Here is a 57,671-nt window from a genome sequence, read left to right as displayed (position 1 = left end):
TGCGCCAGCCATCGGCTGTCTTGCGCCAGATCGACGAAATATACATCGCCTCCCAGTCGGTTTTGCCCGTCGCAAGATACTCCGCGCGATAGGCCAGAAGCACATGATCCGCGCCGATCTCCACCAACCGTGCGGCGCTCAGACGGTAGTCGGCCATCACCGCCCCACCTTCCAACTGCTCCATATGCCCGGCCTTGTCCGAGAACCCAGACGTGTAGACCCCAAGAAAATCCTCGGTCAGCATTGCGCCATCGGCTTGCGGATCGCCTGCCACCAGCGCCTCCCAGACCATTGTTTCCAGGGCCAGTATCTCTTCAATCGTTACTTTTTCCATGCCGCGACCCTGCGCCGACCAACTCTTGGGGTCAACGCCCTTTACACGGGCCGGTCACGGCGTTTGACTGTGACAGCCCCGTCGCAGGAGACATCGAAATGAGCAAATCCCACAAACGCGTGCGCGCCGCACTTGATGACGCGGGTCTGCCGGTCGAGATCGTGGAAACCAACGGCGCGAGAACGGCACAGATGGCGGCAGACGCCGTCGGCTGTGCCTTGGACCAGATCGCCAAGTCAATCATCTTCCGGGGCGAAACAAGCGGCAAGGCAATCCTGTTCCTGACTGCCGGTGGAAATCAGGTTGATGTCGAAAAAGCCAGCGCCCTCGCCGGAGAACCTCTTGGCAAGGCTGACGCCGCCCTCGTGCGTGCGCAGACCGGTTTCGCCATCGGCGGTGTGTCACCGGTTGGGCACCTCTCCCCGATCCGCGCCTTTATCGACGCGCGCCTGATGGCGTTTGACACGGTCTGGGCTGCGGCGGGGACGCCCAACCATGTTTTTGCCCTCTGCCCGTCCAAACTGCCTGACCTCACCGGAGCAGAAGCCGCGAACTTTACGGTCTGAACGAGAAAAACCTAAAATTCCGATAAATTTAATGCATTAAAAACAACCACATACCGAAATAATGTAAAAACCATTCACATAAATCCTTGCAAAGCCGAGGCGCAATCCCAATCTAGGTAATGTGAAAGCGATTTACATCCCAAAACGGAGACCCAAGATGACACCCTCTGCCACCGCAACTGTTGCAACCTCCCACAACCAGGGTTGGTTTTCCCGCAGTGAAGCCTGGCTGGACAGCAAAGGCAAAGGCGCATGGATCGCCGCGATGGTCCTCGGCTTTATCTTCTTCTGGCCCGTGGGCCTCGCCCTTCTCTTCTACATGATCTGGAGCAAACGCATGTTCAGCAAATCCTGCAGCCACCGTTCGAAAGCGCACCGTCGCATGCACGTGATGTCCCCGACAGGCAACTCCGCATTCGACGCCTACCGCGATGAAACCCTGCGTCGCCTCGAAGACGAGCAGCGCAACTTCGAAGCCTTCCTCGAGCGCCTGCGCGAAGCCAAGGACAAGGCTGAGTTCGACCAGTTCATGGAAGAACGCGCCGATGCCGCCGCGACCGAGATCAAGGAACCGCGCGCCGACGCCTAACACCCTCCCGGCCCCCGCTTCGGCGGGGGTTTCCCATGGCGCGAACCGCACCGCCGCGATACCTCCGTAATACCGACGCAATACATACGTGGAAAAATGACCCTCCGAGACTTCACCCTCCCCGACCCTGACATCCAGCCGGAATTCTATTCCGACGTGCCGACCAAGCGCCTGATCGCCTGGGTGATCGACACGGTCATCACCTTCGCGATTTCGGCACTGGTCGTTGTCTTCACCGTCGGGCTTGGCCTGTTCATCTTCGCCTTTATCCTTCTGGTGGTCGGCTTCATCTATCGCACGGTGACCCTTGCGACAGGCTCTGCCACATGGGGGATGCGCCTTGTTTCATTGGAGTTTCGTGACCGTGAAGGGCGCCAGTTCGACCTCGGATCGGCCTTCCTGCACACCATTGGCTATCACGTGTCGATCTCGGTCTTCCCGTTGCAGATCCTGTCGATCATCCTGATGCTGACCTCGGCCCGCGCCCAGGGTTTGACCGATCACGTCATGGGCTCTGTGGCCATCAATCGCGCCGCCCGTTTCTGATTGGAAACTGGGGGTTGGCCTAACGGGGTTCGGTTGCTATCGTCTCTCGCGAACGACAAATCGGACCCCCATGCGCCACACGCTTCCTCTTGCGCCCCAGTTCTATGTGACGGCCCCGCAACCCTGCCCTTACCTTGAGGGCAGGATGGAGCGGAAACTCTTCACCGCGCTTCAGGGGGAACATGCCGGCGAGTTGAACGATACCCTTTCACATCAAGGGTTTCGCCGGTCTCAAAACGTGCTTTACCGCCCATCCTGCGCCGATTGCGCGGCCTGTCTTTCGGCGCGGATCGACGTCTCGAAATTTACCCCTTCGAAAAGCCAGAAACGCATCATCAAGCGCAACGCGCACCTGTCGCGCCGCGCTACATCGCCCTGGGCCACCGAAGATCAGTTCGATCTGTTCCGCACCTATCTCGACAGCCGTCACGCGGATGGTGGCATGGCCGATATGGATGTCTTCGAATTCGCCGCGATGATCGAGGAAACCCCGATCCGCAGCCGCGTTGTCGAATACACCGACAGCGAGACCGGAGATCTGATCGGCGTGTCACTGACCGACGTCCTGAGCGATGGGCTCAGCATGGTCTACTCTTTCTATGACCCTTCACTGCCGCGCCAGAGCCTTGGCACCTACCTGATCCTTGACCACGTCGAGATCGCGCGCGAAGCAAACCTTCCTTACGTCTACCTTGGCTATTGGGTGCCGGGCAGCCCCAAGATGGGCTACAAGCGCAACTTTGCGGGGTTGGAAGTCTACGCAGGTGGAAAATGGCAGCCCATCGGCGATCCCACCCGTTTTGACGCCGAGCTGCACCCGCTCTCGACCGACCCGATTGCCGAGCAGGTGGCTAATATCACCCTGCCCGACGCCCGCCCCTACCGCGGCTGACCCATGCCCCGACACCTTCATGCCTTCTCGCTGGTCGTGCCCGACTATGACAGTGCCCTTGCCTTCTATGTCGACACGCTGGGCTTTGACCTGCGTGAAGACCTGCCGCTGGAAGATGGCAAACGATGGGTCGTGATCGCGCCTGACGGAGATGCCCAAACCAACATCCTGCTGGCACAGGCGGACGGGTTCGATCAAGAGGCCGCCATCGGCAACCAGTTCGGCGGACGGGTCGGCCTTTTCCTGCATACGGACGATTTCGCACGCGACCATGCGGCCATGGTCAAGGCCGGTGTCCATTTCGAAGAAGCCCCCCGCTATGAGGCCTATGGCACGGTTGCCGTCTGGCGCGATCCTTTCGGCAACCGCTGGGATCTTCTGCAACTCAAGGCCAACGCCTGAACAAACACAAGAATCGCATAGCCAATGACAGGAATCGCGCCTCAAATCCAAGGCCCGATCCCGCATCTTCTTTTCATCACAGGTTCACCAATCGCATGATGGAGAAGACACATGAAACTCACCACCCTGAGCGCATCGGCCGCCCTCATGGCCACCACCGCAATCGCCGACATTGAAACCCGCAGCGTTACCTTCGAAAACGAAGGCGCCACCCTCTCCGGCACCCTCTACCTGCCCGAAGGCCACGAAGGCGCGCCTCTTCCGGTCGTCGTCGTCACCGGCGCCTGGACCTCGGTTCAGGAACAGATGCCCGCCAACTACGCCCGCGAGATGGTGGAACGTGGTTTCGCCGCCTTCACCTTCGATTTCCGTGGATGGGGCAAATCCGGCGACCTGCCGCAGAACGTACGGTTTGTCGAAAGCCCGGCAGCCAAAACCTCGGACATCCGCGCGGCTTTTGAAACCGTCGCCACCCTGCCCGAAGTGGATGCCAGCCAGATCAACGGTCTCGGCATCTGCGCATCCGCCGGCTACATGGTGGATGCGGTTGCCGGGAACGGGCTTGTGCAACGCATCGGCCTTGTTGCCCCGTGGTTGCAGGACGAAGGCATTGTCGAGGCCGTCTACGGTGGAGAAGAAGGCGTCAAGGGCCTGATCTCGGTCTCGCAAGCTGCCGAAGCCGCAGGCGGCCAGATCATCCCTGCCGCCGGTCCCGAAGGGGCCGAAGGCGTGCTGATGCCCATTGGCGGCTACTATTACGAGGCCGACCGCGGTGCGATCCCCGAGTATGACAACCAGTGGAACAACGCCGGTTGGGAAGGCTGGCTCACCTACCACCCTGCCGACAATCCGCAGCGCCTGGATAAACCGCTGGCCATCGTCCACTCGGAAAGCGCCGCCATTCCGCAGGGTGTCCGCACCTTCCTGAACGGCTTTGCCGGTGACGCCACCATGCAATGGCTCGAGGGCGTGACCCAGTTTGACTTCTACGACAACCCTGAAGACGTCAAACGCGCCGCCGACACCGTGGCCACGCACTTCCGCGCCGAGATCGAAAGCTGATCTTGCCCCAAAGGCACCGGCCCACATCGCCGGTGCCACCCCTTCACAGGAGCAACACAATGGCCCGAGCCTTTCTCTCAACGCTTTGCGCCGCAACTCTCATTGCCGGAGCCGCCATGGCAAATCCAACTGAAATCTCGCGGTCCATCACCGACATCGCAGCCGGTGCGGATCGCCACGACTGGTCCCGCGTACGTGCCGCCTTTGCAGATACGGTCACCACCGATTACTCAAGCCTCTGGGGTGGTGATGCGATCACCCAACCCACCGACGCCCTTGTCGGCGCATGGGCGGGTTTCCTGCCCGGATTCGACAGCACCCACCACATGGTGACCAACCACACCATTACCTCCCAAAAGGACGGCAGGGCCACGGCCGAGGCCGACTTTACCGCGACACACCGCATCGACGACGGTCTCTGGGTTCTGGGTGGCCGCTATTCCTATGTGCTTGAGGAACAGGGCGACCGCTGGGTCGTGACATCCCTCACCATGACCGCCCTTTGGGAAACCGGAGACCGGGCGCTTGTGGGCCTCGCTGGCGAACGCGCGGCATCGAAGTGATTTCGATAGGTTCGGGCGGGTCTATCCCGCCCGAAACGCAGCAGGCGTGGCACCGTACTTGCGTTTGAAATGCTGTCCAAACCGGCTCAGATCCTGATAGCCAACCCGCCAGGCGACCTCGGCCACCGTCAGTTCCGATGTCTTCAACAGCACCGAGGCCAGCTCAAGCCGCGCCGCAATCACGTATTGCAAGGGCGATGATCCGACCTCTTTCTTGAACGCCTTGGCAAAATGCGTCGCGCTCATCGCGGCAATATCGGCCATTCCCGACAACGACAGGTCTTCGGCCAGATTGTCATGGATATAGTCGAGCACCTTGCGCAGCCGCGCATCCTCGATCCCCGCATGCCACTCCGGCGCGGGCTTGATAGTCTCAACGATCTGTGCCGCCAGCGCCCGCTGCATCGTTTCGCGATAAAGCGTCCCTGCCCCAAGCGCCGTGCTTGCCGTCAGGCTCAGGTTCAACAACAGGGGATCGATATCGCCGATAATCGGATCGAACTCGAACGCCTTTCCAAGCCCGAATTCCGCCGCAATACCGTCGTCGATATTGACCATCACGAACTCAAGCTCGTCGTCGTATTCGCAGATACCATCGCTGCCAGCGGGCAAAATCCAGCCTTGGTTGCGAGACAGCGGTTTATGAACGGACAGCTTGGATCCATGGGCAAACCTGTGAGACGGCTGGTCGTTCAGAAAGATCCCAACCGACAGGTTGGGCAGGTCAAAGGCCCCTCCTCCCGCTGGCAAAATCGTTTTGTTCGACACAACTTTCGACATGCCCACAAGGTACGCCCTTTCGCCCGGATTTCAATATTCCGGCCGTCGATACGAAAAAGGCCGCCCAACGTCGGGGCGGCCTTTAAGTCTTTTTTCAACGCGCGTCAGTTCGGGATCAGATCCGGAAGGATCGTCACGATCGACGGGAAGTACCAGAGTATCGCGAGCCCAACGACCTGGATCAGCACGAAGGGAATGATCCCGCGATAGATGTGTCCGGTCGTCACCTCCTTCGGAGCCACCCCCCTGAGATAGAAGAGCGCAAAGCCGAAGGGCGGTGTCAGGAACGAAGTCTGGAGATTCACCGCGATCATAATGGTCACCCACTTCGGATCGAAGTAGGAGCCATAGATCACCGGCCCGACAATCGGGATCACGATGTAGATGATCTCGAGGAAGTCGAGCACGAAGCCCAGCACGAACAGCACCAGCATCACGATCAGGAAGACCGTGAACTCGTTGTCGAAGGACCGCAGGAACTGCTGGATATAGTGCTCGCCACCAAAGGAGATTACCACCAGGTTCAGAAGCTGCGAACCGATCAGGATGGTGAACACCATCGAAGTCACCTTCGCGGTTTCCCGAACAATCGGCGTCAGAACCTTGCCACGGAACAACACCCAGCAGCCGTAGAGAATACCGAACATCGCGAACAGGTAGGCCAGCTTGGCAACGATGAACGCGATCCAGTTCTCGGTGGTCACACCTTCGATATTCACCCGCAGGTCAAAGTTCACACCCACCAGGATCATGATGATGATCGCGAACGTGGCCCAGATGATGATCGCGCCGGATTTCTCCTGATCATGCAGCTTGCGATAGGCTGCAAGCATGATCGCGCCGCCTGCCCCAAGCGCCGCTGCCGGCGTCGGGTTGGTGATACCGCCAAGGATCGAACCCAGCACCGCAATGATCAGAACCAGCGGTGGGAACACAACGCGCAGCAGTTCGTTCTGCCCCAACAGGCCAGCCGCATAACGACAGCCATAGAGCGTCGCTGCCAGCGGCAGTGCGATCAGAACCAGCGTCATGCCCGGCGTGGTTTCCGGCGTGATCAACAGGGCATCGACCAGCAAGGCCACCACGATACCCGCACCACCAATCATCAGCGGGCGCGTGTCACGCGACGGTCCGACCCCACGTGCAGTGGTCAGAACAAAGGCCAGCAGCAGGAAGCCGATCCCAAGACCCGACCCGATCGGCGCGGCATTGGCCAGCTTCTCAAGATAGGCCGCCTGACGTTCTTCATCTGTCAAAGCACGCGCTTCCTGAACACCACCGGCCGCATCGATCTCGGCTTGCTCGGCCACAGCCGTATCCCAGGCCTCCTGACCATGCAGGTCAATCATCGACGCCTTACACTGGTCACCGACCTTGGTCCGCAGACTTGCCGTCTGACCGGCATCCGAGAAGCTTTCAACGGTGACTTCCTGGTTGCCAATGATGCCAACGTTGCTCAGCCCGATGAAGACCACGACAATCGCCGCCGGTACACCAAGGAACCAGGTCAGGCCATGCGAACGACCAATCGGTTCACTGTTCGACGACCCCAACTGTACCGCCGGTGCCTTGCTCGGGTTCAGGAAGGCAAAGCCAAAGGCATAGAGGCCGTAAAGAACCGCCAGCATGATCCCCGGAATGAGTGCCGCCTGGAACAGCGTACCAACAGAAACAACCGCCGGCTCACCCAGATAGGTCAAAGCATCCGAACAGCCTGCAAGCTGTGCACGTTCTTCCTGTGCGGTCGAATACAGGTCACCTGCAAGCGTCCCAAGCAGAACGATCACGATAGAGGGGGGAATGATTTGTCCCAGCGTGCCCGAAGCTGCGATCACACCGGTTGCAAGCTGCGGCGAATAGCCGTTACGCAACATGGTGGGCAGCGACAAGAGGCCCATGGTCACAACCGTTGCCCCAACGATACCCGTCGACGCCGCGAGGAACGCGCCCACAACCACAACCGAAACGGCCAGACCGCCCGGCAGCGGGCCAAAGACACGCGCCATCGTGGTCAGGAGTTCGTTCGCGATCTTGGAACGCTCCAGCGTGATACCCATCAGAACGAACATCAGAACCGCCAGAAGGGTTTCAATCGACGCCCCCGCGATCACCCGCTCGTTCATACGGTTCACGATGAACGAAAGGTTGCGGTCCATCGCCTTTTCCCAGCCACCCGGGAAGATCGCCTCGTCAATGCGTGGCAACTCCGGGTATCGGAATACCGATATGGCATCTGGCTTGATCCCTTGCGAGATCAGGTCCGCGTACATGGCCGACGACGTGTCGATGGCCTGGTGAATAAGAATGCCGGCGCTGTCCAGAGCAGCAATGATCCCGAAAGAGATCACCCCCGCGCCGCCGATGGCAAAGGCCACCGGGAAGCCCGACAGAATACCCCCGAAGAGGCAAAGAAAGACGATAATCAGGCCGACTTCGACCCCATCAAGTCCAAATAGCATTGTTTCTGCCCCTTACCTCAGTGCGTGCCTTCATAGGCTTCTTCACCCTCGCCCAGCGTGTCGCGGTCGAGATACCTGCCTTCGCTTGCCTTGCCTTCGCGCAGCTCGAGAAGCGAGCGGTAGAAGAAGGCAATCGCCTGCAGGAACACCATGGCCGCAAAGCAGACCAGGAGGATCTTGAACAGGAAGTAAGCGTTAAAGCCATTAGGTGAGAAACCGATGGTTTCGACGTTCCATTTGAGAATGCGCGCCTTGCGCATAAGCAGTTCGACCTTGTCACTGGCCGAGACCTTCGGAGTGACGAGGTGACGCCACATGAAGAACCAGCCGTACATCCAGGTCAGCACCGCCGCCGGCAGCATGAAGACCATCGAACCGAACATGTCGATGATCTTTTTCACGCGGTAGGACACCACCGAATAGACCAGGTCAACACGTACGTGGCCGCCCTGAACAAAGGTGTAGGTCGCACACATGCACACGATCATGGCGTTGTAGAGTTTAAGCTCCTCCGCCCACCAGCTCACGTCATGCGTCAGGAAGTCGACATTCCAGATCAGCGAAATCTCGGCAACGGTAAAGATCCGCTGCATAAAGACGATCACGATCTGCTGCAGAACCATCAAAAGGCCGGCCCATGCAAAGAAGCGGCCCACCGAATTGGCGAATGTCTCCAGAACCCGTACGCACCCCCACATAAAGCTGGCACGCCACAGCCCGATGGCCGTGAAAATCAGGAACGCAGTGAAGATAACGAAAAAGAACTCGGTCGAGCCACCATAGTAGACAAAGCGCATGAGCGCCTGCTTGTCCTCAACAGTGTCCAGACCACCGATCCACGAAAGCCAAAGCCCCGGATGCGTGATCGCATACCCGAAGTTCACGAAGGCTTGGCCGATATTGGTGAAAAACCAGACGATTGCGTCCAGCATGATCCCTCATCCCCTTATTGTTTTCATGAGGTGCGCTGTCGCGACTTTTGAAAAGGCCCCCCGAAACGGGTTCGGAGGGCCTTAAATGCGTCAGAGGGTTGGATTAGCCCAGAACGCGGTCGCGTTGCGCGCGATACGCGCCTTCCGACTTCTGAATCCAGCCCGACGATGCTTTCATCGATGCCTGGTAGCTGTCGTAGATCTTCTTGTAGATCTCGTCGCCCATGTTCTCGGCGTGTACTTCTGCCGAAGCCTTACCGAAGGCATCCCAGACGCTGTCCGGGAATTGCAGGGTTTTCACGCCTGCCGACTGCAGACGCTGCAGCGCTGCACCGTTGTTGTTGAGGAACTGTGCAAGGCTCCACTGGTGGGTTTCGGCCGAAGCGATCTCGATGATCTTCTGGTGTGCCGGCGACAGCGAGTCAAAGACTTCGCGGTTGGTCGCAACCGACAGTGCCGCGCCAGGCTCGTGGAAACCAGCAGTGTAGTAGAACTTGGTGATTTCCTGGAAACCGGCTTTTTCGTCAGCCCAGGGGCCGATCCACTCGGTGCCATCGATGGCGCCCGATGCCAGCGCTTGGTACACTTCCGAACCCGGGAGGTTCTGTACCGATGCACCCAGCTTACCAAGGGCTTTACCGCCCAGACCCGGCATACGGAACTTCAGACCGTTGAAGTCTTCCGGACCCGAGATTTCCTTGGCGAACCAGCCGCCGGCCTGTGCACCGGTGTTGCCGCCGATGAACGACTTCAGGCCAAAGATTTCGCCCAGCTCGTCGTGCATCGCCATACCACCACCGTGGTAGTACCAGTTTGCCAGTTCCTGCGCCGACATGCCGAAGGGCACGGAGGTGAAGAACGCATAACCGGGGTGCTGGCCTACGAAATAATAGTCAGCCGCGTGATACATGTCTGCCTGACCTGCGGTCACAGCGTCGAATACTTCGAAGGCGCCAACCAGTTCGCCAGCCGCTTTCACGTCGACGGTCAGCATGCCGTCCGACATTGCGGTGATGGTGTCGGCCGAACGCTGAGCCGCGTCAAACACGCCTGCCAGACCGCGACCCCAGGTGGTCACCATCGTCAGGGTGCGTTTGCCGGTGGCATATGCCGGTGCGGCCAGAGTGGTCGCTGCAGCGGCTGCACCGCCCATTGCCGAAGTTTTCAGAAAAGAACGACGATCCATAGAGTTCTTCCTCCCAGAATTAGTACAGCCCGTCATGCTCTTGGCGGCATGCGGACGGATCGTTGCAAGTTCCACGAGCCTAGCTTTGGTATTTGTAACTTGGAATACCTAGTACTGCGTAGAAACTACGCTGAGACCCCACTTTTCGCCCCCGGTTCTTCAGTAGAACTACGCATAGGGAAGACCTTGGGTCGAAAATTTCAATTTCCCCCCTAGGATTCGCGATCCGATCCACGCTACGAATCACGAATGCGCCACTTTCTTTCGCATCTTCGCCTGTCCTACGGGCAAAAGCTGTTTTTGCTTGCGACCCTTCCGCTCGTTCTGGCGGTTGCGGCAATTTCGATCCTTGTGGCCAACCAGTCCCGGCAACTCGCCGAACGCGAGATCAAGGCGCTGGAAATCCAGTTGATCGAAGCCAAGAAAGCCGAACTGAAAAACTACATCTCGATCGCGCGCACGGCCTTCGTGAACATATACGGCCGCGCCGCCCCCGATGATGAACAGGCAAAACTTGCCGTAACGCAGGTACTGGCGTCCATGATCTATGGCCAGGATGGCTATTTCTTCGTTTTCGACTACGACGGCAACAACCTCGTCAGTCCACGGCAGACCTATCTCATCGGCAAGAATTGGACCGGCCTGGAAGATCAGAACGGCACAGCCATCACAGACAACTTGATCCAGATTGCCCGCCAGGGCGGCGGCTACCACACTTATGACTGGCCCAAGCCCTCCACCCGCGAGACCGCACGTATGGTGACCTATGTTGTCGGGCTACAGGATTGGCAATGGGCCATTGGCACCGGCATCTTCATCGACGATGTTCTCGAAACCGTCGCCGCCTCACGCGCCGAGGTCGAAAGCCGCGTACGTCGCACCTCTGCCTATATCCTAGCCATCACCGTCGCTGCACTATTGCTGGTTTTCATGTCAGGCCTCGTCATCAACATCCGCGAACGCCGCCTTGCCGATGCCAAGCTCAAGGAACTCACCCAGCGGGTCTTTGATGCACAGGAAGAAGAACGCGGCCGCGTGGCGCGTGAACTGCATGACGGCATCAGCCAGATTCTCGTCGGGGTCCGCTACGCACTCGACAGCGCGCGAAGACGGTTTGCTTCGGGCGACGATCGCGCCAAGGACACTTTGGACAAGGGCATTGATCATCTCTCAGGCGCCATTCAGGAAGTGCGCCGTATCAGCCGCGACCTGCGCCCCGGCGTGCTTGACGATCTTGGCCTTGGCCCGGCCCTGAAGGCCCTGACCGACGATTTCGCCACCCGCACCGGTATCAAGACCGAGTTTCACACCGTTGTGTTCCGCAACCGTCTGGATCACAACGCCAAGAACGCCCTCTACCGGATCGCCCAGGAAGCGCTCACCAATATCGAACGTCACGCCAATGCATCGACCGTCACCATCGACGTTCGTGGCCACAAACGCGGCGCGACGCTACGCATCGCCGATGACGGCACCGGTATTCCGCAAGACAAGAACAACAGCGCCAAGTCGGGCCTTGGCCTGCGCAATATGCAGGAACGGGTTGAACAGCTCGATGGAACCCTACGCATCTTTTCGAGCCGGTCAGGAACCATTATCGTAGCTGAAGTTCCTCTGAGCCACATCCTTCCGCCCGAAGAGCTGTCGCCAGACAAAAGAAAGGCAAGTGCATGAGCACCCCGGTCAGAGTTGTAATCGTCGATGATCACCCGATGGTGGCGGAAGGCATCCAGTCCGTGCTGGAGAGCTTTAACGACATCGAAGTCGTTGGCACCCTGACCAATGGACGCGAAGCGGTGGATCAAATGAAGACCCTGTCTCCCGACGTGATCCTGATGGATCTCAACATGCCCGAGATCGGCGGCCTAACCGCAACCGAGATGCTTCTCGAAGCCAATCCCGATACCCGCATCCTGATTCTGACCATGCACGACAGCCCAGAATATATCTCGACCGCCCTCAGCCACGGCGCGGTTGGATACATTCTGAAGGACGTTCCCACCGACGAGATCAAGACGGCCATCGACACGGTCATGCGCGGGGAACGCTATCTCTGTACCGGTGCCAAAGGCTCGCTCGAACCTTCCGACATGGACGAGCGCGAACCTTTGACCAGCCGGGAACAAACGGTGCTTCTGCAACTGGCTCAGGGCAAGTCGAACAAGGAAGTTGCCCTCGTCCTGAATATCTCGGTGCGTACCGTCGAAACCCACCGCAAGAACATCAAGCGCAAGCTTGGCATTTCTTCAACCGCGGGTCTGACCCGTTACGCGATGGAACACGGTGTTCTTCAAGGCACGGGCGTCAGCCTCTGACGCGCCCCACACACCCCGACAGAACTGGTACCCCTCCGCGCCGCGACCTGCGATGCTGTTTGCATATCCAGACGAATCCCCGGAACAGAGGCGCCTATGTCCGTGGCTAAATCACGGATTGCGGCCTCCCTTTTACGTCATATGTCCGCCGGAACCCCGCCAAGCGCAATAAATGCAAAGATTTCACCCCCATCCGGACACTATTTGAGAAACTTTTGCGCCCGCAGAAAGATTTCGCGGTTGACGCCCCCGCGTCACGCTCATAATGTCCGGCCCGACGCAAGAAGGACCAACCGATGAACACTCTAGTCGTAGTCGTGGGAAAATGGCGCATGGGCCGGTAACGGACACCATAACGGTACCCCATGCGCCCCCGTCAGACGATCGGGGGCTTTTTTGTGTGAATGATTTTGTGACGTTGTAGATGGAGAAACAGATGACACGTCAGATGACCGGAGCGAGAATGGTGGTTCAGGCCCTCAAGGATCAGGGTGTGGACACGGTGTTCGGATATCCCGGCGGGGCTGTCCTACCCATTTATGACGAGATCTTTCAGCAGAACGATATTCGCCACATTCTGGTGCGCCACGAACAGGGTGCAGTTCACGCCGCCGAGGGCTATGCCCGCTCGACCGGCAAGGTTGGCGTTGCCCTCGTGACCTCTGGCCCCGGTGCAACCAACGCTGTGACCGGCCTGACCGACGCCCTGCTCGACTCGATCCCGATTGTTGTTCTCTCAGGCCAGGTTCCGACCTTCATGATCGGCTCGGACGCCTTCCAGGAAGCAGACACCGTCGGCATCACCCGCCCCTGCACCAAGCACAACTGGCTGGCCAAGGACACCGCAACCCTCGCGGAAACCATCCACCAGGGTTTCCACGTCGCGCGCTCGGGCCGTCCGGGTCCGGTTCTGATCGACATCCCCAAAGATGTTCAGTTCGCCAGCGCCGAATACACTGCACCGCAGGCCACCAACACGTCGAACTACCAGCCGCAGCTGAAGGGCGACATCGAGTCGATCACCGAACTCGTCGAAGCGCTGGAACAGGCGGAACGCCCGGTCTTCTATACCGGTGGCGGCGTCATCAACTCGGGCCCCGCGGCATCGCAGCTGCTGCGTGAACTGGTTGAGGCAACCGGCGTTCCGATTACCTCGACACTGATGGGCCTCGGTGCATATCCGGCATCGGGCAAGAACTGGCTCGGCATGCTGGGCATGCACGGTCTCTACGAGGCCAACATGGCGATGCACGACTGTGACCTGATGATCAACGTCGGCGCGCGTTTCGACGATCGGATCACCGGCCTGATCGACGCCTTCAGCCCGAATTCGAAAAAAGCCCACATCGACATCGACCCCTCGTCGATCAACAAGGTGATCCGCGTTGACATCCCGATCGTGGGTGATGTTGGCCACGTTCTGGAAGACATCCTGAAGGTCTGGAAGGCCCGCGGCCGCAAGACCAACAAGGAAGGTCTCGCCAAGTGGCACGCCCAGATCGACAAGTGGCGCGAGGTTGACTGCCTGTCCTTCAAGCAGGAAGGCAAGATCATCAAGCCGCAATACGCGCTGCAGCGCCTTGAGGCCCTGACCAAGGACCACGATCGCTACATCACCACGGAAGTCGGCCAGCACCAGATGTGGGCCGCCCAGTACCTCGGTTTCGAAGATCCGAACCGCTGGATGACCTCCGGTGGCCTCGGCACCATGGGCTATGGCTTCCCCGCCTCCATCGGTGTTCAGATGGCACACCGCGACAGCCTCGTGATCAACGTGGCCGGTGAAGCCTCGTGGCTGATGAACATGCAGGAAATGGGCACCGCGGTTCAGTTCCGCCTGCCGGTGAAACAGTTCATCCTGAACAACGAACGCCTCGGCATGGTCCGCCAGTGGCAGGAACTGCTGCACGGCGAACGCTATTCGCACAGCTGGTCCGAAGCCCTGCCCGATTTCGTCAAGCTCGCCGAAGCCTTTGGTGCCAAGGGTATCTACTGTGACAACCCCGACGACCTCGATGATGCGATCATGGAGATGATCAATCACGACGGTCCGGTGATCTTCGACTGTCTGGTTGAAAAGCACGAAAACTGCTTCCCGATGATCCCGTCGGGCAAGCCGCACAACGAAATGCTTCTGGGCGAAGCCTCGACGCAGGGCGCAATCGAAGCCGGCGGCGCGGTTCTGGTGTAAGGAGAAGAAAGATGGCTGCTCTAAAAATCAAAAAAGGCTCGTCGAAACATTCGGCGTATAACCTGCGCCCGAACTTCTCGGATGTTCAGGAATCCCACACCCTCGCGGTATTGGTTGATAACGAACCGGGCGTTCTTGCCCGCGTCATCGGCCTGTTCTCGGGGCGTGGCTACAACATCGAAAGCCTGACCGTGGCCGAAGTCGACCATCACGGCCACCAGTCGCGCATCACCATCGTGACCAAGGGCACCCCGCAGGTCATCGAACAGATCAAGGCGCAACTGGGCCGCATCGTACCGGTACACGAGGTCCACGACCTCACCGTCGAAGGCCCTGCCGTCGAACGTGAACTGGGCCTGCTCAAGGTGACCGGTTCCGGTGACAAGCGCGTCGAGGCCTTGCGCCTGGCCGACATCTTCCGCGCCAACGTTGTCGACAGCACGCTTGAGAGCTTTGTCTTCGAGATCACCGGAACCTCGGAAAAGATCGATGCCTTTGCCGACCTGATGCGCCCTCTGGGCCTTGTCGAGGTCGCCCGCACCGGCGTGGCCGCTTTGTCGCGCGGTGCCGAGTAACGTCAAGCCTATCATGAAACGAGCAAGGGGGCCTTTCGGCCCCCTTTTTCTTTGCCCCCCGTGAGTATCCTTTAAACCGCGACGCGCTCGCCCGCGCGTTCTCTGGTGCGCTTTCGCGTAAACGGAATAACGTTTGAAGGTCCAAACGGCAGGTTTTCGGCCGCGCTCACCATGCGCTGCTGCCCTTCTGCGTCAGCCTCCACAAGACGCTCTGCCAGTCCAGAATAGGCCGCTTGAAACACCCGACGCGGGTTTTGGACCACGCGAAGATTCTGTTGCTGTTTCAAGTCAAACTGAATCAAATCGCCTGCATCCAGCGTCACATCCCCGATAGGAAGCCCCTGACTGCCGCTAAAGTACGCCAGTTCACCGTGATCTTCGCACCAGATGACAGCCGTGTTTTCAGTGTTGTCGCTCCACAGAACTACGCCAAGCATTTGAGAACGAACTCCTTTTTGCGGTTAATCAAAGTTTCCCAAAGAAACCGACGTCAGGACATGAAAATTTGGGCGTCTACCTGTGCGGAATTGTGTCGACTTCACACACTCTAGATGCGAAACTGCATCAGGCTGACGCGATACCGCAACAGCCCCTCCAAAGCACATGACGCAAACCAGCATCATGTGGTATAAATTGATGAAAGCACGCGCGGAGACAGCATTGAATATCAACGCAAGTGGACAGGAAAATCAGGTCAATCCGGCCGAGCTTCGCAAGATGTTCGGCGCCAACCTGCGCGTTCTTGCTGACACCTTTCCCTCTGTCTCCCAACTCTGCCGTGAACTCGGCATCAACCGCACCCAGTTCAACCGCTACCTCTCCGGCGAGAGCTTTCCGCGCCCCGACGTCCTTTACCGCATCTGCACGTTCTTCAACGTCGATGCCCGCATTCTGCTGGAACCGATCGACAGCCTCGCAACCGAACGCGGTGTTCTCAATCATCCGCTGATCAAGGATTACGTCGGCACCGGCATGACCGACATCCCGCAGGATATCTTTCCGGACGGCTTTTACCGGTTCTCACGCCGAAGCTTTACCGAGTCAGATCTCATCATCATCGGCCTGATCTATGTGTTCCGCAACGATCAACATACGTTCATCCGCGGCTACGAAGCCAAGGAAGCCATGCGTCAGCAGGGTCTGCCGACCGACCCTGAGACACGCGAATTCCGTGGTGTTGTCCTGCCCCAGGAAGACGGCGTTGCCGCGTTGGTGTCACACAAGGCAACAATGGCAACTTCGTTCAACTATCTCAGCCGCGTCGCCTCGTTCCAGAACCACTACTGGATCGGCTATGCCACGCGCACCGTCCGCGAAACGATCAACGGTCGCCGGGCGGCCCGTCTGGTCTATGAACACCTTGGAAACAACACTGGCGCAATCCTCGAGGCTGCGCGCTCGGTCGGCTTCTGTAGCCCCGAGGAACTGTTCCCCTACCATCGCAAGCTGCTGCAACTCGACCGCCCCTTCGCCTGATAAATCCGCCAGCCGACACCGCCCAAGGTGTCGCCATGTGTCAAACCGGGTCGCCTGTGGGCAAACGGATTTTTGCGCCTGCCCTAATCTGTTCAGACAGAATCAGGAGACAGCCATGGATCAGCAAGACCTTTCCGCCGTCCGGCGCCCCGTTGAAACGGCGCTCGGTTTGTCGAACGCGCATTACATCGACCCTGCCCACTTCGAAGAAGAAAAGAAGGCTGTCCTCTTTTCGACATGGTCGGGCCTCGCCGTCGCATCCGATGTCCCGGAACAGGGCGACGCGATCCCGATGTCTTTCCTCGGCATGCCGCTCCTTCTGATCCGCGACAAGGAAGGCGTGGTGCGTGTCTTCTACAACACCTGCCGACATCGCGGCATGATCCTTGTCGAAGAGCCCCGCAAGATCGAAGGCGCCATCCGCTGCCCCTATCACTCCTGGTGCTACGCCACCGACGGTCGCCTCGTCACCACCCCACACGTAGGTGGCCCGGGCCAGAACAAGCACGAAGCCATGGACCGCAACGAACTTGGCCTTCGCGAAGTGCGCAGCCACATCTGGCGCGACGTGGTCTTCATCAACATCTCGGGCGATGCCCCTGCCTTCGAAGAGGTCCACGCCGACCTGCTTCAACGGTGGAGCGAGTTTGAAAAGCCGGTCTATCACGGCGGCGCTGACAGCAAGTTCCGTCTCGAAGTGAACACCAACTGGAAACTGGCCGTCGAGAACTACTGCGAAAGCTATCACCTGCCGTGGGTTCACCCCGGTCTGAACAGCTACTCGCGCCTTGAAGATCACTACAATATCAACGAGTTGGGCAAGTATTCCGGTCAGGGCACCCTCGTCTATCGACAGCTCAAGGGCGCCAGCGGTGAAACCTTCCCCGACTTCGAAGGGCTGTCCTCGCAATGGGACGAAGGCGCAGAATACATCGCCGTCTACCCCAACGTCCTTCTGGGCGCACAGCGCGACCACGCCTTTGCCATCGTGCTGGAACCTGTCGACACCGAAAACACTGTTGAACACATCCACCTCTACTATGCGACGCCCACGACCGACGACACCCTGCGCGCCACCAACACGCAGATGTGGAAAACCGTCTTCGAGGAAGACATCTTCGTCGTCGAAGGTATGCAGAAGGGCCGGCACGCAGTTGGCTTTGACGGTGGTCGCTTCTCGCCCGCCATGGACGGCCCGACCCACTGCTTCCACGAATGGGTGGCAGGCCGCATCGAAGCCCACCGCACCCCGGCGCAAGCCGCCGAATGAGCACCGACAGCCTTGATCATCGCCTGCTTGCGGCCCACGTAGCAGGCGATGGCCCTGCCCTTGTCACGCTTTATGCAGAAGCCGCCGCACAGGCGAATACGGAAGAAGCACGCGGCTTCTATCTGACCCATGCCTATGTCTTTGCACTGGAACAGGGTGACGCCCGCGCAGCAGACCTGCACAAGGCCCTGCGCGCGATGGGACGGGACGAATAGGCCTTAGGCCAGTTCGCCCTCTTCGACCGCCTCAAGCGCGCCCGCCTCGACCATCTGCGAATAGAGATGCCAGGACGCATGTCCCAGCAAAGGCATCGCCAGGAACAGCCCTAGAAAGCCCGGAAGCATGGCGGCAAAGGTCATGCCGGCAATCAGGGCGGCCCAGATCATCATCGGCACAAAGTTCTCGCTGACCGACTGGAAGCTGGTGATCATCGCGGTCACGAAATCCACCTCGCGATCCAGCAAAAGCGGCAATGAGATCACCGTGATCATGTAGAGCAACAGCGCAAAGGCGCCGCCCACTGCTGTCCCGAAGGCCAGCATCGTCAGCCCGTTGGACGTGAGATAAACGTCGATTGAAGACGACACATTGGTCATCGTCGCGTGACCAAGGAATAGCGCAAAGATCATGTGGGCGAGAAAGAACCAGAACAGGAAAATCACGATCACCACCGCACAGATCGAAGGCAACTGCCGTTTGCCCTGCCGGCCAATCACCCCGAAAATCGCGTACCAGTCCATCGCGCGTCCTTGTTCAAGCCGCCGCGAAACCTCGTACAAGCCCACCGCTGCAAACGGCCCGATCAGAGGAAAGCCAATCGCGGCAAACACCAGCCAGTAGGTCTGGCCGGTCTTAACCGTCAACCAGGCCATGAACCAGCCCGCCAGAACATAGAACAATGAAAATGCCAGCCCATATCCCGGCTTGGCACGAAAATCCCGCCATCCCAATGCCAATGCCCGTCTCAGCATGGCAAAGTCGACGCCTCCCAGTTCAGGAACACCAAGTTTCGGTGTCTCCGCCATCCATCCCTCCCAAAATGTCTGCCGTAGAATTTGATAAGACCCTCTGTCGCTTCACAAATCAACCGCCGCGCATATGTGAAGGCGTCGCAGTTGGCCAGTTTGTGGCCTCGTGATAGGCCTGCGCCACTTCAAGAAGACGCCGATCCTGTCCCTTGCGCGCGAACAGCTGAACACCCATGGGCAGCCCGTTCTCCCCAAACCCGACTGGCAGGCTGATGCAGGGCAATCCCGCAAGGCTCACGGGCACCACCACCTCCATCCAGCGGTGATAGGTATCCATCGCCACACCCGCGATCTCCTTGGGCCAATCCCACTCGGCCGGGAATGGCCAGACCTGCGCAGTGGGAAGCGCAAGGAACTCATGCGTATCAAAGAGTTGCGCGGCCTTTGTAAACCATTTTGACCGCAGCGCACCCGCCCGCGTGACCGCCATCGCGTCCAGCGACAAACCATTCCCGACTTCCCAGATTGCCTCTGGTTTTAGCGTGTCACGCTTGGCCGGGTCGGCATGTATTACCGCCAGCTCAGAGGCCACGGCCCAGTGTCGCAACACCCGCCAGCTGTCCCACAATTGCGCCGCCGCCATCGGTGGAGAAATCGCCTCAACCGCAGCGCCGAGAGCGTCGAAAACGCCCAGCCCCGCCTCGCACAGCGACATAATGCCCGCCTCCATCGCATAGGCCCCGCCCCAGTCCCCTAGCCAGCCGATACGGACGCCATCCAGATCGGCTCGCCCCAACGACCAATCCTGTACCGATGCGCCGTGGGGCACCTCGGGATTCGGGCCAGCCATCACCGACAAGAGCAACGCCAAGTCTTCCGGCGAACGCGCCATGGGACCGTTTGTAGACAGCTGCTGCAAAAAGGTCTCTCCGCCAGCGTCCCTCGGAACGACACCCCAACTTGGTCGGTACCCATAGACATTGCAGAACCCCGCCGGATTGCGAAGCGACCCCATCATGTCCGAACCATCCGCCAGCGCCACCATGCCCGTCGCCAGCGCCGCCGCCGCCCCGCCAGAGGATCCTCCGGCCGTGCGGGACAGGTCATATGGGTTCCGCGTCACCCCATGCACCGGGTTGTAGCTGTGGCTTCCCAGGCCGAATTCCGGCGTGTTGGTCTTGCCAATGAAGATCGCGCCCGCCGCACGCAAGCGCGCCACCATCAACTCATCCACTTTGGCAACCTGCCCCGCGAATAGAGGAGAGCCCATCGAACACTCCAATCCCGCGGCCTGAGCCAAATCCTTGATCGCCATCGGCAGCCCGTGCAACGCGCCCTTCGGCGTGACCGAGTCCGCTTTGCGGGCCTCTTCCATCAACTCATCGGCAGAACGCATCGAGACAATGGCATTCACGTCGCCATTCCTCTCGCTGATGCGTGCCAGGGTCAGCTCCATCAAGGCCTCTGCCGACAAAGCCCCAGTGCGCATATCGCGCAGAATGCCGTTTGCTCCCTGATCCATGTTCCCTCCTCACCACTTAGACAGCAGCCTAGGCCTAAGTTCGCGCAGGAAAAAGGCCCCGAAAACGAAAACGGCCCCGCCAGTGGCAGGGCCATTTCCATCATCCCGTGTCCTCTGCTCAGAAGATGAAGTCGCCCGCGGTCAAGGACGCAAGGCTCACGCCGGCAATCAACACTGTGCCGCTTCCTCCGAACTCGGAGAAATCAATCAGTGTTCCGGCCCCGGTGTCCGTCATGATCGCCCCGGCAGACAGAGCCGCAAAGTCTGCGACGCCCGTGGCACTGAGATCAATATCGTCCGCACCAACTGCAAAGTCAGTGATGACATCATGACCGGTATGAGCAAAGAACAGAAAGTCATCCGCTCCCAGGCCACCGGTCAGCGTATCATCGCCGCGCCCGCCAACAATAGTATCGACGCCCCCTTGGCCATTCAGGACATCATCGTCCTTCTGACCCGCGAGAAAATCCGCATCCGCGCCGCCCGAAATCGTATCGTCGCCCTTGCCGCCAGCCACGCTATCACGCCCACCTTTCATAATGATGGCGTCGTCACCGCGTCCACCAATGACCGTGTCATCGCCCCTATATCCGGTTTCCGCATCATCGTTGAAAATGTCATCCCCGTCGCCAAGAAGGGCTACGTCACGCCCGGTTCCCCCATCGACAAGGTCATCCCCGTGACCGCCAAAGATCGTATCGTTTTCCGATCCCCCCGAAAGCGTATCGTCGCCAGCCCTGCCTCGGATGACATCGGCATCAGCTTCACCGTCGATGACATCAGCACGCGACGCCCCGTCCAGATAGTCGTTACCCGCGCCGCCTTCGATCGTACCGGCGACATGACCGTCTCCGTGGCCGAAATAAAAGTCGTTGCCTGCCCCCAAATCAACAAAGGCGAAGGAGTCGACGTTGCCCAGAACCGCGCCCGAGTTGTGGAATATGTCGTTCAAACTGCCCAGCGTCACACGACCGCTGATTTCACCGTGATTGCTCAGCCGCGTCAGGGTCGTGCTCGAGATACCGTAGTCTCCGCCCGAGATGGTGCCAAAGTTGAAGATTTCGGTCTTGGCAGTGGGCTCAGAGAGCTGGCTGGACAGGATACCGTAGGTCCTGCCCGAGATAACCCCCTCGTTCACGATCTCCGACTGGCGATTGCGAAGCCGGATACCGGCATCGCCGCCCATGATGGTGCCTTCATTCTGGATTGTGGTAGCTTGCGCAAAACTCAACTCGTTGAACTGGATGGCAATCCCGTCCGAGTCCGCGCCCATGATGTCGCCGGAGTTGTAGATTTCGACATAGCCAGCCCGATCAGCGTCAATCCCGCGGTTGGCACTGCTCATAACACCGGTGTTGGCGATCCGGAAATTGCCGGTGTAGATGCCGTAGAACGCAGAGGAGACCCCGTAGATGTTGCCACTGTTCGACAGCGTGTCATCGTCGGCTCCGGCCAGATAGACACCATAGTCACCGCTCACACGCCCCGTCACGTTCACATCCATGCCCGAGCCATTCTCGGACCCGATGCCAAAGGTATCCGAATAGATCTCTCCCGCGACATTCACGACATTGTTGTCGTTGGTCTTGATCCGGATTCCATGCGTCCCGAACAAAACACCGCTGCTGCCAATCGAAACCGTATTGCCGCCACCTGTACCGTCAAACAGCACCGCTTCTTCAACGCCACTGACTTGCCCCAGAACCAGCAGATCAACGTTACCATCACTCACGTTGCGATGGGAAATCCCCGCACCCGTTGTCGAGTTGATGGTCCCTGAACTCTGGAGGATCATCCTGTCGCCATTATCCGCGAATAAGTGCACGTAGTTGCTGTTATAAGTTTCGTAAGCCATTGTAGATTTCCATTATTCTTTTCGATTTAACCAACTGAAATCGTAACAACTTTTCGAAAGGACAGAGATCTTCCATCACCAGTTGGAACGGCCCCTGCACACCGCGGGGCCGTCACCGTCGTAAATTAGGGTTAGAAGATGAAGTCGCCCGCCGTCAGCGAAGCAAGGCTGACGTCAATCAGCAAAACCGAGCCGCTGCCTCCGATTTCGGAGAAGTCGATCAGCGTGCCAGCGCCGGTATCCGTCATGATCCCACCGGCAGACAACGCCGCAAAGTCCGCGACACCAAAGGCGCGGATATCGACATCGTCTGAACCCACCGTGAAATCGGTGATCAAATCATGACCGGCCTGGCGGAAGAACACAAAGTCGTCCGCCCCTGTTCCCCCGGTCAGGGTATCATCACCTTTGCCACCATATAGGGTATCGGCTCCGGCCTGACCGGACAGGACATCATCGTCGTTCTGGCCAAACAGCAAGTCCTTGTCAGCGCCCCCCACAAGTGAGTCATTTCCCTTGCCGCCATAGACAGTGTCCTTGCCGCCTTTCATAAGGATCACATCATCGCCACGGCCGCCCTGAACTTGGTCGCCCCCCGAGGCCCCGGTCTCAACATCATCCGAGAACACATCGTCCCCATCGCCCAGAAACGCCTGGTCACGGCCAGTACCACCCCAGATGGTGTCGTTGCCATGACCGCCAAAGAGGGTGTCGCTTTCCGAACCGCCCAAGAGAACATCATCGCCTGCACGCCCGCGCAGCAGGTCAGCACCGGTTTCGCCCAAGAACGTATCGTCCTTGGAGCCGCCAGAAAGGCTGTCATCGCCAATCCCGCCCACTACGCTGCCAATGACGCCGCCATCGTCAAAGCCCTTGTAGGCGTCGTTGCCCGACCCCAAAAGCACATCCCCATCAATGACCCCGCCATTCTTGACGGTATCGTTCTGGTCATTGCCCGTGACGTTACCAATCACCGTGCCCTTGTTCACGAGGTTCAAAAGGGTTCCGGCGTTTGCCGCTTCGATGACGGTATAGTTGTTGTCGTTGCTTGAAATGGTTCCGTGGTTGAAGATTTCAAACGACGCACCATCGCGCATGTAGATGCCACTGTCGTTGCCCTGAATGTGCCCGGTGTTGACAATCGTGCCCTGTGAGTCGTCGAGCAAAAGGCCGCGGTCGCTCGAAATCGTTCCACTGTTGTTGAGGTTGAAGTTGTTCGAGGAGTTTATGTACGCGCCGTAAGTTCCACCAATCATAACGCCGGAATTTATCACGCTACCAGCATCAGCTGACTCATAATGGATAGGATATGAGCCCGCGTGAATTGTGCCACTGTTTACAAAATCAGTAGAACTCCCGGTCGTATAGATGCCCGCACTATTCGCCGAGATGGTTCCGGTGTTGTCGAAACTTCCGGACCCATTGGTATAAAACGCATCGTCATGCGCGATGATCGAGCCTGCATTGAGTACATTGTTGGCATTGCCAATAACAGTGACGCCATCGTCCCCTGCAATAATCGTTCCCCCCGCGCCGATGACAACGTCATGGTAACCCGACCCTGTCGTGCCGCTGTTAGTATCGTACAGGTAAATCCCATCCTTTTCCGCAGCTATATAGCCATCCATCAGGACGGTAACGCGATAATCGACATTGCCTGTTCCAGACTCGATGGCGTGCCCCGATGTGACGGTAAACTTCCCGTCCTTGGTCACTATGATGATGTCATCGAAGTGCGCCGTATAAGTGCTCGTGCGCGTATTGGTAATAAATTCGGTAGCCATATTTCCCCCTGAAAAAATGCGTTTCCTCGGCTAGGTCAAAGAGTAGTGCGTTAGAAATCATTCCAACAATGGAATTGTTGAGAAATTTGACCAAAGGTTAAGGCACACCAAGAAAAGGTGTGGAAATCCATACCTTTTCTTACGTAACGTGAAATGACGAAGGCGGTCAGGTCTAACCGGGAACAAAAAACTCAGCGAATCACGGTGCTTATGTCAAACGGCTAAATTCAACCCAGGGGTGTTTTATATCTTGTCAATCTTCGCTTTGCGCGTCGGCGCGGCTTTTGCCCGCCACATCCATCGCCAGCGTTGCCGCCATGAACCCGTCCAAATCACCATCCAGAACGCCTTTGGTGTCCGAGGTCTCGTGGTTGGTCCGCAGGTCCTTCACCATCTGGTAGGGCTGCAAGACATACGAGCGGATCTGGTTGCCCCATCCCGCGTCGCCCTTGGCCTCGTGCGCCGCGTTGATGTCGGCATTCCGGCGGTCCAGCTCCATCTGGTACAACCGCGATTTCAGCGCCTTCATGGCAATGTCGCGGTTCTGGTGCTGCGACTTCTCAGACGAGGTTGTGACAATGCCCGTCGGAATGTGGGTAATACGCACCGCCGAGTCGGTGGTGTTCACGTGCTGACCGCCCGCGCCCGAAGAGCGATAGGTATCGATACGGATATCGGCAGGATTGACGGTGATCTCGATATTGTCATCCACCACCGGATAAACCCAGACAGACGAGAACGAGGTGTGCCGCTTGGCCGCCGAGTCATAGGGCGAAATCCGCACGAGACGGTGCACACCGCTTTCCGACTTGAGCCAGCCATAGGCGTTGTGGCCGGAAATCTTGTAAGCCGCCGATTTGATGCCCGCTTCTTCGCCCGCGGTTTCCGATTGAAGCTCGACCTTGTAGCCCTTCTTCTCGGCCCAACGCACGTACATACGCGCCAGCATCGAGGCCCAGTCACAACTTTCGGTGCCGCCTGCACCCGAGTTGATCTCGAGGAAGGTATCATTGCCGTCGGCCTCGCCATCCAGCAGCGCCTCAAGCTCTTTCTCCGCCGCCTTCTCCTGAAGCGCTTTCAGCGCCTCCTCGGCGTCGGACACAACCTCGTCATCCTCTTCCATCTCACCCAGTTCGATCAACTCGATGTTGTCGTTCAGGTCGGTCTCGATCGAGGTCACGGTCTCCAGCGCGTCCACCAGCATCTGACGCTCGCGCATCAGTTTCTGCGCGCCTTCCGGGTCGTTCCAGAGGTCGGGATCTTCCACCCGCGCGTTGAATTCCTCAAGCCGGTACTGCGCGGTTTCCCAGTCCATCCGCTGCCGCAGCAGTTCGACCGACTTGCGAATTTCAGCAACGATGTTCTGGGTTTCGGCGCGCATGGCTCTATCCGTCTTCTGAATGTCAGATCAGGGTGATACCTCACCCCTTCCTCACGGGCAAGCCATCGGCACGCCAGTCAGAGCATTTAAATCAAGGGAGATTGGCCGCCTAGTAAAGGCCACCGGAACTCAGCGTTCCGAAATCCGCTTTCGGCCCCACAACCGCCTTTTCGCCAGTTGATGTCGTGACTTCGCGTCCCGTGTGAATTTGCACATCGTCAAACAGCGGCAGGTTCGATCCCATCGCGAAACCACCGTCATAGGTCACGCCAAAGACCGGCTCTTCACCATCTCGGAAATACTCGGCCACAACCGCCTCGCCAGACGCCTCATCCGACAGGCGCGCACCGGTGAACCGGTCGATCTTGATAAAATGGCCGCCCGGCGGCACGCGGAACTTGCCCGAGCCGTATTTCTCGATAGCTTCCTTCATGAACTCCTGGAACACAGGCCCACAGGTCGACCCACCATACGTCCCCCGCCCCAGCGGGCGCGGACGGTCGTGACCGATATAACAGCCCGCCACCAGCGTATTGGTGAAGCCCACGAACCAAACGTCCTTGGCCTCGTTGGTGGTCCCGGTCTTGCCGGCCACCGGCACAGGCAGGTTGATCGCACTCGCCGCCGTCCCGCGCTGCACCACGCCCCGCATCATCGAGGTCAGCTGATAGGCGGTGATCGCGTCCATCACCCGCTCGCGGTTGGTCACGATACGGGGGCCACGGGTCTTGGCGATGTCCGGACGGTCACAATCGGTACAGTCACGCTGGTCGTGGCGGTAGATCGTCTTGCCGTAACGGTCCTGAATACGGTCCACCAGCGTCGGCTCAACCCGCTCGCCGCCATTGGCAAACATCGCATAGGCCGCAACCATCTGGTAAAGCGTGGTCTCTTCCGACCCCAGCGAATTGGCCAGGAACTGGCCCATGTTGTTGTAAACCCCAAAGCGCTCGGCATAGTCCGAAACAACGTCCATCCCCACTTCCTGCGCAAGACGGATCGTCATGAGGTTCCGCGACTGTTCAATACCGGTCCGCAACGGGGTCGGCCCATAGAACTTGTTCGACGAGTTGCGCGGCCGCCAGACACCCTGCGGCGTGTCGATCTCGATCGGCGCGTCAATCACGATCGTCGCCGGAGAATAGCCACTGTCCAGCGCCGAAGCGTAAACGAAGGGTTTAAAGCTCGAGCCCGGCTGGCGCTTTGCCTGGGTCGCACGGTTGAACACCGAATCCTGATAGGAGAACCCGCCCTGCATCGCGATGACACGGCCGTTGTTCACGTCCATCGCCATAAAGCCGCCCTGCACTTCCGGCACCTGACGCAACGACCAGCGCACAAATTCGCCGCTGTCGTCCTTGGTGATCGCCCGCACCAGCACCACGTCGCCAACCTCAAGCAGATCGCCTGCCACCTTGGCCTTGCGCCCCTTGCTGCCGTCTTCACGCAGCTTGCGGGCCCAGGTCACATCCTTGGCAGTGATGAAATGCCCGTCCGCATCATCCTCGACACCTTCGATCCCGATCCGCGCGTCGTTCTTGCCGACCAGCAGAACCACAGCAGGATGCCACTTGCCATCAAGATCCACATCACGCGGCACCTCTGCCGACGCCAGCGCCTCACGCCATGCCGCCTCACTCTCAAGCGCGGATGCCTCCAGCTTCACGCCTGTCCCACGCCAGAGCCCCTGCGCGCGGTCGTACTTCTCAAGCGCGTGGCGCAGAGCCCGCGCCGCAACTTCCTGCATTTCGGGGTCAACAGTCGCACGCACGCTCATGCCGCCCGAAAAGAACTCGTCCTCCCCGAAATCAACACTCAGCTGACGGCGGATTTCGTCGGTGAAATAGTCACGCGGCGGCAGCGCCGACTTGAAACTCTCGTAATCCCCGTTCTGGACCGAGTTCAGCGGCAACGCCGCCTCGGCCTCATAGACCGCCTGCGTGATATAGCCGTTTTCGGCCATTTCCTTCAGAACAAAGTTCCGGCGCGACAGAACGCGCTCTTTGTTGCGCACCGGATGGAACTTGCCCGGCGCCTTGGGCATCGACGCAAGCGTCGCGGCCTCATGCGGCGTCAGTTCGCGCAGGGACTTGTTGAAATAGGTCTGCGCGGCGGCGGCCACGCCATAGGAGTTCTGACCAAGGAAAATCTCGTTCAGGTAGAGCTCAAGAATCTGTTCCTTGCTCAGGGTTTCTTCCACGCGGGTCGCAAGGATGATCTCCTTGATCTTCCGTTCGATCCGGCGATCCCCCGACAAGAGGAAGTTCTTCATCACCTGCTGCGTGATGGTCGAAGCGCCCCGCACGCTCTGCCCCCGCGAACGAACGGCCTCAAGGGCCGCCGCCGCAATACCGCGGGCGTCATAGCCCTTGTGGGTATAGAAGTTCTTGTCTTCCGCCGAGATAAACGCCTGCTTCACGAGGTCCGGAATTTCGTCCGACGGCACGAACAGACGCCGCTCCTTGGCGAACTCGTCAATGATATGCCCCTCGCCCGAGTAAATCCGGCTGATCGTCGGCGGCTTGTACTGCGCCAAGGCCTCGTGGCTGGGCAGATCGCGGCCATACATCCAGAACACCGCCCCGATCGACAGGGCAATAACGGCCAGCCCCATCGTCACGAATGTGAAGATGGTCCCGAAGAAGGAGAGGATGAATCTCAGCACGCCGTGCCCCCGTATCGCCTTGGTCTCGCGTCTCTATATATACACCGAACCGAACGGTCAAAACACATGACCGCGTGCCGTCAGCGCCATTTTGCCGTTTCCCGAAAGACTTACTGACGCACCAGATCGCGCAGCGCCTTGTCCTCATCAACCCAGGCCTGCACACCGTCACGGATCGCCCCCGCCATCACCGCACGCCAGTTCACATCCTTCAGGCGCTTGAGGTCTTCATCCGAACTCAGGAATCCAACCTCGATCAGGATCGACGGCACATCCGCCGCCTTCAACACGGAAAACCCCGCCTTGCGATGCGGTTTCTTGTTGATCGCCCCCGTCGCCCCCTTGATCGAGCGCACCAACTGCGTCGCCAGATGCTCGGACCGCGGTTGCGTCTCAAGCCGTGCAAGATCCAGCAGGATATCAGCCACCTGATCATCTGCCGACGACAGGTCAATCCCCGCCAGAATATCGGCCCGGTCGTGCCGTTCGGCCAGTGTCGCCGATGCCGCGTCCGATGCTTCCTCCGACAGGGTATAGACCGTGGCCCCCGTCGCATGGCCCTTCTGAAGCGCATCCGCATGCAGCGAGATGAACAAGTCCGCCTTGGCTTCATGCGCAATCGACACGCGGCGCTCGAGCGAGACAAACACATCCTCGTCCCGTGTCATATGCACCTCGAACCCGGCGCGGCGCAGGCTTTCGCGCAACTCGCGGCCAAAGGTCAGCATCAAGTCCTTTTCGCTCACGCCTGACCGCTCTGCCCCCGGATCAATGCCGCCGTGGCCGGGATCAAGCACAATCAACACCGGCGCCCAGTCGGGCTTTTCGGCGTCTGGCTCCGTCTCAAACGTCACAGGCTCCGGCAGGTCCCATCGCGGATCACGCGGCGCTCCGGCACGCAAGGAGAACGCCGCATCATCCTGTTTTTCCAGAACAATCCGCAGCTGTCCGGCACCGGTTTCGGTATCCAGCGTCAGGCTCGCCTCGTCCACCACCAACGGCAGCGAGAGGTCCACCACCATCCGGCTCCAGCCCGGTCGGAACTGCCCGACACGCACCGCCGCGACACCGTCCGCCGCACCGAAGGCGTCCACATCAAAGCCGCGCCAGTCCACTTCGCGAAAATCCAGAACCATGCGTTTGGGATCATCCAGTTGGAACACCCGCCAAGGCACCCCCTGCGACAGTCCCAGCTCAATCAGAACCGACCCCCGCCAGCCATTCGACAGGCGGCTTTCCTCCTGCTGCACCCGTGCCAGAGCTGTAAAATCCTGCGCCATCCCCTTGGCAGAAAAGGAAAACACCGCCACGAAGGCTGCAACCAAGATCGTGATAAACCTGCTCATGTCCCTCTCTCCGGCGGGCTGTTTGGTGACAGGGTACACCAAGGCGCAGCAACACACTACCGGCGATCCAAAGACCACCGGCGCCATGCTCCCCTTCGGCCAAATCCTCAGATGTGGCCACGCGCCTTCATGAACCGCGCAAGGCGTTCCAGACCCTCGGCAATATCCGCCTTTGACCGCGCATAGGAAAACCGCAACGTCCCCGCGCCGCGCACCGGATCGAAATCAAGGCCCGGCGTCACCGCCACCCCCGCCTCTTCCAGAATCTCCCGCGCAAAGGCCCCGCTGTCATTGGTGTACTGGCTGACATCCACGTAGAAATAGAACGCGCCATCCGGCGGCGCAAAGCGATCGAACCCCGCCCTGGGCAGCCCGTCGATCATCAACTGCCGATTGGCACGGTAGACCGCCATATTGGCCTCAAGTTCCTCGTGACAGTCCATGGCCGCCAAGGCCGCAACCTGACTCGCGTGCGGGGCACAGATGAACATGTTCTGCGCCAGACGCTCGACCTGCCGCACATGATCCTCGGGCACGACCATCCAGCCCACGCGCCATCCGGTCATGCTGAAATACTTCGAGAACGAGTTGATCACGTAACAGTCCTGCGTGATCTCAAGCGCCGTGACTGCCTTGGCCTCGTATTCGATGCCGTGGTAAATCTCGTCGCTGATGAACGACGCGCCCTTGGCGGCACAGGCATCCACCAGGGCCTGCATCGCCCCCTTGTTCAACATGGTGCCCGTCGGGTTCGCGGGCGAGGCCACCATCAGGCCCTGCACATCCATATCCGCGAAATCATCGGGCACCGGCTGCAGACGATTGGCATTCGAGGTCGGCAGGTCCACCGGCTCCAGAGAAAGCGCCTTGAGGATCTGGCGGTAGGATGGGTATCCGGGCGCCCCGATGGCCACCCTGTCGCCTGCATCAAACAGTGCGGTGAACGCCAGAAGGAAGGCCCCCGAAGATCCCGGCGTCACGATCACCCGCGCGGGATCAAGGTCCACGTTGTACCACTCGCCATAAAGCTGCGCGATCCGTGCCCGCAGCTCCGGTATCCCCAGCGCAACCGTATAGCCAAGCGCGTCTTTCTGCATCTCCTCGGCAAGAACCTGCCTCGCCCCTGCGGGTGCCGCCGTTCCGGGCTGGCCCACTTCCATATGGATGATATGTCTACCCTCGGCTTCGGCCTGTCTTGCCGCTTCCATGACGTCCATCACAATAAAGGGATCGACGGCCCCACGTCTTGAATTCCGCATGTTTATCGTTCCTATTGTCGCCATGACCTTTCACCGCGAAATCACCGCGCCGTCAATGCACCGGATGCTTGGAATTTTCCTTGCCCTTGTCCTCACGGTAACGGCCCTGCCCGCGCGGGCAATTTCGCTGATCCGCGATCCCGACATCGAATACGCCCTGGCACGCGTTTCCGAACCGATCCTCGCCGCCGCCGGCCTTGGCGGAAGCGTCCGCGTGCTGGTGGTCAACGACCAAAGCCTCAATGCCTTTGTGATCGACAACAACCACATTTTCATCCACATGGGCCTCCTTTTGCGCATGGAACGGGTCGAAATGTTGCAGGCCGTCATCGCCCACGAGGCCGCACATATCGCCAACAGCCATATCACCCGCCGCATGGCCAATATCGGCACCGCTCGCACAGCGTCCGGATTCGGCCTCGCCCTTGCACTGGCCGCTGCGGCCGCCGGCGCATCCGGAGATGCCGCCGCGGGTCTGGCAATCGGCACGCAATCGGCGTCGATGCGGACCCTTCTCGCCCACACCCGCGCCGAAGAAGCTGCGGCCGACCAATCGGGCGTCCGATACATGGTCCGCGCAGGCGTCGATCCCCATGCCGCGGTCGAAGTTCACGATCTCTTTCGCGGTCAGGAACTCCTGAATGTCTCGCGTCAGGACCCCTACATGCGCTCCCACCCGCTGACTCGCGACCGGATGCGTGCCATGCAGGCCTTTGCAAACGCCAACAAGGGCAAGGCTAGGAAACAGCCCGAGGCCGAATACTGGTTCGCCCGCGCCCAAGGTAAGGCCTCTGCCTTCACCCGCTCGCCCAAATGGACAATGCAACGCGCCGACGAAAGCCCAAGCCGCGACATCCGGCTCATGCGCGAGGCCATCGCCTATCACCGCCGCTCGGATCGCACCAAGGCCATCGCCCGCATCAATGCAGCCATCGAAATGCGCCCCCGCGATCCATACTTTTACGAACTCAAGGGCCAGATCCTGCTGGAAAGCCGTCGTTTCAACGAAGCGGTCAACGCCTATCGCAAATCCGTTGACCTCGCCCCACGAAACGCCCTCTGCCTCGGTGGCTTGGGTCGCGCGCTCCTCGCCGCCGACCGCCCCAAAGAGGCGCTCACATACCTTGAAAAAGCCCGTGCCCGCGATTTCCGTGATCCACGGATCCTGCGTGATCTTGGCGCCGCCTATGCCCGCACCGGCAAGAACGGCATGGCCTCACTTTCCACCGCAGAGCGATACGCCCTGCAAAACCGCCTCAAGGATGCCGCGATCCACGCAAGACGCGCCAGCGGCCTCCTGCCACGCGGCTCGAGCGCATGGCGCCGGGCCGAAGACATTCTCGCCGACGCTGAACGCGCCGCCAAAAAGAAATAACGGAGACAACGATGCTCAAATCCCTCACCACCGCAGCGGCCATCGCCCTGACCGCTCTCCCCGCCTTCGCGCTTGATCTCGACAAGATGTCCGAAGACGAACGCGCCGCCTTCCGCGCCGAAGTCCGCGCCTATCTTCTCGACAATCCCGAAGTCATCATGGAAGCGGTTGGCCTGCTGGAACAACGCGAAGCTGAAGCCGCCGCCAGCCATGACATCGCTCTGGTCAAGGCCCACTCAAACGCCATCTTCAACGACGGTTTTTCCTACGTCGGCGGCAACCCCGAAGGCGATATCACGCTGGTGGAATTCGTCGACTACCGCTGCGGCTACTGCCGTCGCGCCCACGAAGAGGTCAAGAAACTGGTTGAGAAAGACGGCAATATCCGTCTGATCTACAAGGAATTTCCGATCCTAGGCGAAGGCTCGCTCCTGTCCTCGCGCTTTGCCGTTGCCATCAAGCAGCTGTTCGGAAACGAGGCCTACGCCGAGGCCCATGACACGCTGATCGCCTTCAAGGGCGACGTGACCCCGACAGCGCTGACCCGCATCGCAGACTCGCTGGGCCATTCCGCAAGCGACGTTCTGAGCCATATGAACAGCGATCAGGTCACCGACGAAATCCGTCAGACCCGCGAGTTGGCCAACCGACTCGCGATCTCTGGCACCCCGACCTTTGTCATGCAGGACCAACTCCTGCGCGGCTACCTGCCTTACGACAACATGGCCGCCCTTGTCGCCGAGAAACGCGGCAACTGATGCCAAAAAGAAAAGGGCCGCTCCATTGGAGCGGCCCTTGTTCCAAAACAGCTTTAGATCACTCCGCCGCTTTCGTCTCCGCCTCGATCTCGGCAGCACGTGCTTCGACCTGCTCGACGATGTGATCCACCATCTCTTCGTTCGACATCTTGTGGCTCTGCTTGCCCGCCAGATAGACCATGCCCGACCCAGCCCCACCGCCGGTAAACCCGATGTCGGTCATCAGCGCCTCACCCGGCCCGTTCACGACACAGCCGATAATCGACAGGCTCATCGGCGTATGGATATGCGCCAACCGGTTCTCCAGCGTCTCAACCGTCTTGATAACATCAAAGCCCTGACGCGCGCAGGACGGGCAGGAAATGATGTTCACCCCGCGGTGGCGCAGGCCAAGCGACTTGAGGATTTCGAAACCGACCTTCACCTCTTCCACCGGATCGGCCGAGAGCGACACGCGCAGGGTATCTCCGATGCCCATCCACAACAGGTTACCAAGGCCAATCGCCGATTTGATGGTGCCGCTCACGAAACCACCCGCCTCGGTCACACCAAGGTGGATCGGCGCGTCGGTCGCATCCGCCAGCTGCTGATAGGCCGCCGCCGTCATGAAGACGTCCGACGCCTTCACGCTGATCTTGTATTCGTGGAAATCGTTATCCTGAAGAATGCGGATATGCTCCAACCCGCTTTCCACCATCGCGTCCGGACAGGGTTCGCCATACTTTTCAAGCAGGTGTTTCTCAAGCGAACCGGCGTTCACGCCAATCCGGATCGAACAGCCATGATCCTTCGCCGCCTGGATCACCTCCTTGACCCGCTTTTCATCACCGATATTGCCCGGGTTGATCCGCAGGCACGCAGCCCCCGCCTCGGCCGCCTCGATCGCGCGTTTATAGTGGAAATGGATGTCCGCCACGATCGGAACCGGGCTTTCCCTGGCGATCTCTTTCAACGCCTTGGTTGCCGCCGCGTCGGGTGTCGAAACACGCACGATATCGGCACCGGCCTCGGCCGCCGCAAGCACCTGCCCCAGCGTCGCCTTAACATCCGAACTGTCCGTGTTCGTCATCGTCTGCACCGCGATCGGCGCGTCGCCACCAACGGGCACATTACCCACCATGATCTGACGCGATTTGCGACGCTCGATATTGCGCCACGGGCGGATGTGGTTCATCGACATATGAAAAGGCCCCTCACCGATGCAGGTTCAGAGCCTATGTAAGTCCGTTGTGTGTCGGGGGCAATGCAAAGCCCGGCGCGGCAGAGAATTATTGCCCGTTCACCAGCGCAGCATCTGCTTCGGCCACGATCCGTGCCAGTTCAGGATCCTGGTCAAGATCCGCCAGATCATATTGCTCCAGCAGGAGGTCGGCATCCAACGCCAGATCCCCGATCCGGTTGGTCCCTGTTCCCACAGGGCCGAACAGCGCGCCGTTCAGCTTGAAATAAACCGAACCGCTCATGCCCGCGGTCAGTGTCGGGACACCTTCCTTTTCGGGCAGGGTGAATTCTTCGCCTGCGTTCAGGATCTTCTCCAGAAGAACCGACCCATCCGCAGCCCTTACCCGAACCCATGCCGGACGCACTGCCATCAGGACAAGTTCATCACGTTCGTTTTCGAGAACCTGCGGCACCGCCCGATCCAGAACCTCTTCTGTCAGGTCGGCCAAAACCGGCGCCTCAGGCGTGAACACGCCCATGGTATCCGGGTTCAGCGTGGAAATCGGAGCATCCCGCGCCACCATCACCGGCACATCAAGCGCCTGCGGGCGATACAGACGGTCAAGCGTCTCGGTCGACGGGTTTCCAAGACCGGCAACTTCGCTCCGCTCGGCCGCGTTCAACGGGTCCAGTTCCGAGAGCACAACAGGTGTCTGCTCGACCGGCGCCAGTTTAACCCTTTGAATTTCATTGAGAACCGACCATCCGCCATAGCCGATGGTTGCGATCAGAGCGACCAGCACCATCGAAGAGCCAATCGCGCGTGGTTCGATCCGGGACAGAATAGACTCCGGCGCGGGCGTGAACGCCATGATCGGCGCGTCCAACGCATCACGGTCTACCTTGAGCGCGCTTTCACTCTTGCGCATGGTCGAGGCTTCCGCCGACATGCCGTGCGCAGGCGTGAACCCACTTTCCTTGCAGAACGCAGCGAATGTCTCGTCCGGATCCAACCCAAGATAGCGTGCATAGGAACGCACGTAACCGGCGATAAAGCCCGGTGTTTCGAACGCCGTTGGATCGGCGTTCTCGATTGCAGCGATGTAGGAGGCTCGGATTCGCAACTCGCGTTGAACATCGAGCAACGACTTACCCATCGTTGCCCGTTCGCCCCGCATCATGTCCCCTAGACGCAGGTCGTAATCGTCGAAACCTTTCGGTCCCTCGTCATGCTCTACGGCTGTGCGCTGTCCCTTGCGCCTGATCATATCATTCGCCTCACTGCAATGCCGATCCGTTACCGTCCCCGATTCGGATCGGGCCCTTTGTTGAGGCTAAAGTAACACAGTGCAACAAATTTTGCACCTTCGTGATTGCCTAGCCCGCAAGTTCGGCACGATTCAGCGCACAGTGCGACCAAAGCTCATCCATTGCGCGAACGAGCTTATTCATCTCATCCGGACCGTGCACAGGCGACGGGGTAAAGCGAAGACGCTCGGTCCCACGCGGCACGGTCGGGAAGTTGATGGGCTGCACGTAGATGCCGAAGTTCTCCAGCAGCATGTCCGACAGCGCCTTGGTGTGAACCGGGTCACCCACGATTACGGGCACGATGTGCGAGCCGTGGTCGATGATCGGCAGGCCCATGCCCTTCAGGCGCAGCTTGAGGATCTTCGCCTGCTCCTGGTGCTTGTCGCGACGCTCCTGATCTGTCTTCAGATGCGCAACCGAAGCCGCCGCCCCTGCCGCAACCGCCGGCGGCAGCGAGGTGGTGAAGATGAAGCCCGGCGCATAAGAACGCACGGCGTCACACATTTTTTCGCTGGCCGCGATATAGCCACCCATTACGCCATAGGCCTTGGCAAGGGTGCCGTTGATGATGTCGATACGATGCGCGAGGTTGTCACGCTCGGTCACACCACCACCGCGCGGGCCATACATGCCCACCGCGTGTACTTCGTCGATATAGGTCAGCGCGCCGAATTCATCCGCCAGATCGCAGATCGCTTCGATCGGACCAAAGTCACCGTCCATCGAGTAAACCGATTCAAAGGCGATCAGCTTGGGGGCCGCCGGGTCGTCCGCTGCCAGAAGTTCACGCAGATGCTCAACGTCGTTGTGACGGAACACGCGCTTGGCCCCGCCGTTGCGGCGCACACCTTCGATCATCGAGGCGTGGTTCAACTCGTCCGAATAGATGATCAGACCGGGGAACAGCTTGGGCAGGGTCGAAAGGGTCGCGTCGTTGGCGATATAGGCCGAGGTGAACAGAAGCGCCGATTCCTTGCCATGCAGGTCCGCCAGCTCCGCCTCAAGGCGCTTGTGATAGATCGTGGTGCCCGAAATGTTACGGGTGCCGCCCGAACCGGCGCCGGTCGCATCCAATGCCTCGTGCATGGCCGCAAGAACAACCGGATGCTGGCCCATGCCAAGATAGTCGTTGCCACACCATACGGTGATCGGCGCCTTGGTGCCGTCAGGACGGGTCCACATGGCGTGCGGGAAGTTGCCCTTCTCACGCTCGATATCAATGAAAGTACGGTAACGTCCTTCATCATGAAGACGCTGGATCGCTTCGTCGAGCTTCACATTGTAATCCACGGGCTTCCCTCCTTGAACGGGTTGCTGGTTGCATCCACATATCATCCGCGCGACCGGACATTCAATTTAAAGAATGGGTATATCGCGCAAAAAACATGCGGCCTACGTTACATTTTGCCACCTCTCGATCCTTGATCTACGTCAAGGGTTCCGATCGGAAACTGGACAGTGCCAATCGGCCTGATAGGCTCTGCCGCGAACCACCTCTAGCATACAGGATTCTGTGCATGTCACTCGACAACGTACTCAAACGTATCGATTCCGACCTCCAAGGCGCGACCGACCGTTTGATCGAACTTCTGAAGATCCCTTCGATCTCAACCGACCCGGCCTTCAAGGACGATTGCGACCGCGCCGCCGACTGGCTTGTCGCCGACCTTCAAAGCCTTGGCGTAAAGGCAGAAAAGCGCCCGACGCCCGGTCACCCGATGGTCGTGGGCCATGTCGAAGGCGATGGCCCGCATGTCCTGTTCTATGGCCACTATGACGTTCAACCGGTCGATCCGCTCGAGCTTTGGGATAGCCCCCCGTTTGAACCGCAGCTGGAAGAAACCGCCAACGGCAAGGTGATCCGCGGTCGCGGCTCTTCGGACGACAAGGGCCAGCTGATGACCTTCGTCGAAGCCTGCCGCGCCTGGAAGGCGGTAAACGGCTCCCTGCCCTGCCGCATCACCTTTTTCTTCGAAGGTGAAGAGGAATCAGGCTCCCCGTCTCTCGTCCCCTTCATGCAGGAAAACGCCGCCGAACTGACCTCGGACATCGCCCTGATCTGCGACACCGGCCTGTTCGAAAGCAAGGTCCCCGCGATCATCACGCAATTGCGCGGCCTGCTTGGCGAAGACTTCACCATCACCGGCCCCGACCGCGATCTCCATTCGGGCATGTACGGTGGCGTCGCGATGAACCCGATCCGGGTTCTGACCCGTATCCTTGCCGACCTTCACGACGACAACGGCGCCGTCACCCTCGCAGGCTTCTACGATGACGTGCCCGAACTCTCCGACGAGATCCGCAGCCAGTGGCAGAACCTGAACTTCGACCATGCCAGCTTCCTTGGCGACGTCGGCCTCAAGGCCCCCGCCGGCGAGGTCGACCGCACCCCGCTGGAACAGATCTGGTCGCGCCCGACCTGCGACGTGAACGGCATCTGGGGCGGCTACACCGGTGACGGCTTCAAGACCGTCCTGCCAAGCCAGGCCTCTGCCAAGGTGTCGTTCCGCCTTGTCGGCCAGCAGGATCCGGACAAGATCCGCGCTGCCTTCCGCCAGCATCTCGAAAGCAACCTGCCCGAAGGCTTCACCGTCGAGTACCGCACCGAGAAAGGCTCGCCCGCCTCGCAGATGTCCACGGCAAACCCCGCCTTCGAGGCCGCCCGCAAGGCGCTTTCGGACGAATGGCCCGATGCCGCCGCCTTTGCAGGCTGCGGCGGCTCGATCCCGATCGCGGGGTATTTCAAGGACTTGCTGGGCGTCGACGCCATGCTGATCGGCTTTGCCAAGGACGACGACCAGATCCACTCGCCCAACGAAAAATACGATCTGGAAAGCTTCCACAAGGGCATCCGCTCCTGGGCGCGCATTCTGGATGCTATGACACATTAAAAACCCAAGGGGCGGGCGCTTTTTAGCACTCGCCCAAGTTTAATACGTCAAAGCCACAAAGGCAGAGAAATGAAAGTCGTTCTTTTGCTCATCGGCGTTTGCCTTGGCTATGTTGCCCACATCCTGGTCGACCTGAAAGACAATTACTCTAAGTCAATCGCAATTGCTGAAGCTCACTGCGTCATCGCGGTGCTTTCTGATACAAAGCTGAAACACAAGCCAAGCGAACTGGGCTGCAAACTCATAGTAGATGACGATTTTTTGCTGACATTTCAGGTAACTGGCGTCGAAGGCCTATTCGTCGACTGTCTCCCACCCCAGGCTTATTTCAGGAGCGAACTTTCTGTGCGAGAATGCATCTTGTATCGGACGCAATTGGGACAAGATGACCAGGTAATTCTAGAAGAACAATAGAACGCCCGCTCCAACGAGCGGGCGTCATTTTTCACCTACTGTCGTGGCGTCCCTGTCCGCTCTCCGTGAGCGTAAAATTGGGTCAGGATCGAAATCGACACCATGAAAACCAGCCATAGAACAAAAACCTGCGCCGGTAGCTGAACCCATATGGGAAACCCGGACAGCCCAAGCCCGATCAGCCAGTCTCCAATCAGGCACAGCGTGATCACCAGAGAGGTTGCCCGCAGCAACCCGCCCTTGTTTTCACTCCTCCAGAGCGAATTGAAAATCCCCTCACGCCCACCCAGTGCGGAATGCACAAGGCTTGGTGAGATCGCGATATAGGACAGCCAGAAAATCCAGGTCAGGGCAAAAGTCGCAATAAAATGCCCCCAGCCCTGAGCGTAGCCAAGCGCAAAGTCCCCGACCGAGATCTTCCCGCCACCAAGTGCCAGCAAGGGGATGAACCCCACCACAAGAAGGATCAACAGGATTACGACAACAAACAGAAGAGCCTTGAGGGCATAGATAATCGTCTCAAGCACCGGGAATTTTCGGTCGGTCAGCACCGGAAGAACCACACGATGCCAGCTTACAGCGGACCAGAAGAACAAGAATCCTCCGCCCAGAAAGACGACCGCAAACTCCAAGCCCTCGATGCTCAACCTTCCGCCCGTCAGAAACACCGATCTCTGATCGTAAAACACCGCGAAGCATAGCAGCAGAAAAACAAGAAGCGGTACCAAGGACACGCGAAGCGCCGCCCAGAAGTTTTGAATCACACTTTCGAACGCATCATCCAGCAAACGAATAGCACCTTGAAAATCCATAAAAATCTCCCAAGAAAATCCGGAAGCACAAAAACCGCTCAAACCGCGGCGGTCAACTACAAATTGAAATCTGAGGGAGGGGAAGGAAATGGCGCGGTTGACGGGGCTCGAACCCGCGACCCCCGGCGTGACAGGCCGGTACTCTAACCAACTGAGCTACAACCGCGCATTTCTTTCTCTTCGGCGCTCTTGGACGGACAGTGGTGGCGCGGTTGACGGGGCTCGAACCCGCGACCCCCGGCGTGACAGGCCGGTACTCTAACCAACTGAGCTACAACCGCTCACTGTCCGCTCCAGGGTGCGTCCCGAAGCGTGAGGCGTGGTTTATGCTTAGCCGCTCGGCACGTCAAGCGGTTAAGAGAGGGTATTTGAAAGTTTTTTGATTTTCCGTCCGGCGCCCCCGAACAACCGCAGTTCAACAAGCGATTTCAACGGGCTCGGCGGCATAGATCCCGCGCCAGATTTGATGCGTTCAAACCCGCACCACACCGAACCGACCGACTGTCAATTCTGACATTGTCACAAAAAAACACTTTGAAATAACGCGCCCCCTCCCCATAATCGCGGGCGTAAAGTTTACCACTCGATCAATTTACGATTTGCCCCGGATGCAAGTCATCTGGGTTTTGAAAGATATTATTGGAGGCTAGAATGGCTCACGAACCAGACGGCGTCATTGACTATGGCGCAACCCCATCTGATGAAAACATTACGCTTAGCGGCGTAACAGCGATCGACGCCCTTCTTCATGGCGACAGATGGAGCGACTTCAACCTCACATGGTCCACACCCAGTGTTTCGGCCGACTACAGCTCCGGCTATCCCGACGACAACGCCGCGACACCGGACATTCTGGACACGTTTTCCACCACCACGGCCAAGCAGAATGATGCAATCGTTTACTGGACCGAGCAATTTGCGCTCGTGTCCGGCCTGACCTTTACCGAACTGGACGGCGCCCCCGGTGCACAGGACGAAGATCAGGAAGCCACCATCCGCTTCGCCAACTCCGACGATCCCTCCACGGCCTATGGCTATTATCCAAGCTCCAACGAAACCGGCGGGGATGTCTGGTTCGGCTCAACCGGGGATGATCCCGACTTTGGCGATTTCGACTTCGTAACCGTCGGTCACGAGCTTGGTCACGCCCTTGGCCTCAAGCACGGCCACGAAGGCACCAACCAGCTGCCCTACTCGCTCGATTCCAGCGAGTTCTCGATCATGACCTACACCAACTACGTGGGCGAGAACGCGGGTTACAACACCAACGGGACGTGGGATAACCCACAGTCGCTGATGATGTATGACATCGCGGCGATCCAGTATCTCTATGGCGCCAATTTCGGTGCCAATAGCGGATCAACCACCTACACCTTCTCGACGACCACTGGCGAGATGTTCATCAACGGCGTCGGTCAGGGCGCCTCGGGAGCCAACCGTGTCTTCCGTACCTTATGGGACGGCAACGGCACCGACACCTACGACCTGTCGAACTATACGACGGATCTTCACATCAACCTCGCCCCAGGTGGCTGGTCTGACTTTGATGTAGGCGGCAACTTCCAGCGCGCGGACCTTGCGGGCAACGAAGCGGGCGTCGCCGCTGGCACCCATATGTCGCGCGGCCACCTGTTCAACGCGCTTCAGTACAACAATGATTCCCGCTCCCTGATCGAGAACGCGATCGGCGGTTCAGGCGATGACAGCATCAGGGGCAATGATGCCCGCAACAATCTCGACGGACGCGGCGGCAACGACACGCTACGTGGCTACGACGGCAATGACACTCTTCGTGGCGGCACTGGCAATGACCTGCTCTACGGCAACAACCAGAATGACCAGCTGATCGGTGGGGCCGGCACCGACACCATGTATGGCGGATCAGGCAACGACAGCTTCGAACTTGATGTGGCTGGCACGCACAGCGATTTCTTTTATGGCGGTTCCGGCAATGACACTGTTGACCTGAATGCGACCGGGACGTTCGACTTGTCGGGGGCAAACTTCGACGATGTTGAGGAAATCCGGTTCAATGCCTCCGATACGTCCCTCATCCTGACAAACAAGGAACTCGACGACCCACAGGAGTTGGGCGACGGCACTATCATCGATGGTTACGCGGTTATTGGTGCCGACGAGACACTGACCATCAACTTCAGCACGTCCTATGGCCAGAACAAGAACTTCTCCTCCTGGGTATTCCAGGACTGGGGTGGCCAGAACGACCAGATCTTCATCAACGGCAGCTCCAGCGCCAACAACATCACCGGCACGACCGAAGATGACACCATCGACGGCAAAGGCGGGAATGACACGCTGAACGGCTTCACCGGCAACGACAGCCTCCTTGGCGATGCCGGCAATGACTCGATTCTGGGTGGCGATGGCAACGACACGCTGATTGGTGGCACGGGCAAAGACACCCTGCGCGGCGGCAATAACAACGACCGCCTGACGTCGGACGGCGATGGCGGCCTCTACTACGGTGACGCCGGTAACGACACGCTGTTGTCCGGAATTGGTCTTGAGACCATGGATGGCGGTGTTGGGATCGACCGCATCGACCACACTGCCTACAACGGGAACTATGTGTTCGACATGGGCACCGGCCTGACGAACTTCATCGGCGAATCCTATACCAACTTCGAAATCGCGGTGATGGGCGGCGGCAACGACAGTGTCACCGGCAACGCATCCAACAACACGATCTACGGCGGGAACGGTCATGATACCCTGCTGGGCGGCTCTGGCGTCGATACTTTGTACGGCCAGGGAGGCAACGACCTGCTTTCGATCGACTCAGGTGGCATTGGGCATGTTCTGGACGGCGGCGTTGGCGACGACACCGCAACATGGAGCTACTCCAACGCCAGCTGGATCATCAACCTGACGTCGGGCAGCGCGATACTTGTCGCGACGAACTACGCCACGCTTGTTTCGATCGAAAACGTGATCGGCGGCTCCGGCAATGACTCGATCACGGGCGATGGCAACAACAACGTCCTTCAAGGTGGTTTGGGGAACGACACACTCAACGGCGGCGCGGGCGTAGACAAACTCTATGGTGAAGACGGCAATGACGTTCTCTCCATCGGGTTCGGCGGCGCCGGTCATCTTGCAGATGGCGGTGCAGGCATTGACACCGTCGATTTCAGCTACGGCTCAAGCAACTGGGCGATCAGCCTTGTTTCGAATACGGCCATGATCGGGGCAACAAACTATGCCGATCTGGTCAGCATCGAAAATGTCGTCGGAAGCGGTGGCAGTGACAGCATTGCCGGTAACGCCGATGCCAACGAATTGTCCGGCGGCGCTGGCGCAGACCTCCTGAATGGCGGCGCGGGCAACGACACGCTGAACGGCAACGCCGGCAACGACACCCTCAATGGCGAAGCTGGCGACGATAGCCTTCTGGGCGGCACAGACAACGACTCGCTGGATGGCGGCGCCGACAATGACACCCTTTCCGGCGGCGATGGCAATGACACCCTGCTTGGTGGACTTGGCAATGACAGTCTGCTGGGCGATGCCAACAACGACTCTCTTGATGGCGGCGACGGCAATGACACGCTGAACGGCGGCGATGGGGTTGATACCCTCATGGGGGGGATCGGCAACGACAACCTCACTGGTGGCAGTGGCACAGACCACATCTACGGTGGTGCTGGCAACGACACCGCCTCCGGGGGGGCCGGCAACGACTATTTTTACTTCACAGCGGCAGACGTCGGCACCATCGAAGCCGTATATGGCGGCGATGACACGGACTATATGATCCTGAGCGGTGCTGGCGTGTTCGATTTCCGCGGCCTGAACACAACCTACCTCGAAACCATCCGATTCGACGCAGATGGTTCCAACGTTGACAAGACACTGCGCCTGAGTGGGAAAGAGCTGGATGGCGCAACTGAGCTCAAGACCATCATGATTGATGGTAATGACAACGTGGGTTCTGACGACACGATCCAGATTGACCTGACAAACTATGTGATTGCTGATCTCTCGGGCTGGACTTTCGTGGACTGGAACAATTTCAATCCCGGCGACCGCATCATCATCAACGGCGACGCCTCGAACGAAACCATCATCGGCAGCTCGCAGAACGATGAAATCAATGCTGGTGGCGGGATCAATACGGTCGATGGCGGTGACGGCGACGACGACATCACCTTCTCGGCCGTAACCATCGGTGGCAGTTTTGATGGCGGCCTCGGCATTGACCACCTCGATGCAAGCGGCACCAGCTGGCTTGCAGACATCACCTTCAATCTTGGCACCGGCTTTGTAACCGAAGGCGGAGCGAACCGCGACGCGCTGGCCAACATCGAAAATGTCACGGTTGGTGGCCATGCGTCCGTGATCGGCGACGGTGCCAACAATGAAATCATCGCAACCTCCCCCACGGGTAACAACAGCCTGGTTGGTGGTTTCGGCGATGACACGCTAAGCGGCGGAGGCGGCGACGACACCCTGGACGGAGGGGTTGACGACGACTTGCTCAACGGTGGCGATGGCAATGACGTGCTAGACGGCAGCTCCGGGACCGATACGATCTTCGGTGGCGATGGCAACGACACCCTGTTCGGCGGGAGCCAAAGCGACAGTCTCAATGGCGGAGCGGGAGACGACCTGTTCCGGATTATCGGTACTGAATTCATCGACTCCGTCGACGGCGGAACCGGCACAGATACCTTCGACGCAAGCGGCTATTCGTTTGGTGATCTGATGATCGACATGGTCGCCGGCACCATCGAAAACGGCGGGATCGAAGGGGTCCAATCCTTCCTTAACATCGAGAACTTCATTGGCCGCACCAAGGCGGATACCGTCGTCGGCTCAGCCGACGACAACATCCTTGACGGCCGCTCGGGCAACGACTCGCTCCTTGGCGGTGGCGGCAACGACACCCTTCTTGGCGACAACGGCTTTGACACGCTCAAAGGCGGTGGCGGCCATGACCTTATCCAAGGCGGCGAAAACAGCGACCTCCTTCTGGGTGGCGGCGGCAACGACACGATCTTTGGCGGTGCTCATCATGACACCATTGAAGGCGGCGGCGGCGCCGACGTGATTGACGGTGGAGCCGGCGACAACGCTCTGTCCTACGCGGCTGACACGGCCGGTGTATCCGTTGACCTTGGGTCGAACACGGTTTCAGGCGGGCACGCAACCGGCGATGTCATCTTTGGCATCTTCAATCAGGCAATCGGCGGCAGCGGCAACGACTCGCTTGCCGGTAAGTGGGGCCAGGCCAACACGCTGATCGGTGGTGCTGGCCACGACACGCTCATTGGCAAAAATGGCGCTGACAACCTGCAAGGCGGCGACGGACAGGACTCGATGATCGGCAGTTCCGGCGCCGATACCCTTGTGGGTGGCATAGGAGCCGACACCCTGGACGGTGGTTCGGATGACGACTCCCTCATCGGGGATGCAGGCGCGGACAGTATCCGTGGCGGTACTGGCAACGACTACATCGACGGCGGCACCTTCAGCGATCAACTGATCGGTCAGGCTGGGGATGACACCATCCTTGGCGGCGACGGCAACGACCTGATTGGTGGTGGCGCCGGAGCCGACTCCATGGATGGTGGCGCGGGCAACGACACCGTGTCTTACGCCTCCGACACCCTGGATGTCTTTGTCGACCTCAACGCCAGCCTTGTGGCAGGAGGCAATGCAACCGGCGACGCCATCTCGGGTTTCGAACATGCGACGACCGGCAGCGGCAACGACATCCTTGTTGGCTCCAATGTCGGTAACAACCTGATCGGTGGAGACGGCAACGACAGCATCACCGGCAACGATGGCAACGACAAGCTGTATGGCAATGACGGCAACGACACCCTCTCGGGCGGCAACGATCAAGATACCCTCGTTGGAGGAAAAGGGGCTGACGTCCTTGATGGTGGCGCAGGCGACGACTCGCTCGTTGGCAATGGCGGTGTCGACATCCTGCACGGCGGAAGCCAGAACGATACCCTTGTTGGCGGTGGCGGCAACGACACCCTGAATGGCAACGCCGGAAACGATCAGCTGAACGGATCTGGCGGCAAAGACGCCCTCGCCGGTGGCAACGGCAGCGATGCGTTGAGCGGCGGCGGCGGGAGCGATCTCCTGAATGGCGGCAACGGCAACGATACGCTGACCGGTGGCAGCCAGGCTGATGTCTTTGTCTTCAGCGACGGCTTTGGTCAGGACGTCATTACCGACTTCAACAAAGCGGACAGCGAAGACATCAACCTGTCTGGCGTTACTGCCATCACGGACTATGCCGACCTCATCTCGAGCCACCTGGTGAATTCCGGCGGCGACGCGATGATCGTTGATGGCGCCAACTCCATCCTGCTGCAAGGCGTCGCCTACAACGATGTCCTGAACGGCTTGAATGGCTACACGGCAGACGATTTCATCTTCTGATCCGGACACCACAAAACAGAAAAGGGCTCCGCCAATTGGCCGGGGCCCTTTTTCGTATTTCGGCAACTTCCTGCCCCCAGTTCCCCCTTGTAGCCTCTATTGGCATATGCCCCCTTGCACCTGCGTCCACACAGCGGCAAAGTCGCGCCCGACGCTACAAGGCGTCACAACACCACGAATGCCAGCACTGACACGGCAACCTTTGAGTACGAGTATCCAGCATGGCCCACGAACCAGATTCCCTCTTCGACTATGGCGCAACCCCCTATCGCTACATCGGTTTCAGCGGCGAGACCCACATCGACGCACTGGTCAGCAATTACAAGTGGGCCGACTATGAACTCACCTGGAGCACCCCAAACAGCCGCTTCGACTATTCTTCCGACTACCCCGACGACAACCCCTCAACTCCGAATATCCTGTCCTCCTTTAGCCACGTCACCACGCAACAGGTCACGGCCATCAAGTATTGGCTCGACCAGTACGCCAATGTCTCCGGCCTGAGCTTTGTCGAACTTGACGGCACGGGTTTCAGCCAGGACCGCGAAGCCACAATCCGTTTCGCCAACTCGCAAGATCCCAACACGGCCTACGCCTACTATCCCTGGAGCGATGAAACGGCTGGCGACGTGTGGTTCGGCCCCGACACGGATTCCCCGACCTTCGGCAACTACAGCTGGTACACCGTTGGCCATGAGATCGGCCACGCACTGGGTCTCGAACATGGCCACGAGGGCATCTTCGACCTGCCCTACGACACCGATTCCTTCGAATACTCGATCATGACCTACACAAGCTATGTCGGGGACACGTCGGGCTTTGTGAACTTCCAGGATGGCGACGCCCCCCAAACCCCGATGATGTACGACATCGCGGCGATCCAGTACCTCTACGGCGCAAACTTCGCCTTCAATGCCTCGGACACGGTCTATACCTTCAGCACCTCTACCGGGCAGATGTTCGTCAACGGCGTCGGGCAAGAGCACTCAACCTCCAACCGCGTCTTCCGCACCCTCTGGGATGGCGACGGCACCGACACCTATGACCTGTCGAACTACACCACGCGCCTCTCTATCGACCTCCGCCCGGGCGAATATTCCGACTTTGACGTTGGAGGCAATTTCCAGCGGGCCGACCTTGGCTACTACGAAGCCCGCCAAACCCACATGGCCCGTGGCCACCTGTTCAACGCCCTGCTGCACGACTCGGACCAACGCTCTCTGATCGAGAACGCAATCGGCGGCTCGAACAACGATTTGATCACCGGCAACCTGGGCAACAACCACCTCAGCGGCGGCGCTGGCAACGACAGCCTGCTTGGGGGTGATGGCAACGACACGCTTGAAGGCGGCCAGGGCAATGATTCCCTGAAAGGCGAAGACGGCGATGACCGCTTTGCCCTTGCCGACGACACCACCACCGACACGCTCGACGGTGGCAATGGCAGCGACTGGATCGACGCCACGGCCTTCACGAAATCGGTCCAGATCAACCTCGATCTCGGCACCTACAGCTCGCAATCCACTCAAGGCACGGCCAGCAACGTCGAAAACGCCCATGGCGGCACGGTGGCCGACACGCTGACCGGCGACGATAACGCCAATATCCTCGTTGGATTCAAGGGCAAGGACAGCCTTAAAGGCGCCGGTGGCGACGACGAACTGCAGGGTGGCAGCCAGAACGACCAACTCTTCGGCGGCGACGGCCGCGACTCGCTCTATGGCGGTGCCCATGACGACACTCTCAACGGCGGCGACGGCTTTGATCGTCTCTGGGGACAAGGCAACAACGACCGCCTGAGCGGCGGCGCAGGCGGCGATCGCCTTTGGGGTGACGGCGGAACAGACATCCTCAACGGCGGCAAGGGCGCTGACCTGCTCTATGGCGGCAACGGCAATGACACCCTCTATGGCAATGACGGTGGCGACAAACTCTGGGGCGGTTCCGGCAACGACCAGCTCTTTGGTGGCAACGGCAACGACCAGCTGACCGGCGGTAGCGGCGACGACCAACTGCTGGGTGGTGCTGGCAACGACGTCATCAACGGAACCAGCGGCAACAACACCATCAAGGGCAACCAGGGCGATGACACCCTGAACGGCGGCTCATCCGCCGACCTGGTGGTTGGCGGTGACGGGGCAGACCTCATTATCTCTGACGGCGGATCCCAAACCCAACTGACCGGCGGACGCGGCCACGACACCTTTGTCTTCCACAACGCCTACAACACCTCGATCATCACGGATTTCAGCGCCAACAACGCCGAAAAGATCGACCTCTCCCGCATCACCGAAATCGCCGACTTCACTGACCTGATCACCAACCACAGCTTCGCCTCGACCGAAGGCGACTTCGTCATCAACGGAGGCCTCTTGGCAGTGCGCCTTGTCGGGGTGTCCTACGACGACCTCGTGAACGGCATCGGTGGCTACACGGCAGACGACTTCCTCTTCTGACCCGGCCCAAGCGAACAACCAAAACCCCGCCCCCGTGGCGGGGTTTTTCGTTTTGCTGGAACGGCAAACAGACCGACGCACACAGCAACGTGCTTCGTTGGAAGAGCATATTTCAGGGAGGAAATGGTGGGTCGTGAGAGGCTCGAACTCCCGACATCTTCGGTGTAAACGAAGCGCTCTACCAACTGAGCTAACGACCCGATGAGCGACCTTTTATCGGTCTGAATCGGGGTGTTCAAGAGGCAAAATGCCAGAAGATAGAAAAAGTTTCACATTTCTTCCAACGGTCCGCCCATCATCGGACGAAAACGCTAACCCCATGATAAAAAAAGAAAAGGGCGCTCAACCCGAATGGGGAGCGCCCGGAAACATGGTGGGTGATAAGAGATTTGAACTCCTGACATCTTCGATGTGAACGAAGCGCTCTACCACTGAGCTAATCACCCGGTTCGCGCTTCCTAGACTCACTCCGCAGCGTCCGCAACCCCATCACTCTCGGTGTCCGCCGCTTTTTCCTCGATCTTCGGCTGGCGAATGCGCGCAACCAGTACAGACCCGTTTGCAAGCTCCTTCTTGCGCTTCACCTTGACCTTGCCCAACGGACGAATGTTGAGATCACGCCCCTCTGCAAGCGCCTCGCCCATCAGGGCAAGTGCTGCCTCAACAGCCGGTTTGGCATAACGTTTCTTGACGCCCGTGCGCTCTACGACGGCATCGACAAGTTCGGCTTTCTTCAACTCTGGTGCGCTCACCTCGGGCACAACCTCGGCCACCACAACAGGCTCCGGCGCCTTCGCGGCCTTGGTCGACGTCGTACGTTTGGTTGTGGTCCGCTTGCGGGTTGTGGTCGTCTTGGTAGTTTTTGGTTTGGTTGTTGTCGACTTTGCCATGGCGTGCTGCCCTCACTGTTCACTCGATTAAAGGAAATTTAACAGGGTCGGATTGACGTGGCTAGCCTGCTGGGCGGATCAGCCCGCCCGCAAAAGAAAAAGCGCGGGGTCTCCCCCGCGCTGTTCAATTTCCAATCAGGTCAAGATCAGTGGGCAGTGGCCCCTGCCCCGGCTTCCTTGGCCAGAGCCGCCGCGACTTCGGCCGCCTCGTCCCATTCCACCGCTTCCGGCTCGCCAACCAGCGCCAGCTTGAGCACTTCCGAAACATGCGTCACCGGAATGATCTCAAGCCCTTCCTTCACGTTGTCAGGAATATCGGCCAGGTCCTTCTCGTTCTCCTCGGGGATCAGCACGGTCTTGATACCACCGCGCAGCGCCGCCAGAAGCTTCTCCTTGAGACCACCAATCGGCATCGCGTTGCCGCGCAGGGAAACCTCGCCAGTCATGGCGATATCCTTGCGCACCGGAATACCGGTCAGCACCGACACGATAGACGTCACCATCGCAAGGCCCGCCGACGGGCCATCCTTGGGCGTTGCCCCATCGGGAACGTGCACGTGAATGTCAAACTTCTCGAACTCGGGCGGCTTCACACCGATCTTCGGCGAGATCGACCGCACATAGCTCGAGGCCGCGTCGATCGATTCCTTCATCACGTCGCCCAGCTTACCGGTGGTCTTCATCCGACCCTTGCCCGGCAGCTTCAGCGCCTCGATGTGCAGCAGATCGCCGCCCACGCTGGTCCAGGCCAGACCGGTGACAACACCCACCTGATCCTCTTTTTCGGCCAGACCATAGCGGAACTTCTTCACGCCAAGGAAATCATCAAGGTTTTCCGGCGTCACATGAACCGACTCGGTCTCGCTCTTGACGATCTTGGTCACGGCCTTCCGCGCCAGCTTGCCAAGCTCGCGTTCAAGGTTCCGCACGCCCGCCTCGCGGGTGTAGGTGCGGATCATCTCCTGCAGGGCTTCCGGCTCAAGCAAGAATTCCTTGGCCTTCAGACCATGGTTCTTGACCTGCTTGGGGATCAGGTGACGGGTCGCGATCTCGGCTTTCTCGTCTTCGGTGTACCCGGCAAGCGAGATGATCTCCATCCGGTCCAGAAGCGGACCCGGCATGTTATAGCTGTTCGCCGTGGTCAGGAACATCACGTTCGACAGGTCGTATTCCACTTCAAGATAGTGGTCCACAAAGGTCGAGTTCTGTTCCGGATCAAGCACCTCCAGCATCGCCGAGGCCGGATCGCCGCGGAAATCCTGACCCATCTTGTCGATTTCATCGAGCAAGATCAGCGGGTTGGTGGTTTTCGCCTTCTTCAGCGCCTGAATGATCTTGCCCGGCATCGAGCCGATGTAGGTCCGGCGGTGACCGCGAATTTCACTTTCGTCACGCACGCCACCAAGGCTGATGCGAATGAACTCGCGCCCCGTGGCCTTGGCCACCGATTTCCCAAGCGAGGTCTTACCGACACCCGGAGGGCCAACCAGACACAGGATCGGGCCGCGCAGCTTTTGCGAACGCTGTTGCACCGCGAGATACTCGACAATGCGTTCCTTCACCTTCTCAAGGCCATAGTGATCCGTATCAAGCACATCCTGCGCCCGGTTCAGGTCTTTCTTGACGCGGCTGCGCTTGCCCCACGGGATCGACAGCATCCAGTCGAGATAGTTGCGCACAACCGTCGCTTCCGCCGACATCGGCGACATGTTGCGAAGTTTTTTGAGCTCCGCCTCGGCCTTTTCCTTGGCCTCTTTCGAAAGCTTTGTCTCGGCGATCTTCTCTTCGAGTTCCGCGATCTCGTTCGCGCCCTCTTCCCCGTCGCCAAGCTCCTTCTGAATGGCCTTCATCTGCTCATTCAGATAGTACTCGCGCTGGGTGCGCTCCATCTGGCTCTTGACGCGGGTCTTGATCTTCTTCTCGACCTGCAGAACGCTCATTTCGCCCTGCATCAGGCCATAGACCTTCTCAAGGCGTTCGCTTACCGAAAGGGTCTCCAGAAGCTCCTGCTTCTGGTCCACCTCGACGCCCAGGTGCCCTGCTACGAGATCGGCCAATTTGGCCGGCTCAAGGGTCTCGGCCACGGCCGAAAGCGCCTCTTCGGGGATGTTCTTTTTCACCTTGGCATAGCGTTCGAACTCGTCCGCGACGGTCCGCAACAGCGCCTCGATGGTGGCCGCATCGCCCGGCATCTCGGTCAGATACTCGGCCTCGGCCTCGAAGAACGACTCGTTCTCGATGAATTGGGTGATCTCCACGCGCGACACGCCTTCGACCAGCACCTTCACGGTGCCGTCGGGCAATTTCAGCAGTTGAAGCACATTGGCCAGCACACCGGCGCGATAAATGCCATCTGCCTGCGGATCGTCCTCCGCGGGGTCAATCTGGCTCGACAGCAGGATTTGCTTGTCATCCTGCATCACCTCTTCCAGCGCACGTACCGATTTGTCACGGCCCACGAACAGCGGAACAATCATGTGCGGGAACACAACGATATCGCGCAGTGGAAGCACCGGATAGGATGAATTGAGAGGCTCTTGCATACTCAGTCCTTGTTCTAGCAAAACAACACAGGCCCCGACTTCGGCAGCCATCGGTCGTTTCCGTTTCCTCACGATATCATAGGTGGGGCACATCCCCCATCGTTTCAACCGTGCCTCTTTGGTCGAACCACAATGCCTGTCCCGCAAGGCACCTACAAGGCGCGAATCCGGAAAATGGGAAAAAACCCGCGCCCCCGCTTACTGGACAGCCAAAATCCCGCCCGCTATCCTTGGCCCGACCCGCGACTTTACGGCCCCCATGTCCCCAGATACCTCTTCTTCCCCATCGGTCTCCCCGACTTTGGCCGCCATCGTCGTGACGATGAATCGACCACAGCACCTGCGCGAGACCTTGTCCCGCCTGCGTGCGGAAAAGGCCGATTTCATCGTGGTTGTCGACAACGGATCAGACGCGGAAACCCGTTCATGGCTTGCGCAACAGGCGGACGAGACAACCCATATTTTCCTTTCGGAACATAACCTTGGCGGCGCTGGGGGCTTTGCCATGGGGATGCAGGCCGCGATCGAAACATTCTCGCCGGACTGGCTGGTGGTGATGGACGATGACGCCCGCCCCTTTCCGGGCGCTTTCGATCAGTTCCGCCAAGGCCTTGACGCACAATGGGATGCCGTTGCCGCCGCCGTCACCTATCCCGACGGTACAATTTGCGAAATGAACCGCCCCCTCCTGAACCCCTTCCGCTCAATACGCGCATTTCTGCAAAGCATCCGTGGCTTCCGCCTCTCCGACACGGCCTATGCCCCCGATGCCCCGCCAAAACAGGTTCAGATGACATCCTTTGTCGGCTTCTTCGTCTCTGCCAAGGCCATCGCCCGCATCGGCTATCCCGACCCGCGCCTGTTTCTCTACGGCGACGACCAGCTTTACGCCCTGCGCCTCAGCCGTGCTGGCCTGCGTATCGGGTTCATGCCCGCCATCCGGTTCGAGCACGACTGCGCCACCTTCGAAACCGGCCTGCGCATCTACAAACCGGTCTGGAAGGCCTATTACAACTATCGCAACGGCATATTGGTCTATCGCGGCGCCGCCGGCCTTCTGGCCCCTGTCTTGCTGGCCCTGCGCCTGCCCCGCTGGTTCGCCGCCGCCCGCCACTACGGCGATGAGGCACCCACCTACAGACGCCTCCTGCGCCGCGCGATCCTTGATGGCCTGCTGAATCGCCTCGACAGGCTGCCCGAAGGCGTCCCCGGGCCAGGCCAGGACTAACCTTTAAAGCGGCTCGATATCGCCCTCGGCACGCTGCGCATGGAACTCGGCCTGCCACGCCTCGAACGTCCCCGCCGCGATGGCATCCCGCATGCCCTGCATGATTTCCTGGAAGTAATGCAGGTTGTGCCAGGTCAACAGCATCCCCGAAATCATCTCGTTCGACCGGAACACGTGGTGAAGATAGGCACGGCTATAGTTCGAACAGGCCGGACAGGTACACTTTTCATCAAGCGGGCGCGGATCATCCGCATGGCGCGCATTCTTGATGTTCACCACACCATGACGCGTGAACACCTGCCCCGTCCGCCCCGAGCGTGACGGCAACACACAGTCCATCATGTCGATCCCGCGCGCAACAGCACCAACAATGTCATCAGGCTTGCCCACACCCATCAGGTAGCGCGGCTTGTCTTCCGGCAGGAAACCGGGCGCATAGTCAAGACAGTCGAACATCGCGTCCTGCCCTTCCCCCACGGCCAGACCGCCAACCGCATAGCCTTCGAACCCGATCGCCTTGAGCGCCTCTGCGCTCTCCTCACGCATGTCCTGCTCAAGACCGCCCTGCATGATCCCGAAGAGCGCGTGGCCCGGACGATCGCCGAACGCCTCTTTTGAGCGCGCGGCCCACCGCATCGACAACTGCATCGACTCGGCAATCCGCTTGCGATCTGCAGGCAGCGCCGGACATTCATCGAAACACATCACGATATCCGACCCAAGCAGGCGCTGGATCTCCATCGACCGTTCCGGCGTCAATTCGTGCTTGGACCCGTCGATATGGCTTTTGAAGGTCACCCCCTTCTCGGTCAGCTTGCGCAGCCCCGCCAAAGACATGACCTGAAAACCGCCGCTATCGGTCAGGATCGGCCGCTCCCAGTTCATGAACTTGTGCAACCCGCCAAGCCGGTCAATCCGCTCGGCTGTCGGACGCAGCATCAGGTGATAGGTATTTCCCAGAAGGATGTCGGCCCCGGTCGCCCGCACGCTTTCGGGCATCATCGCCTTGACCGTCGCCGCCGTTCCCACCGGCATAAAGGCCGGCGTGCGGATGTCACCACGCGGCGTGGAGATCACCCCCGTCCGTGCCTTGCCGTCGGTAGCCTGCAATTCAAAGGAAAACCGGGTTGTCATCTGATACCTTTCTGGGTTTTCTCCCCTCCAACCACAATTGCGGTGACTTGTAAAACACCCTTGATCCCATCACATATTCGTCAGGGGAAAAAGTACGGAGAAATTTCATGACCGAAGAGCTCATTTTGGACCTTTTGACCAGTAATATCATCTACATTCTGGCCGCGATCTTCCTGATCCTGGTCATCCTCAAGGGGGTACGCATCGTCTCGCAATCCGAAAAGCACGTTGTCGAACGCTTTGGCCGCCTGCATTCGGTTCTGAACCCCGGTATCAACTTTGTCGTGCCCTTCCTCGATGTTGTCCGCCACCAGATTTCCATCCTCGAACGCCAGCTTCCGACGGCAAGTCAGGACGCCATCACCAAAGACAACGTGCTCCTGCAGGTGGAAACATCGGTCTTCTACCGCATCACCGAACCGGAAAAGACCGTCTACCGCATCCGCAACGCCGATTCCGCCATCGCCACCACCGTGGCCGGCATCGTCCGCGCCGAGATCGGCAAGATGGACCTCGACGAGGTTCAGGCCAACCGTTCGCAACTGATCTCCACCATCAAATCCGCCGTCGAAGACGCCGTGGATGACTGGGGTATCGAAGTGACCCGCGCGGAAATTCTTGATGTGAACCTCGACAAGGCCACACGCGAAGCCATGCTGCAACAGCTGAACGCCGAACGCGCCCGCCGCGCACAGGTCACCGAGGCAGAGGGCCAGAAACGCTCGGTCGAACTTCAGGCTGATGCCGAACTTTATGCCGCCGAACAGGCCGCCAAGGCCCGCCGCGTTCAGGCCGACGCCGAAGCCTATGCCACCGAAGTCGTCGCCAAGGCCATCGCCGAAAACGGCATTGAGGCCGCCCAGTATCAGGTCGCGCTGAAACAGGTGGAATCACTGAATGCTCTGGGCAACGGCAACGGCAAGCAAACCATCATCGTTCCCGCCGCCGCTCTCGAAGCCTTCGGCGATGCCTTCAAGCTCCTGAAAGGAGGTGCCTGATGACCGGCATCATGACAACGTGGTGGGTCTGGATCGCCGCCGCCCTTGGCCTTGCGATCCTCGAAGTTCTGGCGCCCGGCTTCGTGTTTCTCGGCTTTGCCATCGGCGCGGCCATCGTCGGCCTGATGCTTCTGGGGCCGGCCCAGTTCCTGTCGGTGCCGGTCCTGATCCTGATCTTCGCGGCCCTGTCCCTGATCGCATGGCTGGTCCTGCGTCGGGTCTTTGCCCTTCCCGGCAGCAAACCCAAGACCTTCGATCACGACATCAACGATTAACCCTTTCGTAAAAAATCTCACGAAACCGCGTCTCACAGGCGCGGTTTTTTTTGTATCCAGACCAAATCGCACCTCCGCAATACCTCCGTAATACCGACGTAATACCAACATCGATTTTTTCGCCCTCTGGACCTTGTGAATGATAAATCCTATATGTTCGCTCAGGAATGATGCAGGATACCCCAATGACCCACGCAACGGATCCCGTAGAAGGCACACCGCTGATCGCCCCGTCGACTACCGACCACCCGCTTCACGAAGCACTGGTCGAAGCCTGCCGGAGCGTCTACGACCCCGAGATCCCGGTAAACATCTACGACCTCGGACTGGTCTATACCATTGAGGCCAATGACGAAAACGACGTCAACGTCATCATGACCCTGACCGCGCCGGGCTGTCCGGTGGCGGGCGAAATGCCGGGCTGGGTTCAAGAGGCCTGCGCCGGTGTCCAGGGCGTTCGCACCGTGACCGTCGATCTGGTCTGGTCGCCGCCGTGGGGCATGGAAATGATGTCGGACGAAGCCCGCCTCGAGCTGGGTTTCATGTGATCTGTCAACGTGTTGAGAAGGAAAGCTGATGTTTGGCATTCCCGGAAAACAAGCTGTAACCATGACCTCTGCCGCTGCGGCGCAGATTTCAAAACTGATGGCCAAGGAAGGCCACGCAGGTCTGCGCATCGGCGTCAAGAAAGGCGGCTGCGCCGGCATGGAATACACCATGGAATACGTCGAGGCGACCGACCCGCATGACGAGGTCGTCGAACAGGACGGCGCGCGCATCATGATCGCGCCCATGGCCCAGATGTTCCTGTTCGGCACCGAAATCGACTACGAGGTTTCGCTGCTTGAGGCCGGTTTCAAGTTCAACAACCCGAATGTCACCGAGGCCTGCGGCTGCGGGGAATCGATTAAGTTCGAGGGCATGTAACCCCCTGATCACCAAACGGTTTCCAAAACCACCGAACACACAAAAGGCGCCCCACGGCGCCTTTTTCGTTTGCTGCTGCACGCCAATCCACCGACGCGACGCACAGCGCCCTTGACGCGCCCCTCCCAACCCACGAAAACAGGGCCGAAATCAACTCATCAGGGGAATGACATGCGGCGCAAACTGGCAGCAGGCAACTGGAAAATGAACGGCCTCAAGGCCTCGCTCGCAGAACTCACCGCCCTCGCCGCCGCCCCTGCCCCAAGCCAAACCGACCGTCTGATTTGCCCGCCGTTAACCCTTATCGCGCAAGCTGCGGGGGTCTCCGGTGGAATCGCGATTGGCGGTCAGGATTGTCACACTGCCACCTCCGGTGCCCACACCGGCGACGTTTCGGCGGAAATGCTGGCGGACGCTGGCGCCACGTCGGTCATCGTCGGCCACTCGGAACGCCGCGAAGACCACGGCGAAACCGACGCGCTTGTGCGCACCAAGGCCGAGGCGATCTGGGCCGCTGGTCTGACGTCGATCATCTGCCTTGGCGAAAGCCTTGCCCAACGCGAAGCGGGCGAAACCCTGGACGTGATCGGCAGCCAGCTTGAGGGCTCGACCCCGGACGCCTCCACCGGCGCAAACACCGTGATCGCTTATGAACCCATCTGGGCCATCGGCACCGGCCTGATCCCCACGCTCGAGCAGATTGCCGAGGTGCATGATTTCATCCGCGCCAAGCTCGTCGCGCGGTTCGGCGAAGACGGCAACGCGATCCGTATTCTCTATGGCGGATCGGTAAAGCCCTCAAACGCAACGGAAATCTTTGCGGTGTCAAACGTCGATGGCGCATTGGTCGGCGGCGCAAGCCTCAAGGCCACGGACTTCCAGGCCATCATCGACGCGCTCGACGCGGCCTGATCCGGCACCGCATTCCCGCAAAGCAAAACGGCCCCGGAAACCTCCGGGGCCGTTTCTTTTACTCATACACGATCTACTTGGTAATGATCTCTGGTCCCATGAAGGTGTTCGGCAGGAACGTCGACAGCCACGGGATATAGGTCACCATGATCAGGAAGACGAAGAGCACGGCCAGGAACGGCAACGCGGCCCGCACAACGCTCATCATCGGCATCCCCGCCACACCGGAGGTCACGAACAGGTTGAGC

48 protein-coding genes and 4 tRNA genes (2 of these 52 cut by a window edge) are annotated in these 57,671 nt (G+C 59.3%); 26 read left to right on the top strand and 26 right to left on the bottom strand.

The genetic code is table 11. From position 1 onward, the window contains the following. Positions 1–334: the 5' portion of a DUF4440 domain-containing protein gene (locus ABWV42_RS13745; RefSeq protein WP_353340652.1), read on the bottom strand. It extends 32 nt beyond the left edge of the window; only the first 334 of its 366 coding nucleotides appear in the window; its start codon is at positions 332–334; the stop codon falls past the left edge of the window. A 98-nt stretch (positions 335–432) separates the two neighbouring features. Between ABWV42_RS13745 and ABWV42_RS13740 the strand changes: the two genes are divergently transcribed. The 7 genes from ABWV42_RS13740 (at position 433) to ABWV42_RS13710 (ending at position 4,954) form a co-directional block, all read left to right on the top strand. Continuing rightward, on the top strand, positions 433–900 hold the full coding sequence (locus tag ABWV42_RS13740) for a YbaK/EbsC family protein (RefSeq protein WP_353340651.1): 468 nt from the start codon (positions 433–435) through the stop codon (positions 898–900). 157 nt (positions 901–1,057) lie between these two features. After that, on the top strand, positions 1,058–1,489 hold the full coding sequence (locus ABWV42_RS13735; protein ID WP_255106171.1) for a DUF2852 domain-containing protein: 432 nt from the start codon (positions 1,058–1,060) through the stop codon (positions 1,487–1,489). 96 nt (positions 1,490–1,585) lie between these two features. Then, the gene (locus ABWV42_RS13730; protein ID WP_353340650.1) at positions 1,586–2,035 is read left to right on the top strand and encodes an RDD family protein; all 450 of its coding nucleotides are present in this window, start codon (positions 1,586–1,588) and stop codon (positions 2,033–2,035) included. Between the two features lie 70 nt (positions 2,036–2,105). Continuing rightward, positions 2,106–2,927, top strand: coding sequence for an arginyltransferase (locus ABWV42_RS13725; RefSeq protein WP_353340648.1), 822 nt, complete (start codon positions 2,106–2,108; stop codon positions 2,925–2,927). 3 nt (positions 2,928–2,930) lie between these two features. Then, complete coding sequence (locus ABWV42_RS13720) at positions 2,931–3,329, top strand: VOC family protein (protein ID WP_353340646.1); 399 nt, start codon at positions 2,931–2,933, stop codon at positions 3,327–3,329. Positions 3,330–3,440: 111 nt separating this feature from the next. Next, on the top strand, positions 3,441–4,391 hold the full coding sequence (locus ABWV42_RS13715) for an alpha/beta hydrolase (protein WP_353340645.1): 951 nt from the start codon (positions 3,441–3,443) through the stop codon (positions 4,389–4,391). A 116-nt stretch (positions 4,392–4,507) separates the two neighbouring features. Continuing rightward, on the top strand, positions 4,508–4,954 hold the full coding sequence (locus tag ABWV42_RS13710; protein WP_353340643.1) for a nuclear transport factor 2 family protein: 447 nt from the start codon (positions 4,508–4,510) through the stop codon (positions 4,952–4,954). 21 nt (positions 4,955–4,975) lie between these two features. Here ABWV42_RS13710 and ABWV42_RS13705 read toward each other — a convergent pair whose 3' ends face one another. From ABWV42_RS13705 to ABWV42_RS13690, 4 genes are all read right to left on the bottom strand, one after another. Further along, on the bottom strand, positions 4,976–5,734 hold the full coding sequence (locus ABWV42_RS13705; protein WP_353340642.1) for a helix-turn-helix domain-containing protein: 759 nt from the start codon (positions 5,732–5,734) through the stop codon (positions 4,976–4,978). Positions 5,735–5,838: 104 nt separating this feature from the next. Beyond that, positions 5,839–8,193: a TRAP transporter large permease gene (locus ABWV42_RS13700; RefSeq protein ID WP_353340641.1), complete on the bottom strand. Its 2,355-nt coding sequence runs from the start codon at positions 8,191–8,193 to the stop codon at positions 5,839–5,841. Between the two features lie 17 nt (positions 8,194–8,210). Beyond that, positions 8,211–9,125: a TRAP transporter small permease subunit gene (locus ABWV42_RS13695; RefSeq protein ID WP_353340640.1), complete on the bottom strand. Its 915-nt coding sequence runs from the start codon at positions 9,123–9,125 to the stop codon at positions 8,211–8,213. Positions 9,126–9,228: 103 nt separating this feature from the next. Next, the gene (locus tag ABWV42_RS13690) at positions 9,229–10,311 is read right to left on the bottom strand and encodes a TRAP transporter substrate-binding protein (RefSeq protein ID WP_255106150.1); all 1,083 of its coding nucleotides are present in this window, start codon (positions 10,309–10,311) and stop codon (positions 9,229–9,231) included. A 249-nt stretch (positions 10,312–10,560) separates the two neighbouring features. On the opposite strand from ABWV42_RS13690, the gene ABWV42_RS13685 reads away from it, so the two are divergent. From ABWV42_RS13685 to ilvN, 4 genes are all read left to right on the top strand, one after another. Further along, positions 10,561–11,985 (top strand): cache domain-containing protein, encoded by a 1,425-nt coding sequence (locus ABWV42_RS13685; protein WP_255106147.1) that lies wholly within the window; start codon positions 10,561–10,563, stop codon positions 11,983–11,985. Next, positions 11,982–12,626, top strand: coding sequence for a response regulator (locus ABWV42_RS13680; protein ID WP_353340638.1), 645 nt, complete (start codon positions 11,982–11,984; stop codon positions 12,624–12,626). Before ABWV42_RS13685 ends, ABWV42_RS13680 begins: the two co-directional genes overlap by 4 nt. A 436-nt stretch (positions 12,627–13,062) precedes the next feature. Then, the gene (locus tag ABWV42_RS13675; RefSeq protein WP_353340636.1) at positions 13,063–14,817 is read left to right on the top strand and encodes an acetolactate synthase 3 large subunit; all 1,755 of its coding nucleotides are present in this window, start codon (positions 13,063–13,065) and stop codon (positions 14,815–14,817) included. A gap of 11 nt (positions 14,818–14,828) precedes the next feature. Continuing rightward, complete coding sequence (ilvN, locus tag ABWV42_RS13670) at positions 14,829–15,392, top strand: acetolactate synthase small subunit (protein ID WP_353340635.1); 564 nt, start codon at positions 14,829–14,831, stop codon at positions 15,390–15,392. A 71-nt stretch (positions 15,393–15,463) separates the two neighbouring features. Here the strand turns inward: ilvN and ABWV42_RS13665 are convergent, their stop codons facing one another. Beyond that, positions 15,464–15,829, bottom strand: a complete 366-nt coding sequence (locus tag ABWV42_RS13665; RefSeq protein WP_353340634.1) for a hypothetical protein — start codon at positions 15,827–15,829, stop codon at positions 15,464–15,466. Between the two features lie 223 nt (positions 15,830–16,052). Between ABWV42_RS13665 and ABWV42_RS13660 the strand changes: the two genes are divergently transcribed. The 3 genes from ABWV42_RS13660 (at position 16,053) to ABWV42_RS13650 (ending at position 18,353) form a co-directional block, all read left to right on the top strand. Next, a complete protein-coding gene (locus ABWV42_RS13660) occupies positions 16,053–16,868 on the top strand; it encodes a helix-turn-helix domain-containing protein (protein ID WP_353340633.1) in 816 nt (271 codons plus the stop codon). Positions 16,869–16,983: 115 nt separating this feature from the next. Beyond that, positions 16,984–18,138: an aromatic ring-hydroxylating oxygenase subunit alpha gene (locus ABWV42_RS13655; protein ID WP_353340631.1), complete on the top strand. Its 1,155-nt coding sequence runs from the start codon at positions 16,984–16,986 to the stop codon at positions 18,136–18,138. Then, the gene (locus ABWV42_RS13650; RefSeq protein ID WP_353340629.1) at positions 18,135–18,353 is read left to right on the top strand and encodes a hypothetical protein; all 219 of its coding nucleotides are present in this window, start codon (positions 18,135–18,137) and stop codon (positions 18,351–18,353) included. The genes ABWV42_RS13655 and ABWV42_RS13650 overlap by 4 nt, the downstream gene beginning before the upstream one ends. Positions 18,354–18,356: 3 nt before the next feature. On the opposite strand, the gene ABWV42_RS13645 is transcribed toward ABWV42_RS13650, so the two are convergent. The 8 genes from ABWV42_RS13645 to ABWV42_RS13610 all read right to left on the bottom strand — a co-directional run bounded on the left by ABWV42_RS13645 (position 18,357) and on the right by ABWV42_RS13610 (position 30,918). Next, positions 18,357–19,163 carry a DUF2189 domain-containing protein gene (locus tag ABWV42_RS13645; protein ID WP_353340628.1) on the bottom strand — a complete coding sequence of 269 codons (807 nt, stop codon included), beginning with the start codon at positions 19,161–19,163 and terminating at the stop codon, positions 18,357–18,359. 58 nt (positions 19,164–19,221) lie between these two features. Further along, on the bottom strand, positions 19,222–20,628 hold the full coding sequence (locus ABWV42_RS13640; RefSeq protein WP_353340627.1) for an amidase: 1,407 nt from the start codon (positions 20,626–20,628) through the stop codon (positions 19,222–19,224). Positions 20,629–20,746: 118 nt separating this feature from the next. Next, positions 20,747–22,483 (bottom strand): calcium-binding protein, encoded by a 1,737-nt coding sequence (locus ABWV42_RS13635; RefSeq protein WP_353340626.1) that lies wholly within the window; start codon positions 22,481–22,483, stop codon positions 20,747–20,749. 131 nt (positions 22,484–22,614) lie between these two features. Further along, positions 22,615–24,267, bottom strand: coding sequence for a calcium-binding protein (locus ABWV42_RS13630; protein ID WP_353340624.1), 1,653 nt, complete (start codon positions 24,265–24,267; stop codon positions 22,615–22,617). Between the two features lie 253 nt (positions 24,268–24,520). Beyond that, positions 24,521–25,648 carry a peptide chain release factor 2 gene (prfB, locus tag ABWV42_RS13625; protein ID WP_353340623.1) on the bottom strand — a complete coding sequence of 376 codons (1,128 nt, stop codon included), beginning with the start codon at positions 25,646–25,648 and terminating at the stop codon, positions 24,521–24,523. A 109-nt stretch (positions 25,649–25,757) separates the two neighbouring features. Beyond that, a complete protein-coding gene (locus ABWV42_RS13620) occupies positions 25,758–28,313 on the bottom strand; it encodes a penicillin-binding protein 1A (protein WP_353340622.1) in 2,556 nt (851 codons plus the stop codon). A gap of 110 nt (positions 28,314–28,423) precedes the next feature. Beyond that, on the bottom strand, positions 28,424–29,659 hold the full coding sequence (locus ABWV42_RS13615; protein ID WP_353340621.1) for an N-acetylmuramoyl-L-alanine amidase: 1,236 nt from the start codon (positions 29,657–29,659) through the stop codon (positions 28,424–28,426). A gap of 107 nt (positions 29,660–29,766) precedes the next feature. Next, a complete protein-coding gene (locus tag ABWV42_RS13610) occupies positions 29,767–30,918 on the bottom strand; it encodes a pyridoxal phosphate-dependent aminotransferase (protein ID WP_353340620.1) in 1,152 nt (383 codons plus the stop codon). Between ABWV42_RS13610 and ABWV42_RS13605 the strand changes: the two genes are divergently transcribed. Both ABWV42_RS13605 and ABWV42_RS13600 read left to right on the top strand, forming a co-directional pair. Next, entirely contained in the window at positions 30,917–32,293 is a 1,377-nt protein-coding gene (locus tag ABWV42_RS13605; RefSeq protein ID WP_353340618.1) for a M48 family metalloprotease, read from the top strand. The genes ABWV42_RS13610 and ABWV42_RS13605 overlap by 2 nt on opposite strands. A gap of 11 nt (positions 32,294–32,304) precedes the next feature. Continuing rightward, positions 32,305–33,051 (top strand): DsbA family protein, encoded by a 747-nt coding sequence (locus ABWV42_RS13600; protein ID WP_353340617.1) that lies wholly within the window; start codon positions 32,305–32,307, stop codon positions 33,049–33,051. A gap of 58 nt (positions 33,052–33,109) precedes the next feature. Here the strand turns inward: ABWV42_RS13600 and ispG are convergent, their stop codons facing one another. From ispG to hemA, 3 genes are all read right to left on the bottom strand, one after another. Next, positions 33,110–34,231: a flavodoxin-dependent (E)-4-hydroxy-3-methylbut-2-enyl-diphosphate synthase gene (gene ispG, locus ABWV42_RS13595; RefSeq protein ID WP_353340616.1), complete on the bottom strand. Its 1,122-nt coding sequence runs from the start codon at positions 34,229–34,231 to the stop codon at positions 33,110–33,112. An 88-nt stretch (positions 34,232–34,319) separates the two neighbouring features. Next, a complete protein-coding gene (locus ABWV42_RS13590) occupies positions 34,320–35,480 on the bottom strand; it encodes a helix-turn-helix domain-containing protein (RefSeq protein WP_353340615.1) in 1,161 nt (386 codons plus the stop codon). Between the two features lie 109 nt (positions 35,481–35,589). Continuing rightward, positions 35,590–36,813 (bottom strand): 5-aminolevulinate synthase, encoded by a 1,224-nt coding sequence (gene hemA / locus ABWV42_RS13585; protein ID WP_353340614.1) that lies wholly within the window; start codon positions 36,811–36,813, stop codon positions 35,590–35,592. A 227-nt stretch (positions 36,814–37,040) separates the two neighbouring features. On the opposite strand from hemA, the gene ABWV42_RS13580 reads away from it, so the two are divergent. Next, positions 37,041–38,414, top strand: coding sequence for a M20/M25/M40 family metallo-hydrolase (locus ABWV42_RS13580; RefSeq protein WP_353340612.1), 1,374 nt, complete (start codon positions 37,041–37,043; stop codon positions 38,412–38,414). A gap of 69 nt (positions 38,415–38,483) precedes the next feature. After that, positions 38,484–38,828 carry a hypothetical protein gene (locus tag ABWV42_RS13575; RefSeq protein ID WP_353340611.1) on the top strand — a complete coding sequence of 115 codons (345 nt, stop codon included), beginning with the start codon at positions 38,484–38,486 and terminating at the stop codon, positions 38,826–38,828. 35 nt (positions 38,829–38,863) lie between these two features. Here ABWV42_RS13575 and ABWV42_RS13570 read toward each other — a convergent pair whose 3' ends face one another. From ABWV42_RS13570 to ABWV42_RS13560, 3 genes are all read right to left on the bottom strand, one after another. Next, on the bottom strand, positions 38,864–39,640 hold the full coding sequence (locus ABWV42_RS13570) for a hypothetical protein (RefSeq protein WP_353340610.1): 777 nt from the start codon (positions 39,638–39,640) through the stop codon (positions 38,864–38,866). Positions 39,641–39,729: 89 nt separating this feature from the next. Continuing rightward, positions 39,730–39,806: transfer RNA gene (locus tag ABWV42_RS13565), tRNA-Asp, on the bottom strand. Between the two features lie 38 nt (positions 39,807–39,844). Further along, positions 39,845–39,921 (bottom strand) — tRNA-Asp (locus tag ABWV42_RS13560). A 370-nt stretch (positions 39,922–40,291) separates the two neighbouring features. Between ABWV42_RS13560 and ABWV42_RS13555 the strand changes: the two genes are divergently transcribed. Beyond that, the gene (locus tag ABWV42_RS13555; RefSeq protein ID WP_353340609.1) at positions 40,292–46,060 is read left to right on the top strand and encodes a M10 family metallopeptidase C-terminal domain-containing protein; all 5,769 of its coding nucleotides are present in this window, start codon (positions 40,292–40,294) and stop codon (positions 46,058–46,060) included. A 221-nt stretch (positions 46,061–46,281) separates the two neighbouring features. Then, positions 46,282–48,516, top strand: coding sequence for a M10 family metallopeptidase (locus ABWV42_RS13550; protein WP_353340608.1), 2,235 nt, complete (start codon positions 46,282–46,284; stop codon positions 48,514–48,516). 124 nt (positions 48,517–48,640) lie between these two features. Here ABWV42_RS13550 and ABWV42_RS13545 read toward each other — a convergent pair. From ABWV42_RS13545 to lon, 4 genes are all read right to left on the bottom strand, one after another. Continuing rightward, positions 48,641–48,716: transfer RNA gene (locus tag ABWV42_RS13545), tRNA-Val, on the bottom strand. Between the two features lie 171 nt (positions 48,717–48,887). Next, positions 48,888–48,962, bottom strand: a tRNA-Val gene (locus ABWV42_RS13540). Between the two features lie 18 nt (positions 48,963–48,980). Next, positions 48,981–49,406, bottom strand: a complete 426-nt coding sequence (locus ABWV42_RS13535; protein ID WP_353340607.1) for an HU family DNA-binding protein — start codon at positions 49,404–49,406, stop codon at positions 48,981–48,983. A gap of 146 nt (positions 49,407–49,552) precedes the next feature. Beyond that, a complete protein-coding gene (gene lon / locus ABWV42_RS13530) occupies positions 49,553–51,949 on the bottom strand; it encodes an endopeptidase La (protein WP_353340606.1) in 2,397 nt (798 codons plus the stop codon). Between the two features lie 259 nt (positions 51,950–52,208). Here lon and ABWV42_RS13525 point away from each other — a divergent pair, with 259 nt between their 5' ends. After that, positions 52,209–53,177 (top strand): glycosyltransferase, encoded by a 969-nt coding sequence (locus tag ABWV42_RS13525; protein WP_353340605.1) that lies wholly within the window; start codon positions 52,209–52,211, stop codon positions 53,175–53,177. 3 nt (positions 53,178–53,180) lie between these two features. On the opposite strand, the gene tgt is transcribed toward ABWV42_RS13525, so the two are convergent. Continuing rightward, positions 53,181–54,311, bottom strand: a complete 1,131-nt coding sequence (tgt, locus tag ABWV42_RS13520) for a tRNA guanosine(34) transglycosylase Tgt (RefSeq protein WP_353340604.1) — start codon at positions 54,309–54,311, stop codon at positions 53,181–53,183. 107 nt (positions 54,312–54,418) lie between these two features. Here tgt and ABWV42_RS13515 point away from each other — a divergent pair, with 107 nt between their 5' ends. The 5 genes from ABWV42_RS13515 (at position 54,419) to tpiA (ending at position 57,423) form a co-directional block, all read left to right on the top strand. After that, positions 54,419–55,309: an SPFH domain-containing protein gene (locus tag ABWV42_RS13515; RefSeq protein WP_353340603.1), complete on the top strand. Its 891-nt coding sequence runs from the start codon at positions 54,419–54,421 to the stop codon at positions 55,307–55,309. Beyond that, positions 55,309–55,584, top strand: a complete 276-nt coding sequence (locus ABWV42_RS13510; protein WP_353340602.1) for an NfeD family protein — start codon at positions 55,309–55,311, stop codon at positions 55,582–55,584. The genes ABWV42_RS13515 and ABWV42_RS13510 overlap by 1 nt, the downstream gene beginning before the upstream one ends. Positions 55,585–55,769: 185 nt before the next feature. Beyond that, positions 55,770–56,132 (top strand): SUF system Fe-S cluster assembly protein, encoded by a 363-nt coding sequence (locus ABWV42_RS13505; protein ID WP_255106087.1) that lies wholly within the window; start codon positions 55,770–55,772, stop codon positions 56,130–56,132. 28 nt (positions 56,133–56,160) lie between these two features. After that, positions 56,161–56,511, top strand: a complete 351-nt coding sequence (locus tag ABWV42_RS13500) for a HesB/IscA family protein (protein ID WP_353340601.1) — start codon at positions 56,161–56,163, stop codon at positions 56,509–56,511. Positions 56,512–56,682: 171 nt separating this feature from the next. Further along, on the top strand, positions 56,683–57,423 hold the full coding sequence (gene tpiA / locus ABWV42_RS13495) for a triose-phosphate isomerase (RefSeq protein WP_353340600.1): 741 nt from the start codon (positions 56,683–56,685) through the stop codon (positions 57,421–57,423). Positions 57,424–57,496: 73 nt separating this feature from the next. Here the strand turns inward: tpiA and ABWV42_RS13490 are convergent, their stop codons facing one another. After that, positions 57,497–57,671 carry the 3' portion of a TRAP transporter large permease gene (locus ABWV42_RS13490; RefSeq protein WP_353340599.1) on the bottom strand. The gene runs 1,205 nt beyond the window's last position, so only the last 175 of its 1,380 coding nucleotides appear in the window; its start codon lies beyond the right edge, outside the window — the gene reads right to left on this strand; it ends in the stop codon at positions 57,497–57,499.

The sequence above is a fragment of the Pelagimonas sp. KU-00592-HH genome, from assembly GCF_040369695.1.
Lineage (GTDB): Bacteria > Pseudomonadota > Alphaproteobacteria > Rhodobacterales > Rhodobacteraceae > Shimia.
This window is presented reverse-complemented; position numbering and strand designations above follow the sequence as displayed.

What these genes read in the sequence shown, in the direction of transcription:
- ABWV42_RS13640 (WP_353340627.1), bottom strand. Translation starts at nt 20,628, where the DNA reads ATGGATCAGGGAGCAAACGGCATTCTGCGCGATATGCGCACTGGGGCT.
- ABWV42_RS13690 (WP_255106150.1), bottom strand. Translation starts at nt 10,311, where the DNA reads ATGGATCGTCGTTCTTTTCTGAAAACTTCGGCAATGGGCGGTGCAGCC.
- tpiA (WP_353340600.1), top strand. Translation starts at nt 56,683, where the DNA reads ATGCGGCGCAAACTGGCAGCAGGCAACTGGAAAATGAACGGCCTCAAG.
- prfB (WP_353340623.1), bottom strand. Translation starts at nt 25,648, where the DNA reads ATGCGCGCCGAAACCCAGAACATCGTTGCTGAAATTCGCAAGTCGGTC.
- ABWV42_RS13615 (WP_353340621.1), bottom strand. Translation starts at nt 29,659, where the DNA reads ATGAGCAGGTTTATCACGATCTTGGTTGCAGCCTTCGTGGCGGTGTTT.
- ABWV42_RS13665 (WP_353340634.1), bottom strand. Translation starts at nt 15,829, where the DNA reads ATGCTTGGCGTAGTTCTGTGGAGCGACAACACTGAAAACACGGCTGTC.
- ABWV42_RS13715 (WP_353340645.1), top strand. Translation starts at nt 3,441, where the DNA reads ATGAAACTCACCACCCTGAGCGCATCGGCCGCCCTCATGGCCACCACC.
- ABWV42_RS13555 (WP_353340609.1), top strand. Translation starts at nt 40,292, where the DNA reads ATGGCTCACGAACCAGACGGCGTCATTGACTATGGCGCAACCCCATCT.
- ABWV42_RS13535 (WP_353340607.1), bottom strand. Translation starts at nt 49,406, where the DNA reads ATGGCAAAGTCGACAACAACCAAACCAAAAACTACCAAGACGACCACA.
- ABWV42_RS13550 (WP_353340608.1), top strand. Translation starts at nt 46,282, where the DNA reads ATGGCCCACGAACCAGATTCCCTCTTCGACTATGGCGCAACCCCCTAT.
- ABWV42_RS13500 (WP_353340601.1), top strand. Translation starts at nt 56,161, where the DNA reads ATGTTTGGCATTCCCGGAAAACAAGCTGTAACCATGACCTCTGCCGCT.
- ABWV42_RS13650 (WP_353340629.1), top strand. Translation starts at nt 18,135, where the DNA reads ATGAGCACCGACAGCCTTGATCATCGCCTGCTTGCGGCCCACGTAGCA.
- ABWV42_RS13645 (WP_353340628.1), bottom strand. Translation starts at nt 19,163, where the DNA reads ATGGCGGAGACACCGAAACTTGGTGTTCCTGAACTGGGAGGCGTCGAC.
- ABWV42_RS13730 (WP_353340650.1), top strand. Translation starts at nt 1,586, where the DNA reads ATGACCCTCCGAGACTTCACCCTCCCCGACCCTGACATCCAGCCGGAA.
- ABWV42_RS13510 (WP_353340602.1), top strand. Translation starts at nt 55,309, where the DNA reads ATGACCGGCATCATGACAACGTGGTGGGTCTGGATCGCCGCCGCCCTT.
- ABWV42_RS13725 (WP_353340648.1), top strand. Translation starts at nt 2,106, where the DNA reads ATGCGCCACACGCTTCCTCTTGCGCCCCAGTTCTATGTGACGGCCCCG.
- ABWV42_RS13720 (WP_353340646.1), top strand. Translation starts at nt 2,931, where the DNA reads ATGCCCCGACACCTTCATGCCTTCTCGCTGGTCGTGCCCGACTATGAC.
- ABWV42_RS13600 (WP_353340617.1), top strand. Translation starts at nt 32,305, where the DNA reads ATGCTCAAATCCCTCACCACCGCAGCGGCCATCGCCCTGACCGCTCTC.
- ispG (WP_353340616.1), bottom strand. Translation starts at nt 34,231, where the DNA reads ATGTCGATGAACCACATCCGCCCGTGGCGCAATATCGAGCGTCGCAAA.
- ABWV42_RS13685 (WP_255106147.1), top strand. Translation starts at nt 10,561, where the DNA reads ATGCGCCACTTTCTTTCGCATCTTCGCCTGTCCTACGGGCAAAAGCTG.
- ABWV42_RS13740 (WP_353340651.1), top strand. Translation starts at nt 433, where the DNA reads ATGAGCAAATCCCACAAACGCGTGCGCGCCGCACTTGATGACGCGGGT.
- ABWV42_RS13735 (WP_255106171.1), top strand. Translation starts at nt 1,058, where the DNA reads ATGACACCCTCTGCCACCGCAACTGTTGCAACCTCCCACAACCAGGGT.
- lon (WP_353340606.1), bottom strand. Translation starts at nt 51,949, where the DNA reads ATGCAAGAGCCTCTCAATTCATCCTATCCGGTGCTTCCACTGCGCGAT.
- ABWV42_RS13700 (WP_353340641.1), bottom strand. Translation starts at nt 8,193, where the DNA reads ATGCTATTTGGACTTGATGGGGTCGAAGTCGGCCTGATTATCGTCTTT.
- ABWV42_RS13580 (WP_353340612.1), top strand. Translation starts at nt 37,041, where the DNA reads ATGTCACTCGACAACGTACTCAAACGTATCGATTCCGACCTCCAAGGC.
- tgt (WP_353340604.1), bottom strand. Translation starts at nt 54,311, where the DNA reads ATGACAACCCGGTTTTCCTTTGAATTGCAGGCTACCGACGGCAAGGCA.
- ABWV42_RS13710 (WP_353340643.1), top strand. Translation starts at nt 4,508, where the DNA reads ATGGCAAATCCAACTGAAATCTCGCGGTCCATCACCGACATCGCAGCC.
- ABWV42_RS13655 (WP_353340631.1), top strand. Translation starts at nt 16,984, where the DNA reads ATGGATCAGCAAGACCTTTCCGCCGTCCGGCGCCCCGTTGAAACGGCG.
- ABWV42_RS13605 (WP_353340618.1), top strand. Translation starts at nt 30,917, where the DNA reads ATGTTTATCGTTCCTATTGTCGCCATGACCTTTCACCGCGAAATCACC.
- ABWV42_RS13680 (WP_353340638.1), top strand. Translation starts at nt 11,982, where the DNA reads ATGAGCACCCCGGTCAGAGTTGTAATCGTCGATGATCACCCGATGGTG.
- ABWV42_RS13515 (WP_353340603.1), top strand. Translation starts at nt 54,419, where the DNA reads ATGACCGAAGAGCTCATTTTGGACCTTTTGACCAGTAATATCATCTAC.
- ABWV42_RS13570 (WP_353340610.1), bottom strand. Translation starts at nt 39,640, where the DNA reads ATGGATTTTCAAGGTGCTATTCGTTTGCTGGATGATGCGTTCGAAAGT.
- ABWV42_RS13610 (WP_353340620.1), bottom strand. Translation starts at nt 30,918, where the DNA reads ATGCGGAATTCAAGACGTGGGGCCGTCGATCCCTTTATTGTGATGGAC.
- ABWV42_RS13505 (WP_255106087.1), top strand. Translation starts at nt 55,770, where the DNA reads ATGACCCACGCAACGGATCCCGTAGAAGGCACACCGCTGATCGCCCCG.
- ABWV42_RS13525 (WP_353340605.1), top strand. Translation starts at nt 52,209, where the DNA reads ATGTCCCCAGATACCTCTTCTTCCCCATCGGTCTCCCCGACTTTGGCC.
- ABWV42_RS13635 (WP_353340626.1), bottom strand. Translation starts at nt 22,483, where the DNA reads ATGGCTTACGAAACTTATAACAGCAACTACGTGCACTTATTCGCGGAT.
- ABWV42_RS13675 (WP_353340636.1), top strand. Translation starts at nt 13,063, where the DNA reads ATGACACGTCAGATGACCGGAGCGAGAATGGTGGTTCAGGCCCTCAAG.
- ilvN (WP_353340635.1), top strand. Translation starts at nt 14,829, where the DNA reads ATGGCTGCTCTAAAAATCAAAAAAGGCTCGTCGAAACATTCGGCGTAT.
- ABWV42_RS13695 (WP_353340640.1), bottom strand. Translation starts at nt 9,125, where the DNA reads ATGCTGGACGCAATCGTCTGGTTTTTCACCAATATCGGCCAAGCCTTC.
- ABWV42_RS13705 (WP_353340642.1), bottom strand. Translation starts at nt 5,734, where the DNA reads ATGTCGAAAGTTGTGTCGAACAAAACGATTTTGCCAGCGGGAGGAGGG.
- ABWV42_RS13630 (WP_353340624.1), bottom strand. Translation starts at nt 24,267, where the DNA reads ATGGCTACCGAATTTATTACCAATACGCGCACGAGCACTTATACGGCG.
- ABWV42_RS13575 (WP_353340611.1), top strand. Translation starts at nt 38,484, where the DNA reads ATGAAAGTCGTTCTTTTGCTCATCGGCGTTTGCCTTGGCTATGTTGCC.
- ABWV42_RS13590 (WP_353340615.1), bottom strand. Translation starts at nt 35,480, where the DNA reads ATGATCAGGCGCAAGGGACAGCGCACAGCCGTAGAGCATGACGAGGGA.